At 58.2% G+C, this 56659-nt stretch carries 55 protein-coding genes (1 of these 55 cut by a window edge); 20 read left to right on the top strand and 35 right to left on the bottom strand.

What is annotated here, in order from left to right:
* Positions 1 to 904: the 3' portion of a helix-turn-helix domain-containing protein gene (locus ACEN2J_RS06505; RefSeq protein ID WP_442104257.1), read on the top strand. 410 nt of this gene lie to the left of the window's left edge; 904 of the gene's 1314 nt are visible here — the last part of the coding sequence; its start codon lies beyond the left edge, outside the window; its stop codon occupies positions 902 to 904.
* On the opposite strand, the gene ACEN2J_RS06500 is transcribed toward ACEN2J_RS06505, so the two are convergent.
* The 10 genes from ACEN2J_RS06500 to pdxR all read right to left on the bottom strand — a co-directional run bounded on the left by ACEN2J_RS06500 (position 901) and on the right by pdxR (position 10790).
* Positions 901 to 1278: an aconitase X swivel domain-containing protein gene (locus ACEN2J_RS06500; protein WP_442104256.1), complete on the bottom strand. Its 378-nt coding sequence runs from the start codon at positions 1276 to 1278 to the stop codon at positions 901 to 903. The genes ACEN2J_RS06505 and ACEN2J_RS06500 overlap by 4 nt on opposite strands.
* Positions 1275 to 2531: an aconitase X gene (locus ACEN2J_RS06495; protein ID WP_442104254.1), complete on the bottom strand. Its 1257-nt coding sequence runs from the start codon at positions 2529 to 2531 to the stop codon at positions 1275 to 1277. Before ACEN2J_RS06495 ends, ACEN2J_RS06500 begins: the two co-directional genes overlap by 4 nt.
* Positions 2532 to 2540: 9 nt before the next feature.
* Entirely contained in the window at positions 2541 to 3773 is a 1233-nt protein-coding gene (locus ACEN2J_RS06490; protein WP_442104252.1) for an NAD(P)/FAD-dependent oxidoreductase, read from the bottom strand.
* Complete coding sequence (locus ACEN2J_RS06485; protein ID WP_442104251.1) at positions 3770 to 4693, bottom strand: aminotransferase class IV; 924 nt, start codon at positions 4691 to 4693, stop codon at positions 3770 to 3772. The genes ACEN2J_RS06490 and ACEN2J_RS06485 overlap by 4 nt, the downstream gene beginning before the upstream one ends.
* Positions 4694 to 4718: 25 nt before the next feature.
* Complete coding sequence (locus tag ACEN2J_RS06480; protein ID WP_442104249.1) at positions 4719 to 5504, bottom strand: amino acid ABC transporter ATP-binding protein; 786 nt, start codon at positions 5502 to 5504, stop codon at positions 4719 to 4721.
* 10 nt (positions 5505 to 5514) lie between these two features.
* The gene (locus tag ACEN2J_RS06475) at positions 5515 to 6174 is read right to left on the bottom strand and encodes an amino acid ABC transporter permease (protein WP_442104248.1); all 660 of its coding nucleotides are present in this window, start codon (positions 6172 to 6174) and stop codon (positions 5515 to 5517) included.
* 8 nt (positions 6175 to 6182) lie between these two features.
* The gene (locus ACEN2J_RS06470; protein WP_442104246.1) at positions 6183 to 6863 is read right to left on the bottom strand and encodes an amino acid ABC transporter permease; all 681 of its coding nucleotides are present in this window, start codon (positions 6861 to 6863) and stop codon (positions 6183 to 6185) included.
* A 62-nt stretch (positions 6864 to 6925) separates the two neighbouring features.
* On the bottom strand, positions 6926 to 7759 hold the full coding sequence (locus ACEN2J_RS06465) for a transporter substrate-binding domain-containing protein (RefSeq protein WP_442104245.1): 834 nt from the start codon (positions 7757 to 7759) through the stop codon (positions 6926 to 6928).
* Positions 7760 to 7843: 84 nt separating this feature from the next.
* Positions 7844 to 9178: an aspartate aminotransferase family protein gene (locus ACEN2J_RS06460; protein WP_442104243.1), complete on the bottom strand. Its 1335-nt coding sequence runs from the start codon at positions 9176 to 9178 to the stop codon at positions 7844 to 7846.
* A gap of 118 nt (positions 9179 to 9296) precedes the next feature.
* Positions 9297 to 10790 carry a MocR-like pyridoxine biosynthesis transcription factor PdxR gene (pdxR, locus tag ACEN2J_RS06455; protein ID WP_442104241.1) on the bottom strand — a complete coding sequence of 498 codons (1494 nt, stop codon included), beginning with the start codon at positions 10788 to 10790 and terminating at the stop codon, positions 9297 to 9299.
* 287 nt (positions 10791 to 11077) lie between these two features.
* Here pdxR and ACEN2J_RS06450 point away from each other — a divergent pair, with 287 nt between their 5' ends.
* The 8 genes from ACEN2J_RS06450 to ACEN2J_RS06415 are packed head-to-tail and all read left to right on the top strand — an operon-like array spanning position 11078 to position 19532.
* Positions 11078 to 12094: an ABC transporter substrate-binding protein gene (locus ACEN2J_RS06450; RefSeq protein WP_442104239.1), complete on the top strand. Its 1017-nt coding sequence runs from the start codon at positions 11078 to 11080 to the stop codon at positions 12092 to 12094.
* A gap of 58 nt (positions 12095 to 12152) precedes the next feature.
* Positions 12153 to 12980 (top strand): ABC transporter permease, encoded by an 828-nt coding sequence (locus ACEN2J_RS06445; RefSeq protein ID WP_442104238.1) that lies wholly within the window; start codon positions 12153 to 12155, stop codon positions 12978 to 12980.
* A gap of 4 nt (positions 12981 to 12984) precedes the next feature.
* Positions 12985 to 13773: an ABC transporter permease gene (locus ACEN2J_RS06440; RefSeq protein WP_442104236.1), complete on the top strand. Its 789-nt coding sequence runs from the start codon at positions 12985 to 12987 to the stop codon at positions 13771 to 13773.
* Positions 13770 to 14828 (top strand): ABC transporter ATP-binding protein, encoded by a 1059-nt coding sequence (locus ACEN2J_RS06435; RefSeq protein ID WP_442104234.1) that lies wholly within the window; start codon positions 13770 to 13772, stop codon positions 14826 to 14828. The genes ACEN2J_RS06440 and ACEN2J_RS06435 overlap by 4 nt, the downstream gene beginning before the upstream one ends.
* Positions 14828 to 16135, top strand: a complete 1308-nt coding sequence (locus ACEN2J_RS06430) for an amidohydrolase family protein (protein WP_442104233.1) — start codon at positions 14828 to 14830, stop codon at positions 16133 to 16135. The genes ACEN2J_RS06435 and ACEN2J_RS06430 overlap by 1 nt, the downstream gene beginning before the upstream one ends.
* A gap of 18 nt (positions 16136 to 16153) precedes the next feature.
* Positions 16154 to 17056, top strand: a complete 903-nt coding sequence (locus tag ACEN2J_RS06425; protein WP_442104231.1) for a nucleoside hydrolase — start codon at positions 16154 to 16156, stop codon at positions 17054 to 17056.
* Positions 17053 to 17697 carry a phosphoribosyltransferase gene (locus tag ACEN2J_RS06420; RefSeq protein WP_442104229.1) on the top strand — a complete coding sequence of 215 codons (645 nt, stop codon included), beginning with the start codon at positions 17053 to 17055 and terminating at the stop codon, positions 17695 to 17697. Before ACEN2J_RS06425 ends, ACEN2J_RS06420 begins: the two co-directional genes overlap by 4 nt.
* Positions 17694 to 19532: an adenine deaminase gene (locus tag ACEN2J_RS06415; protein WP_442104228.1), complete on the top strand. Its 1839-nt coding sequence runs from the start codon at positions 17694 to 17696 to the stop codon at positions 19530 to 19532. The genes ACEN2J_RS06420 and ACEN2J_RS06415 overlap by 4 nt, the downstream gene beginning before the upstream one ends.
* Positions 19533 to 19535: 3 nt before the next feature.
* Here the strand turns inward: ACEN2J_RS06415 and ACEN2J_RS06410 are convergent, their stop codons facing one another.
* Entirely contained in the window at positions 19536 to 20828 is a 1293-nt protein-coding gene (locus ACEN2J_RS06410; protein ID WP_442104226.1) for an amidohydrolase, read from the bottom strand.
* A gap of 345 nt (positions 20829 to 21173) precedes the next feature.
* Positions 21174 to 22616 carry an aldehyde dehydrogenase family protein gene (locus tag ACEN2J_RS06405; RefSeq protein WP_442104224.1) on the bottom strand — a complete coding sequence of 481 codons (1443 nt, stop codon included), beginning with the start codon at positions 22614 to 22616 and terminating at the stop codon, positions 21174 to 21176.
* Positions 22617 to 22795: 179 nt separating this feature from the next.
* Between ACEN2J_RS06405 and ACEN2J_RS06400 the strand changes: the two genes are divergently transcribed.
* The gene (locus ACEN2J_RS06400; protein ID WP_442104223.1) at positions 22796 to 23452 is read left to right on the top strand and encodes a peroxiredoxin; all 657 of its coding nucleotides are present in this window, start codon (positions 22796 to 22798) and stop codon (positions 23450 to 23452) included.
* A gap of 53 nt (positions 23453 to 23505) precedes the next feature.
* Here ACEN2J_RS06400 and ACEN2J_RS06395 read toward each other — a convergent pair whose 3' ends face one another.
* The gene (locus ACEN2J_RS06395; RefSeq protein ID WP_442104221.1) at positions 23506 to 24501 is read right to left on the bottom strand and encodes a YHYH protein; all 996 of its coding nucleotides are present in this window, start codon (positions 24499 to 24501) and stop codon (positions 23506 to 23508) included.
* A 250-nt stretch (positions 24502 to 24751) separates the two neighbouring features.
* On the opposite strand from ACEN2J_RS06395, the gene rpsO reads away from it, so the two are divergent.
* Complete coding sequence (gene rpsO, locus ACEN2J_RS06390; protein ID WP_442104220.1) at positions 24752 to 25021, top strand: 30S ribosomal protein S15; 270 nt, start codon at positions 24752 to 24754, stop codon at positions 25019 to 25021.
* Positions 25022 to 25115: 94 nt separating this feature from the next.
* Here rpsO and ACEN2J_RS06385 read toward each other — a convergent pair whose 3' ends face one another.
* Positions 25116 to 25613: a GNAT family N-acetyltransferase gene (locus tag ACEN2J_RS06385; protein WP_442104218.1), complete on the bottom strand. Its 498-nt coding sequence runs from the start codon at positions 25611 to 25613 to the stop codon at positions 25116 to 25118.
* A 256-nt stretch (positions 25614 to 25869) separates the two neighbouring features.
* On the opposite strand from ACEN2J_RS06385, the gene pnp reads away from it, so the two are divergent.
* Together pnp and ACEN2J_RS06375 are read left to right on the top strand one after the other, a co-directional pair.
* Positions 25870 to 28002, top strand: coding sequence for a polyribonucleotide nucleotidyltransferase (gene pnp / locus ACEN2J_RS06380; RefSeq protein ID WP_442104216.1), 2133 nt, complete (start codon positions 25870 to 25872; stop codon positions 28000 to 28002).
* Positions 28003 to 28186: 184 nt separating this feature from the next.
* On the top strand, positions 28187 to 28693 hold the full coding sequence (locus ACEN2J_RS06375; RefSeq protein ID WP_442104214.1) for a DUF1643 domain-containing protein: 507 nt from the start codon (positions 28187 to 28189) through the stop codon (positions 28691 to 28693).
* Between the two features lie 305 nt (positions 28694 to 28998).
* On the opposite strand, the gene ACEN2J_RS06370 is transcribed toward ACEN2J_RS06375, so the two are convergent.
* The 4 genes from ACEN2J_RS06370 to rbfA form a co-directional block, all read right to left on the bottom strand.
* Positions 28999 to 30066, bottom strand: coding sequence for a calcium-binding protein (locus tag ACEN2J_RS06370; protein ID WP_442104212.1), 1068 nt, complete (start codon positions 30064 to 30066; stop codon positions 28999 to 29001).
* A 252-nt stretch (positions 30067 to 30318) separates the two neighbouring features.
* Positions 30319 to 31224, bottom strand: a complete 906-nt coding sequence (truB, locus tag ACEN2J_RS06365) for a tRNA pseudouridine(55) synthase TruB (protein WP_442104211.1) — start codon at positions 31222 to 31224, stop codon at positions 30319 to 30321.
* A 75-nt stretch (positions 31225 to 31299) separates the two neighbouring features.
* Positions 31300 to 32031: a phosphodiester glycosidase family protein gene (locus ACEN2J_RS06360; RefSeq protein ID WP_442104210.1), complete on the bottom strand. Its 732-nt coding sequence runs from the start codon at positions 32029 to 32031 to the stop codon at positions 31300 to 31302.
* Positions 32018 to 32437 (bottom strand): 30S ribosome-binding factor RbfA, encoded by a 420-nt coding sequence (rbfA, locus tag ACEN2J_RS06355; RefSeq protein WP_442104208.1) that lies wholly within the window; start codon positions 32435 to 32437, stop codon positions 32018 to 32020. Before rbfA ends, ACEN2J_RS06360 begins: the two co-directional genes overlap by 14 nt.
* A gap of 232 nt (positions 32438 to 32669) precedes the next feature.
* On the opposite strand from rbfA, the gene dapB reads away from it, so the two are divergent.
* The gene (dapB, locus tag ACEN2J_RS06350) at positions 32670 to 33479 is read left to right on the top strand and encodes a 4-hydroxy-tetrahydrodipicolinate reductase (RefSeq protein WP_442104207.1); all 810 of its coding nucleotides are present in this window, start codon (positions 32670 to 32672) and stop codon (positions 33477 to 33479) included.
* On the opposite strand, the gene ACEN2J_RS06345 is transcribed toward dapB, so the two are convergent.
* Complete coding sequence (locus ACEN2J_RS06345) at positions 33468 to 34487, bottom strand: glycosyltransferase family 2 protein (RefSeq protein WP_442104206.1); 1020 nt, start codon at positions 34485 to 34487, stop codon at positions 33468 to 33470. The genes dapB and ACEN2J_RS06345 overlap by 12 nt on opposite strands.
* 94 nt (positions 34488 to 34581) lie before the next feature.
* Between ACEN2J_RS06345 and ACEN2J_RS06340 the strand changes: the two genes are divergently transcribed.
* From ACEN2J_RS06340 to ACEN2J_RS06325, 4 genes are all read left to right on the top strand, one after another.
* Entirely contained in the window at positions 34582 to 35061 is a 480-nt protein-coding gene (locus tag ACEN2J_RS06340; protein WP_442104205.1) for a VOC family protein, read from the top strand.
* Between the two features lie 165 nt (positions 35062 to 35226).
* The gene (locus ACEN2J_RS06335) at positions 35227 to 38544 is read left to right on the top strand and encodes a transglutaminase family protein (RefSeq protein WP_442104203.1); all 3318 of its coding nucleotides are present in this window, start codon (positions 35227 to 35229) and stop codon (positions 38542 to 38544) included.
* Positions 38545 to 38547: 3 nt separating this feature from the next.
* On the top strand, positions 38548 to 40908 hold the full coding sequence (locus ACEN2J_RS06330; protein ID WP_442104201.1) for a circularly permuted type 2 ATP-grasp protein: 2361 nt from the start codon (positions 38548 to 38550) through the stop codon (positions 40906 to 40908).
* A gap of 3 nt (positions 40909 to 40911) precedes the next feature.
* Entirely contained in the window at positions 40912 to 41787 is an 876-nt protein-coding gene (locus tag ACEN2J_RS06325; RefSeq protein ID WP_442104199.1) for a transglutaminase family protein, read from the top strand.
* Between the two features lie 58 nt (positions 41788 to 41845).
* Here the strand turns inward: ACEN2J_RS06325 and dxs are convergent, their stop codons facing one another.
* The 7 genes from dxs to ACEN2J_RS06290 all read right to left on the bottom strand — a co-directional run bounded on the left by dxs (position 41846) and on the right by ACEN2J_RS06290 (position 47719).
* Positions 41846 to 43759 (bottom strand): 1-deoxy-D-xylulose-5-phosphate synthase, encoded by a 1914-nt coding sequence (gene dxs, locus ACEN2J_RS06320; RefSeq protein WP_442104197.1) that lies wholly within the window; start codon positions 43757 to 43759, stop codon positions 41846 to 41848.
* A gap of 15 nt (positions 43760 to 43774) precedes the next feature.
* On the bottom strand, positions 43775 to 44638 hold the full coding sequence (locus ACEN2J_RS06315; RefSeq protein WP_442104196.1) for a polyprenyl synthetase family protein: 864 nt from the start codon (positions 44636 to 44638) through the stop codon (positions 43775 to 43777).
* Positions 44635 to 44898, bottom strand: a complete 264-nt coding sequence (locus ACEN2J_RS06310; RefSeq protein ID WP_442104194.1) for an exodeoxyribonuclease VII small subunit — start codon at positions 44896 to 44898, stop codon at positions 44635 to 44637. The genes ACEN2J_RS06315 and ACEN2J_RS06310 overlap by 4 nt, the downstream gene beginning before the upstream one ends.
* Positions 44888 to 45820 (bottom strand): histone deacetylase family protein, encoded by a 933-nt coding sequence (locus ACEN2J_RS06305; protein ID WP_442104192.1) that lies wholly within the window; start codon positions 45818 to 45820, stop codon positions 44888 to 44890. Before ACEN2J_RS06305 ends, ACEN2J_RS06310 begins: the two co-directional genes overlap by 11 nt.
* Positions 45821 to 45922: 102 nt before the next feature.
* Positions 45923 to 46417, bottom strand: a complete 495-nt coding sequence (locus tag ACEN2J_RS06300) for a hypothetical protein (protein ID WP_442104191.1) — start codon at positions 46415 to 46417, stop codon at positions 45923 to 45925.
* A gap of 82 nt (positions 46418 to 46499) precedes the next feature.
* On the bottom strand, positions 46500 to 47210 hold the full coding sequence (locus tag ACEN2J_RS06295) for a response regulator (protein WP_442104436.1): 711 nt from the start codon (positions 47208 to 47210) through the stop codon (positions 46500 to 46502).
* On the bottom strand, positions 47210 to 47719 hold the full coding sequence (locus ACEN2J_RS06290; RefSeq protein ID WP_442104434.1) for a MarR family winged helix-turn-helix transcriptional regulator: 510 nt from the start codon (positions 47717 to 47719) through the stop codon (positions 47210 to 47212). The genes ACEN2J_RS06295 and ACEN2J_RS06290 overlap by 1 nt, the downstream gene beginning before the upstream one ends.
* Positions 47720 to 47874: 155 nt before the next feature.
* Here ACEN2J_RS06290 and ACEN2J_RS06285 point away from each other — a divergent pair, with 155 nt between their 5' ends.
* On the top strand, positions 47875 to 48741 hold the full coding sequence (locus ACEN2J_RS06285; protein WP_442104189.1) for a branched-chain amino acid aminotransferase: 867 nt from the start codon (positions 47875 to 47877) through the stop codon (positions 48739 to 48741).
* 43 nt (positions 48742 to 48784) lie between these two features.
* Here the strand turns inward: ACEN2J_RS06285 and ACEN2J_RS06280 are convergent, their stop codons facing one another.
* The 9 genes from ACEN2J_RS06280 to ACEN2J_RS06240 form a co-directional block, all read right to left on the bottom strand.
* Positions 48785 to 48979, bottom strand: coding sequence for a hypothetical protein (locus ACEN2J_RS06280; protein WP_442104187.1), 195 nt, complete (start codon positions 48977 to 48979; stop codon positions 48785 to 48787).
* A gap of 91 nt (positions 48980 to 49070) precedes the next feature.
* Complete coding sequence (gene queG, locus ACEN2J_RS06275; RefSeq protein ID WP_442104186.1) at positions 49071 to 50099, bottom strand: tRNA epoxyqueuosine(34) reductase QueG; 1029 nt, start codon at positions 50097 to 50099, stop codon at positions 49071 to 49073.
* A 9-nt stretch (positions 50100 to 50108) separates the two neighbouring features.
* Positions 50109 to 50573 (bottom strand): PTS sugar transporter subunit IIA, encoded by a 465-nt coding sequence (locus ACEN2J_RS06270; protein ID WP_442104184.1) that lies wholly within the window; start codon positions 50571 to 50573, stop codon positions 50109 to 50111.
* A 30-nt stretch (positions 50574 to 50603) separates the two neighbouring features.
* A complete protein-coding gene (gene hpf / locus ACEN2J_RS06265; protein WP_442104183.1) occupies positions 50604 to 51179 on the bottom strand; it encodes a ribosome hibernation-promoting factor, HPF/YfiA family in 576 nt (191 codons plus the stop codon).
* 274 nt (positions 51180 to 51453) lie between these two features.
* On the bottom strand, positions 51454 to 52206 hold the full coding sequence (gene lptB, locus ACEN2J_RS06260) for an LPS export ABC transporter ATP-binding protein (RefSeq protein ID WP_442104182.1): 753 nt from the start codon (positions 52204 to 52206) through the stop codon (positions 51454 to 51456).
* Positions 52206 to 52706, bottom strand: coding sequence for an LptA/OstA family protein (locus tag ACEN2J_RS06255; protein WP_442104180.1), 501 nt, complete (start codon positions 52704 to 52706; stop codon positions 52206 to 52208). The genes lptB and ACEN2J_RS06255 overlap by 1 nt, the downstream gene beginning before the upstream one ends.
* 18 nt (positions 52707 to 52724) lie before the next feature.
* A complete protein-coding gene (gene lptC, locus ACEN2J_RS06250) occupies positions 52725 to 53333 on the bottom strand; it encodes an LPS export ABC transporter periplasmic protein LptC (RefSeq protein WP_442104179.1) in 609 nt (202 codons plus the stop codon).
* A gap of 101 nt (positions 53334 to 53434) precedes the next feature.
* Positions 53435 to 54049, bottom strand: coding sequence for a ribonuclease D (locus ACEN2J_RS06245; protein ID WP_442104177.1), 615 nt, complete (start codon positions 54047 to 54049; stop codon positions 53435 to 53437).
* A 155-nt stretch (positions 54050 to 54204) separates the two neighbouring features.
* A complete protein-coding gene (locus ACEN2J_RS06240) occupies positions 54205 to 55287 on the bottom strand; it encodes a DUF2793 domain-containing protein (protein WP_442104175.1) in 1083 nt (360 codons plus the stop codon).
* A gap of 575 nt (positions 55288 to 55862) precedes the next feature.
* Here ACEN2J_RS06240 and ACEN2J_RS06235 point away from each other — a divergent pair.
* Positions 55863 to 56351 carry a hypothetical protein gene (locus tag ACEN2J_RS06235; RefSeq protein ID WP_442104173.1) on the top strand — a complete coding sequence of 163 codons (489 nt, stop codon included), beginning with the start codon at positions 55863 to 55865 and terminating at the stop codon, positions 56349 to 56351.
* Positions 56352 to 56659: the final 308 nt, after the last annotated feature.

The raw sequence follows: 56659 nt of genomic DNA, 5'->3' as shown, positions 1-56659 counted from the left end.
GCTGCACGAACTTTTATCAACCGTCACCGCGATAAGGACCAGCGCAAGCATTCTGGAGGATGACCCAAAGCTGGAACCCGCATGGCGCCAGCGCTTTCAACGCAACATCATCGAAGACAGTGCCCGGCTGTCACGCGGTGCGCAAACTTTGGTGGATTATCTGAGCATAAACGCCGGTGCGGCAGCAGGTGCCGCCCTTCCGACCGAAGAGGTCGAGCAGTTTTTGGATGAGCATGCGCATCACTTTCCGACGTTGGAAACCGGCGACATGTCGGCCATCGAGGGGGTTATGGGCACATCTGCGCGGCTAAAATCCCCCGCCGCACGCGCGCTGGTTGCACCCCATCTGGTCACCTATGCTAGGGACGCCGTCAAAATCCCTTTGGCGGCATTGAAGGTGTCTGTGCGGCGCTGCGGCTTGGACCCGATCGCCATTGCGCGTGACTTCGGGGCAGATCTGGCAACCACGCTGCGCCGGATTGCATCTGTGCCAGAGGATATGCTGCCAACCCCTGTCGGGCTGTTTATATCGGATGCTTCGGGCACTTTGATCCTGAAAAAACAGGTCAAAGGCTTTTCCATGCCGCGCCATTCTGGGGCTTGCACGATGTTGCCGCTGTTTCAGGCACCCACCCAGCCACTGCGGCCCATCCGCAGGCTTTTGCGGCAAAGCGGGCGCGAAAGCGGGACAATGCTGACCTATACAATCGCCACCCCAACCGACACGACGGGCCTAGGCGATAACCTGTTGCTGCAGTCGCATATGCTCATCATTCCGCAGGCCTCCTTGGCCGAGGACCACGCGCCAACAGATAAGATCAGCATCGTCGGGCGCACCTGCCGTGTTTGCAATGCTGAAGATTGCCCTGCACGGCGAGAGTCTGCCGAACGGCCACGCAGCTAGACCAAAGACACCTGCGCGCTTTGCGCTATGCCACGCGTGTCAGTGACAAGGATCGGGCAGCAGATGCCATAAAGCTTAATCGCCAGCAGCGCGCCGACAGTTAGAATAGGGTCGGGACGTTCCAGTATAATCGCCCTTGGCGCTGTGCCAAGGCGGATCGCCTCAAGCAAAACCGACGAGGCGGACGAAGACCCCCGCCCGCATGGCATAACCAATATGCGGCCCGCAACATTCTGGCCCAGCGCTGGGTGCGAATGATCAATGACCTGGCCGGTTTCTGCGTCGACCCCACCCCAAAAGCTAAGCGGTTCAGACAGCACAAGTGCGATGCCCTCTGCCGTGCCTTTCACCAGATAATGGCCTGAAATTTTCATGCAGTCCCCCGTGTCACGCGCCCGCACGCGGCCGAGGCGATGCAATCGGCAAGCTCGGCAAAAGCCACGTCTACGCCGATATTGCCGGGGGCATAATGCGCCCATTTGCCGGAGTTAGTCATTACCACGCCATTCATCCGCTGGATAATCGCGGTGATATAGGTGCAGGTATCGACCACGGGAATAAGGCCGAAATCCTCGGTGCCATCCAATGCGCCTTCGGCCTGCAAAATGGCCAGCGTTTCGCGAGCGGTGTTGATGTAGATCGGGATGCCCTTGCGCGGGGTATGGTCGCGCAGCAAGGCCAGCGCCCGCCGCCATTCCGCCAATGAGAAATGCGGCGTGCCAAGACAAACCGCCGTGATCGGCGTGCGCGTGGGTACTGTAGACAGCTGGCCAAGGGCTGCGCGCAGGTCGGCCTCGGTAATCGCTACCCGTTTCAACGGCGGCTGCTCAGCAAAGACGGTGGCCAGATCGGGGGCCTCGGGGGTGATGCCCACTGCGTGAAAAAGCCCCACCGCGCCACTTGAGGCCGCAACCGCCCCCAGCGCCTTTAGCTGGTCTTCGTCACGCGGCGGCGGCAGGCCCTCTATCACAGGCACCAGATCATCGCTGACTTGCCCAAGGATTAACCCGACCGCAACAAACAGATCATCCGTCGGGTCCAAGGGTGCCGCACAACCTTGCAGCTCAAAATGGATTTGCCCGCGCCGGTTTTCATCAAGATGCAAGCCATAGGCCGGCGCGCGCCCCGCAATGGCGCAGCACAGATCAATGAAATCACCATAGCGATTGGTCCGCGCGCCGATCACAGAATTAGCAAACACAATCGCATTGCTTTCGCCCCATGCAATCTGATCGCCGAACTTGGGACGAAACAAGCTTTGATACGGCGCGCAACTAAAGGTGGGCAGGCAGCCCAAATCGACATGCGTGCGCATCAGGCGGGTGGGCGCCGATTGCGCGGCGGGCGGCATCGCCATAATCTCGGGGTGGATCAGGTCCATGCTGCCCACGTTCAGCGTCGTCGGCACCGCAACACGGCCCTGCCCTGCCAGCAACGCATCCACAAAGTCTTGGCTGGATTGCCCGTGGTAGAGGCAACCATCCACATGCGCATTGCTGATCGGGATCAATGATTTTGCACCCACGGCCCCCGCATAGGCGGTCAGCACCTCCATAGCAAAGGCCTGCGCGCCGGTGCCTTCGCCATGCAACAGCGCGGTTTCGTCCGGGGTTAGGGATACAGTCATGCGGGGCCTTTACTGTAGCGCATAGGGTTGCATATCGATGTTTGGGCTGGCCCCCGTGATCAGCTGGGCCAGCAACTGGCCAGTGCGCGGACCACCCGTCAGGCCAACATGCTGATGCCCAAACCCAAGGTACACGCCCGCAACACCCCGAACCGCGCTGATCAACGGCAAAGAGTTTGCCGTAGCAGGCCTGTGCCCCATCCATGTGGTTTCATGCGTCCATGTCAGGCCGGGCAAGGCGCGCAGCACATTGCGGCGCAGCAAATCGAACGGCGCTTTCGATGGCGGATTTTTCAGCCCGCCAAATTCCACAATACCCGCAGCACGCAGACGGCCTTCCATCGGCGTCAGGATGAATTTGTCGCGCGTGATCAAGCACGGCGCGTTGGGCATGATATTTGCCCCCCAGAATTCGATATGATAACCGCGCTCGCTTTCCAGCGGAATGCGCAGGCCCAATTCCCGCGTCAGCAGCGCCGACCACGCGCCTGCGGTAATTGCCACGGCCTCGGCGTGCAACGCTTGGCCCTTAATGGAAACGCCCACAACCCGCGCGCCATCACGGATCAAAGCGTCAACCTCGCCGTTGATCACCGCGCCGCCAGAAGTGCGGAAATGGTCGTTCAATTCTTGGATATAAGCACCGGGGTCGTTGATACGCCCGTGGTTGGGCACCGCCGCCGCAAAGCCCAGATCAGGGGCAAGGCTGGGCTCGCTGTGCTGCAGCTCTATCGCGGTCAACTCGTCCCACGCATAGCCATTGTCACGCCGCAGCCCCCAGCCAAAGGCGTCTTTTTCAAACCCCGCGCGGCCCTGATAGATCACCTTGAAATCGGTGGGGCTTATGCGCTGCGCCGCCACGGTTCCGGCGGCAAGGGTTTGGTGATCTTGCAACGCATTGGCCAGAATGGGCTGTAAGCCCGCCGCCGTAAGTGCAGCATCACGCGCGTTACAATGCGCAAGGTACTGCACCCCAAACGGCAAAAACCGCGGCATGTAAGGCCATTTCAGGAACAAGGGCTGATTGCGGTCCAGCGCCATTCGCGGGGCCTTGCGCCACATGCCGGGCACCGTGACCGGCACGACCGAGGCCGCCGCCAGCACGCCAGCATTGCCATAGCTCGCCCGCCCTTGCGTATCGCCGCGATCAATCAGCGTGACGCGGCGACCCAGCCTTTGCAGCCAGATCGCGGTTGAAATACCAACCATACCGCCGCCAATAACAATGACGCTGGCTGTCACTTGGTCACAGACGACACAAGGTCTTTGTACAGCCCGCGCAACCGCAGCGTCATCGGCCCCATCGTGCCATCGCCAATCGGCCGCCCGTCAATCGAGGCCACTGGCGTTTGCGCGCCAAAGGTGCCCGTAAGGAAAGCCTCGTCGGCGCTATATGCCTCATACAGTGAGAAGTTTTTCTCAAACACAGGGATGCCATTGGCACGGCACAGGTCGATCACCTTTTGCCGCGTTACGCCGTTCATGCAGTAATCACCCGTGCTGGTCCAAACCTGCCCCTTGCGGACGATGAAAAAGTTGCACGCGTTGGTCGTGCTGACAAAGCCATGCGGGTCAAGCATCAGGCCTTCATCCGCACCCGCAGCCTCGGCTTGCAGGCAAGCGATGATGCAATTCAGCTTGGAATGCGAATTGAATTTGGCGTCTTGGCTGTGTGGCAGGCCGCGCACCTGTGGCACAGCGGCAAGGCGGATGCCCTTTTTCTGCACGTCTTGCGATGGCTTGGAATGTTCGATCAGAATAACGACCGTTGGGCCAGAGCGCGACAAGGCAGGGTGCTGAAACGGCTTATACTTTATCCCGCGCGTCACCATCAAACGGCAATGCGCATCGGTGGTCATGCCATTCGCGGCCGCCGTTTCGGCCAGCGCCGCCGCCATTTCCGCGCGCGTCATCCCGATATCCAAAGACACCGCTTTGCAGCTGTCATAAAGCCGGTCCATATGCTCGTCGAAAAACGCCCATGTGCCGTTGTACAGCCGCATGCCTTCCCACATCCCATCGCCCAGCATAAAGCCCGCGTCATAGACCGACACTTTGGCATCATCGCGGTGTACAATCTTGCCGTTCACATAGATTTTGATATCGCGGTTGCGCACGTCATCTTCGGCGTCATGGGTGGTTTTCTTGGTGCCGGTATTCATCTTGATGTCTCTTTCAGTTGGACAGTCAGTCCAGATTGGGTTCGGGCAAACGAAAAGATCCATGCCCGCGCAAAAAGTTCTTGGTGGCTTCTTCTTTGGGGTTGATCAACACCGCCTCTGGATCGCCTTGCTCTAGGATACGACCCTGCGACAGAAACACAACGCGGTCGGCAACGGTATAGGCAAAGCCCAACTCGTGGGTCACGATCAGCATGGTCATGCCTTCATCGGCCAGCGCCTTGATCGTTTCCAACACTTCGCCCACCAACTCGGGGTCTAGCGCCGAGGTCGCCTCATCAAACAGCATAATCTCTGGCTCCATCGCCAAAGCACGGGCGATGGCCACGCGCTGCTGCTGCCCGCCGGAAAGCTGCGAGGGAAAGGCGTCCGATTTCCACCCCAGACCGACCTTATCCAAATATTTCTCGGCACGGCGCGCGCATTCTGCCTTGTCGCATTTCAAAACGGTGCGCGGCCCCTCCATGACGTTTTGCTTAACCGTCATATGCGGAAACAGGTTGAAATGCTGAAACACCATGCCAACCCGTGCCCGCAGCTTGGACAGATCGGCCTCGGCATATTTCATCGCATCCGGCGTACCCGTGCCAACCATTTCGCCTTGCAGGAAAATCTGGCCCGAGCTTGGGGTTTCCATGAAATTCACACAGCGCAGCATTGTCGATTTTCCCGAACCGGACGCCCCCAGAATGGCCACAGTGCTGCCTTTGGTGATGGTCAGGTTGATGTTTTTCAACACCTCCAAATCGCCAAAGGATTTGCACAGGTTTCTGATCTCCAGCACTTCGGTCATTCCGTTTTCCTCAAACATTGATTTTCGTCTCCAAGCGACGCACCAGAATGGCCAGCGGGGCGATCAGGATAAAGTAGATGATGGCGGCGGCCGTATACATTTCAATCGGATTGAACGCGATCGAGGCGATAGATTTCGACTGATGCATCAACTCGCCATAGGCAATAACAGACGCAAGCGAGGTCATTTTAAACAGCTCTACGCCGCGGTTGGTAAAGGCGGGGATCATCCTGCGAATGGCTTGCGGTAAGATCACGCGCCGCATTTGCTCGGAATAGGTCATGCCCAGCGCGCGCCCTGCCTCCCACTGGCCTTTGGCGATAGACTGGATGCCCGCGCGAAAAATCTCGGCCGAAAAGGCGGTTGTATTCAGCACCAGCGCCAAGGTCGCGGCGGTAAACGAGCTGATATCAATCGGCGAAATGATCGGAAAGGCAAAGTAGAACCAAACGATCTGCACCAGCACGGGAGTATTGCGAAACACCTCGACAAAGGCCGTGGCCGGATAGTTCCACAACGGCTTGCTGGAATAGCGCGCGGCGCCGACAAACAGCCCAAAGCTCATCCCCAGCACCAAGCAAAGAACGGCAAGCATCACCGTGTTTTGCACGCCCGCCCATAGCAGCGACCTATATGTCCAAATCGCCGAGAAATCCCATTGATATTGCATGTCTGATATCAGCCTTTTGTAATCTCGCCCGTGCGGGCCAGGTGATGTTCAAGGCGGCGCACGCCCATTGAGCAGATCAGGATCACCACGAAATACATCGCAGCGGCCACGGTCAGCACCTCGATCGTGCGATAGGTTTGTTCGGCAATCGCGTTGGCCTGATACAGCAAATCGGCATAGGAAATCGTGCCAACCAGCGTTGTGGTTTTCATCAACTCAATCGCGCGTTCCAAAAACGCCGGGATCATCCGCTTTACCGCTTGTGGCAGGATGATACGGGCAAGCTGGGCGTTACGGTTCATGCCCAACGCTTTCGAGGCCTCCCACTGGCCCTTATCAATGGACACGATGCCCCCGCGAAACACCTCGGCGAAAAAGGCCGAGGATTGCAGCGAAAAGGTAATAACGCAGGCCTCAAACGGGTCAATCTCGATGCCCAGCAGTAGGGGCAGCGCAAAGAAAAACCAGAAAAGCTGGGCAATCGGCGGGGTCGAGCGCAAAAACTCGATGACGAACGCCACCGGAAACCGCACCGCCCCATTGCCATAAAGCCGCAGCATCGCCAGAAAAAGCCCTAGCGGCACACCAAAAACCAACGCAAGACCGGTCACCTTTAGCGTATTGACCAAGCCCAAAAGCAGCAGATCAAAATCACGAAAGACAGCCGAAAAATCCCAATCATAACCCATCAGCACGCCCTATCCCTAAAATGTGCCGACACGAAAGCACTGGCCCCGTGTCGGCAAGGTTTTTACCAGTCTTCGCGGCGAATGGCCGGAACGGTTTTGGGATCGACGTCAAAGGAGATCAGGAAATCCTCAAACATTTTCTGGGTTTGGCCGGTTTCATAGTAATAGCTGATCGTGGTGTTCACCCAATCACGGAACCGCTTGTCGCTTTCCATACGCACCGCAGCCGAAGATGCGGTTTGGCGGACTGGCTTTGGAATAACAATCTGCCCGCGTCCAACGTTTTTGCGCATGGTGATCAGCGGCGGATGGAACAGACACACTGCATTCACGCGGCCAGATTGGAATGCGGCCAGCGCTGCGGCGTTATCAGGAAAGCTAAGGATTTCGGCGTTCGGCAGGTTTTCGGTGATATAGGCTTCCATCGTCGTCCCTTTGGAAACCGAGATTTTCATGCCTTCTTTGTTCAGATCTTCCCAGTTGGTGATCTGCAAGTCATCATCAGCCAAAACGGCCAGCGCGTAATACAGCAAAGGCTGTGATGGGAAATCAACCGCCAACGCGCGCTCGGGTGTGGCGTCCAGCACAAACTGGATGTCGATTTTATTGGCTTGCAGCGCCGCAATCGCAGTGGCCCAAGTGACCTCGACCGGTTCAAAGGTCACGCCCAGAGTCTTGGCCATTTCTTGGCCGATCTTTGCGCCAACGCCGGTCCATTCCGTACCCAGCGGGTCTTTGTAAAACCATGGCGGCGCTTGGGTGACGCCAACCCGCAGGCTGCCGCGTTCTTTGATCGCATCCCAAGTGGATTGGTCCTGCGCATGTGCGGCAATGCCCGTAAACATCGCCATGATGGCAAATAGCATCGCCATTAGCTTGGATTTCATAAATGTCATTCTGTACCCCTGTTCTTCGTTTCTATTGGATCGTCTTTTGCAAAGATGCCTCGGCTCTTGCGGCCAGTTCACCCTTGGCGACACTCAGGCCACGCGGGCCTGTTGCCTTTCCAAATCCTCAAAGCTTTTTTCCAAAGCCGTCAGGACATGCGGAATATCGTCAATCGACAAACACAGCGGCGGCACCATCCGCAGCACGTTTTTGAACGTGCCGGATTTAGATAGAACCAAGCCATGTTCACGCGTGCGTTCAAACACAAACGCGGTTTCCTCGGGGGCTGGCTCTTTGGTGGTTTGGTTTTTCACCAGCTCAATCGCCTGCATAAACCCAAGGCCGCGCACGTCGCCGATAATCGGAAAGCGGTCTTTCAGCACCAACAGCCCCTGATGCAACCGCGCACCAACGCGCTGCACATTGGCCATCAGATCCTCATCTTTAATCACCTGCAACACGGCCCGCGCCGCAGCACAGGCAACCGGATTGGCACCGTAAGTGTGGAATATGAACTTGCCCGCCATCGCCTCGGCAATCTCGCGCTTGGCCACGACCGCGCCGATAGGGATGCCGTTGCCCATGCCTTTGGCGATAACCATAATATCGGGCACGACATCGTGCTGCTCAAAGCACCACAGGCTTTCGCCGGTTTTGCCAAAACCCGATTGCACCTCATCGATGATGGCCAAGCCGCCAGCGTTGCGCACCCGTTCAAACGCGCCTTTCATATAGCCTTCGGGCATCGGGACAATGCCGCCATAGCCCTGCACGGATTCAATCAGCATCCCTGCCAAATGGCCTGAGGTGGTATAGCTGATCGTGCGGTCCAGATCATCCAAATACGGTTGGGTGCCGGCCCCGAAAATCCCGCGATATTGGTTGGGATCGGCGGCAAAGGTGATGTTGGACAACTGACCAATGTTATGGCGAAAGCCGTGCACACCCGTGACCGCCTGCGCGCCGTAGGTCGCCCCGTGGTACGAGTTGCGCAGTGCCACGATATCTTGGTTGCCCGTATGCGCCCGCGCCATCATGATCGCCAAGTCAATCGCCTCGGCGCCTGAATTGGTGAAATGCACCACCCAGTCATGGCCTTTGGGCATCGTCGCGGCCAGTTCTTCGGCCAGATGAGCAGGGACAGGGTGATAGAACATGGTGGTGCAATGGGTAAGTTGTGCGACCTGAGTCTGCACAGCCGCCACGACTGCCGGATGCGCATGGCCGACGCTGATGCACAGGTTCATGCCCAACAGATCGGTCAGGCGGTTGTCCAACTCATCCCAGACATATTGCCCTTGGCCGCGCTTTAAAATCAACGGCTTGGCATAGGGCACAAAGGCGCGTTGCGAGGCCGCGTAATATGTGTCGCGCCTGGCAACAATTCCTTCGGTCGACCAATCGGTCACAGCTTCGGCAATAGTCAATTGTCAGACCCCTTCGCACTCGGCACAGCGTGCCTGTTCCGTTGCGCCGAGGATGGAAAAACCAATCAGACTTTGTAAGGGACAGTTTTAGTAAAACGAAGGGACAGGCAATGTTTCGTTAAGGGCCCGTCTTCACTATGCCCATAAGCTGGGCGATATGCGCGGCAATGATGCAGACCCCCGGTTCAATCGCCTTTAGCGGTACTGCGGCAAAGCCCAAGCGAAACACATTCCGACCCGCAGCAGGGTTAGCAAAGAAGACCGACCCCTCATCAATCAGCACCCCATCCGCCCGCAACCCCGATGCCAGAACAGCGGTATCCAGCCCCGCAGGCCCGACAATCCAGACTGATGTGCCGCCTTGCGAAACCTGTATCCGCAACCCCGGCAGGTGCAACGCCAAGGCCCGCTGCATTTCTTGCCAACGCGCCTTGTACCGCCGATGCAAGCGTTGCAGATGCGCATCTTGATGCCCAAGCGTTAGAAACAGCGCCATCGTATCTTGCAGCAATGTCGGCGGGTGGCGCAAAATCACGCGGCGCATCGCCTTTGCCTCGCGGATAATATCGGGATGCGCGACCAGATACCCCAGCCGCAAACCGGGGGCGAGCGCCTTGGACAAGCTGCCAATATACACCACCAGCCCCGACTGATCTTGGGCGCGCATCGGTTGGCCACGGGTGCGGACAAAGTTCATCTCGGCCTCGTAATCATCTTCGCAAATAACAAAGCCTTTACGCGCGGCCATATCCAGCAACGCCAAGCGCCGTGCGTCTGACATCGTCACCGTTGTCGGAAACTGGTGGCTGGGCGTGGTGTAAACAAGACTGCACCCGTCTGGTATGTCGCCTACGCGCAAACCGTTATCATCAACCGGCACGGCGACAACCCGCGCCCCCGCCATGGCAAAGGCATTGCGGGCCTCGGGATAACCCGGATCTTCGACAGCCACGGTTTGCCCGCCTTGCCCGAACAACATTGCCATCAGGTAAATCGCATTCTGCGCGCCAGAGGTCACCAGAATTTCATCCGCTTCGGCCTGAAGCCCGCGATATGACAGCAGGCGTTGCTGAATACGGCGCACCAGTTCGGGGCTGTCGGCGCCACCGGAATCCCCACTCCAATCGGCCAGTTTCTTCAGGTTCAAGGTCTGGCGCATGCAATCGCGCCATTGGCGAATCGGGAACAGCTTTGGGTCGATCTGATTGTAAACAAAGGGGAATGGATAACGACCCCAATCAACCGGATGCTGAACCTTGCGGTAATCCGATGCGAATTGGCCACCCAGCCGCAACTTATCGGCCAAGGGAAACGGGCGGCGCAGGCCAGTTTGCGGCGCCCGCCTATCGGCCAAAACCTCGGCCGCCTTTGGATCTACGAAATAGCCGCTGCGGTTTTTGGCAATCACCAAACCGCTGTCGATCATGGTTAAATAGGCCGAGGCGACCGTATTCTTTGACACTGCAAAATGCTGCGCCAAAACGCGGCAGGATGGCAGCGGCGCGTGGCCGTCAATCAGCCCCTGCGCGATCGCGGCACTTAGCACCTCGCAAACCTGATCTTGCAACGTCAGGGCCGACACCGCAGGCAGCCGAAGCGAATTCAGCATCATCTTCGGCCTCCTTTCATAACCCGGCTTTCGGGCAACGTAACGCTGCGCGCCCTTCGCATCCATCCTCTTTTTTGCCCACCATGATCGCGTGGGTTGTAGAGGCGTTGCAAATTTCAGCAGTTACCAAATGCAGGTGCCAATCCGTTTCCCTATGCCAAAGTTAAAACAGCCAACGCCTTGCCAAAGCCAAATGCGCAAGACTAACGTGGGGCCATAACGCGGCGCGCATTGCTGCAATCGCCCCGAAACCTCTGCACGAAACCCCCTGCTGAAAAAAGGACTGCTTCATGAAATCGCTGCTTTCGACGACCGCCGTACTGATCTCTTTGGTCTCAACCGCTGCACAGGCCGAAACATTCACTATTTCATGGTGGGGGTATAATGGCGAAAAACTGCAAGCCAATATCGTTGAACCCTTTCAAAAAATTTGCGGCTGCGAGGTTATTTTTGAAACCGGCAATAACGCTGACCGATTGGGCAAGTTGCAGGCACGTGGCAGCACAGGCGTTGATGTGATCTACCTGTCCGACAGCTTTTCGCAGCTGGGGATCGAGGCAGGGACGTTCCAGAAAATCGACCGCTCTCGCCTGACCAATATCGGCAGCCTGTATGACATGGCCCAAGACCCGCAGGGTGGTTTCGGCCCCGCCTATACCGTTGGCCGCGTTGGTGTTGTGTATGACGCCGCCAAGGTTGCCCCGATCACATCTTGGGGCGATCTGTGGCGCGAAGATCTGGCGAAACAAGTCACCCTGCCCGGCATCACCACCACCGCAGGCCCGATGGTCGTGGTGCAAGCGGGCAAACATGCTGGCGTAGATGCCTACGAAGACGCCGACAAAGCGTTTGAGGCCGTGGCCGCTTTGGCCCCGAATTCGGTGAAAAACTACAACACCGGTTCGGAAATGGTGAACCTGATTTCCACGGGCGAGGCCTCGGTCGCGATCGCGCAGGATTTCTCTTTCACCTCGCTGAAAGCGGCTGTGCCAACGATGGAATGGGCGCAACTTTCAGATGGCGATATTGCAACGGTGAACACGGTCAACATTCCGGTCGGGGCCGAACATGTTGATATGGCCTATAAATTCATCGACTTCATTCTGTCCAAAGAGGTGCAGCAGATCAATGGCGAACAAGGCGTTGATGCGCCGGTGAACACCAGCGTCGATCTGACACCCGAGCAGGCAACAACATGGACGTATGGTGCCGATGCCATCGCCAAGCTGAGCCGGATGGATTACGCCAAAATGAACACGGTCAAGTCGGACTGGATCGACCGTTGGAATGAGCTGTTCGGCGGCTGATCTGACCAAAACCATGGGGGCCGTCACCTGCCCCCATGACACGATTTAAGGAAACTCCGTGACACATCGTTTCTATGCTTGGGCGCTTGCCTTGCCGGCCACCTTGATGGTCTTTTTGTTCCTTGGCCTGCCGGTTCTATCTACACTGGCGCTGACATTTGGTGACCCAAAGGGGCCAGTGGCGGCCTATGCCGCGTTTTTCAATTCTCGTTTTCGGATGACGGTGCTGTGGCGCACGATGGAGGTGGCGTTGATCACCACAATCCTGTCGGTTGGCATTGGCTTTGTCGTGGCGTGGGTTGTTGCGCGCACGCCGTCACGGCTGAAAAGCATTCTAATTATCGCTGCCGTGTTTCCATTGCTGACAGGCGTTGTCGTGCGGTCGTTTGCGTGGCTGGTGATCTTGGGCAAGAACGGCATATTGAACAGCTTTTTGATCTGGGCGGGTGTGATTTCTGAACCGCTTTCGATGCTGTATACCCAAGGTTCGGTGATCGTGGCGATGGTCTATCTCTTCGTGCCGCTGATGATTTTAACGCTGGTCGGCGTGCTTGAGGGCATCCCCCAAGACCTGACCGATGCCGCTGCATCGCTTGGTGCCACGCCTGCCGCCGCGTTTCGGCAAGTGGTGCTGCCAATGGCCGTGCCGGGGCTGATTGTAGGGGCGGTCTTGGTGTTTACGGGGTCTTTTACATCCTATGCCACGCCGCAACTGTTGGGGGGCGAACGCCAGATGATGATGGGCACGTTCCTGTATCAGCGCGCGATGGTGACGTTTGATTGGCTGGGTGCGTCCACCATTGCCGCCGTGATGGTGGTGGTGACGCTGGCAACCGTTTTGGCAATGTCCAAACTCGCACGCCGCCTTAATCCGGTAGCCGGGTAGCATTATGAAACGCAAAACCCACCCCGCCCTGATCGCCTTTACCGTGCTGACGTTTTTATTCTTGCTGGGGCCTCTGATCGTTATCCTTGGTGCGGCCCTGTCTGACACGCCGTTCCTGACCTTTCCGCCCCAAGGGCTGACGCTGTCATGGTTTCAAAATGCGTTTGAGATACAGGCCTTTACCCGCACGATGGGCACGTCTTTTATACTCGCCATTGGCGGCACAGCGCTGTCGATGCTGATCGGGATTCCCGCCGCCTATGCGATGGCGCGCTACCGTGTGGAGTTGCCCGCCTTTCTGGGCAATGTCTTTGTGCTGCCTATTCTGATCCCTGAAATCGTGCTGGGCTTTTCGCTCATGCGCTCACTCGCCACCGGTTGGGGCCTGCCGATCATGGCCGCTTTGCTGATTGGACACGCGCTGCTTGTGCTGCCCTATTGCGTGCGGGTGGTGGGCGCCTCGCTGAACGGGTTCGATTTCTCGATTGAGGAAGCGGCGGTGTCATTGGGCTGCCCGCGATGGAAGGCGTTTCTAATCGTCGTTCTGCCCAACATCCGCGCGGGCATTATCGCCGGGTTTATTCTTGCGTTCATCACCTCGCTGAATGATGTGTCTATCTCAATCTTTCTCACCGGGCCGGGGGTATCGACGCTGCCGATCCAACTTTTGGCCCATATGGAACAGTTTTTCGACCCAACGATTGCTGCCGTGTCCGTCCTGCTTATGGGCGTGACAGTGGCGGTGATGGCTGTGGTTGAAAAAACTCTAGGACTGACGTTTTTAACAAAATGACCCAATCGCTTACGCTTCAAAACATTACGGCGCATTATGGCACGACCAAGGTGCTGGAAAACCTGTCTTTGGATATTGGTGAGGGTGAGCTGGTCTCGCTCCTCGGCTCTTCGGGCTGCGGTAAAACCACGACCTTGCGGCTGGTTGCGGGGTTCTTGGAACCCACCTCGGGGACGATTAAATTGGGCGACCGCGATCTGACCAAACTGCCCGCACATGCCCGCAATATCGGGTTGGTGTTTCAAACCTATGCGCTGTTTCCGCACCTGACTGTGCGCGACAACGTGGGTTTTGGCCTGAAACAGCGCGGCGTCTCGGGCGCTGACCGCGCCCGCCGCGTCAACGCGATGATTGACCGTGTGGGATTGGGCGAGCTGGCAGACCGACACCCTGCCAACCTGTCAGGTGGCCAGCGGCAGCGGGTGGCCCTTGCGCGGGCTTTGGTCATCGACCCGCCGCTGTTGATGTTTGATGAGCCGCTGTCGAACCTTGATGCCAAGCTGCGCGTCGATATGCGCGTCGAAATTCGGCGTTTGCAGCAGGCCAATGGCACCACCGCCCTTTATGTGACGCATGACCAAGAGGAAGCGTTTTCCATTTCTGACCGCGTGGCAATTATGAACGCAGGCCGCATCATGCAGCTTGACCGCCCCGAGGTGCTGTATTCCAAACCCGCAAATGCCTTTGTTGCGAATTTTGTCGGCTTTGAAAACATGATCGAAATGCGTGTGATGGCCGAGGCAGGCGATGCCGTGCGCGCCGAGATTAAAGGCGGCGGCACGATTGATCTGCCGAAAAGCCAGTTCACCGTGCCCGCCAAGGATTTCCTGTTTGCCACCCGCGCCGATGGTTTGCAGGTGGCGGCGGGCGGCCAAGGCATTGCCTGCACGCTGGGTCTGCGTACCTATATTGGCCGCGCCTATCAGTACCATTGCGACACGCCCGCAGGCCAGTTGGTCGCCAATGGCCCGCTGACCCAGCCCTATGCCAGCGGCGATGCGGCTGTGCTGGTGCCGCAACCCGCCGAATGCTGCCTGCTGCCGCGTGAACCATAATGGCAATACTCGCCAATGCCCGCATCCTGACGATGGACCCAACCCTGACCGAGATTGAGCAGGGCTGGGTGCAGGTTGAAGGCGACCGCATCATCGCCCTTGGCGCAGGTGATCCCCCTGCGGGTGATGTGCAGGATATGGGCGGCGACCTGCTGATGCCCGGCATGGTCAACCCGCATTGCCATATGCCGATGACCTTGTTTCGCGGGCTGGGTGAAGATGTAGATGACCGCCTGTTTCGCTATATCCTGCCGCTGGAACGCGCATTGGTAACCGCCGAGGTGGTCGAGGTTGGCGCGCGTTTGGCCGCGCTAGAACTGATCCGTGGCGGTGTGACAACCGTCGCCGATATGTATTATTTTGAGGATCGCATCGGCGCCGTGCTGGATGCATCGGGTCTGCGCGGGGTTGTCGGCCAAACCTTGGCCAATTTCGCCGCCCCCGACCACGCAACGCCGGATGAGGGCTTTGCTCGTCTTGATGCGCTGGCAGACACCTATAAAAACCACCCTCGCATCACCGCCTCGGCGGCACCCCATGCGCCGTATTCCACCGGCTTGCCCACCATGACCCGCGTGGCCGAATGGGCCGCCGCCCATGGCTTGCCCGTGCAAATGCACTTAGCCGAGACCGAACCCGAGCTGAAATGGGCGCAAGACACCCACGGGTGCAGCACCGTTGAAGTTGCCGATCGCGCAGGACTGCTAACATCCGCACTGATAGCTGCCCATATGATGTACCCGACTGAGGCCGATATGGACCTGTTTGCCGCATGCGGGGCGCATGTGGCCTATAACCCGCGCTCCAACGGTAAGGCGGGGCGCGGGATTGCCCCTATCACCGCCCTGCGCGCGCGCGGGGTAAAAGTTGGCATCGCCACCGACGGCCCGATGTCGGGCAACACGCTGGATGTGTTTTCGCAGCTTGCCCCCGCCACGATGTTTCAAAAAATCGCGGGGCGGTCGCGTGGGATGTTGCCCTGCGTGGATGTCATCCGCATGGCAACGATCGAAGGTGCTGCAACATTGGGTCTGGCGGATAAAACCGGCTCGGTTGAGGTTGGTAAACAGGCCGACCTGATCCGCATTTCGCTGGCTGATCCGCGCCTGCACCCGATCTATGACATCTATTCGATGCTGACCTATGCGACCCTGCCCAGCGATGTCCGCGCCACGATGGTTGCCGGTAAGTGGCTGATGCAAGACCGCCATGTAACCACGCTGGACACTGCAAAAGCGCTTGCCGACGCGCTGCAAATCGCCCACCGTTTCAAAGCCAAGATCGTTGAAATCGACCTCCATTCCTGACCAAAAGGCCGCCCCCAAATGACCACACCCGCCCATGTAAACATCGTTATCATTGATACCGACCCCGGCATTGATGACGCCATCGCCATCCTTTATGCCTTGGGCCATGACGGTATCGATGTGGCGGCGATCACCACGGTTGCGGGCAATATCGGCCTGTCGGTCACCACCCGCAATGCAGGCCGCATCTGTGCTTTGGCGGGGGTTGATACGCCGGTTCACGCAGGCGCCGCCGCCCCCTTGGGGCGTGAGGCCCGCCCCGAAACCGGCATTCACGGCAATGACGGCTTGGGCGGGGTCGAGTTTCCCGAACCCACCACAGCCCCGCGCAGCCATGATGCTGTGGGCGCGATACAGGCGATTTTAGAGGCGCACCCGCCGCAGAGCATTGATCTACACTGTCTTGGCCCGCTGACCAATCTTGCACTGCTGCTGCAACGCGCGCCCGCCGCCGCCGCCCGCATCCGCCGTGTGATTGCGATGGGCGGTGCTGTGGATGAACCCGGCAACGTTGGCCCAAAGGCCGAGTTTAACATCGCCCACGACCCCCACGCCGCCGCCATCGTGCTTGCGGCGGGACTTGATTTTACGCTGATCCCGCTGGATGCTACCCGCCAATTGCGCGCCGATGCCGCCTATATCACAGCACTGCACGCCACTGGCCACACCCCAGCGATTGCGGCGGCGGAGCTGATCGAGGCCTATTTCACCGCAACCGATGGCGCCGAAAGCCGCCCGCTGCATGACCCTTGCGTGCCGCTGTTGGCCCAAAACCCACGGCATTTCCGCATCATTGAACGCGGCTTGGCCGTTGATATTGAATCGGGCGCGCTGATCGAAGGCCCGCACCGCATTAAGGTTGCGATGGGGCTAGATGCCCCTGCCCTGCGTGCGGTGTTGTTGCAAGGGCTGGGTACATGACCCTGACGGTTTGGCAGGCTTTGCATGATGATCTGAAACCCGGCGTTCAGCCGGATCAGAAAACCTATGCGGTGCCGTTTCAGGGCCGTACCATCTTGCTGCCCATCCGCACGCTGGCGGATGGGCGCGGCGTGGCCAGCCTGATTTTAAACCAAGCCAGCTTTGCCGTGCTGGACGCGCTTGCCGATGATCTGGCCGCCAAAATCGCGCCCTTCAATCCCGATGTTATCATCGGCGTCCCCACGCTCGGCCTGCCTTTGGCCGAGGCTGTTGCGCGCAGGTTGGGCCATACGCGGATGCTGCCCTTGGGCAATTCGCGCAAGTTTTGGTATGATGACGCTCTGTCAGTCGATATGGCGTCGATCACCTCGCCCGCGTCGGGCAAACGCCTGTACCTTGACCCACGGATGCAGCCCTTGCTGGCGGGGCGCGTGGCAGTGGTGGATGATGTGCTATCCACAGGCACGTCCATTGCGGCGGTGTTAGGGCTGTTGGAGTTGGTGCAAACCACGCCCGTTGTGATAGGCGCAGCGATGCTGCAAGGCACTAGCTGGCAAGCCCGCGTTGGCCCCTGCCCTGTTGAAGGTGGTTTTGCCACGCCAATTCTGCAGAAAACTGCAAACGGCTGGGTTGCACCATGATCACCGCCGAGACTGAAACCGATATTCGGCGCGACCTGATCGACGTTGCCTTGGGCCGCACCCCAGCAGACGTTTTGCTGCGGGTCGGGCGGTTGCTGGATACCAACACTGCGCTGTGGCGCGAGGATGTTGAGATCGCCATCTCCCAAGGGCGCATTGCCTTTGTCGGCCCGCGCGGCAGCTTTGCAGGCACCGCTTTGCGCGTTGAAGACCGCCCCGAATGTGCCGCCGTTCCCGGTTTTGGTGAGGTGCATAAGCATATCGAAAGCAGCCACATCACCCCCGAGTATGAGGCGGCGATGGTTATTCCGCATGGCAATACTTGGACCTGCGAGGCGAGCCATGAGTTCTCAAACGTGGTGCCCGACCACACGCTTGATTTCTGGTTGGCCGCGCGCAAAGCGGGGTCTCCGCTCAAAATCTTTCCCCTGCCCGGCTCGGCTGTGCCGCCCACCGCTTGGGAGCATGGCGCGCATCTGGACGGCGTGGATCAGACCCGTTTCCTGACCGAAAGCCTGATGTGTGCAGGGCTAGATGAGGTGATGGATTGGCCCGCCGTGCGCGACCGCGACAACCCTGCGCATACGCGGCTGTGGTCAATGATTGCAGCTACTTGGAACGCCCGCGCGGTTGTGGAGGGGCACGCCGCAGGCATCCGTGACCTGCCCGGCATCAACGCCTTTGCCGCCTCGGGGATTGCATCCGACCACGAGGCATGGACCGCCGAAGAAGCCTTTGACAAGCTGCAAGCTGGCCTTTTCGTTGAAATCCGCATCCATACCGGCCCCGAAATTATTGCAGGCCTGCTGGAACGCGGGTTAAAGGATTGGTCGCAGGTGGCGCTGGCAACCGATGACCGGCCTGCCTCGGATGTGCTGGCCGATGGAGCCACAGATCGCAACGTGCGCATGGCGATTGATGCAGGGCTTGCGCCCGAAATTGCCATCCAACTGGTCACAATAAACCCCGCGCGGCATATGCGATTGACGCCTTGGGTCGGATCCCTGACACCGGGGCGTTTTGCCGATGTGGTCTTGCTGTCGGATGTCGCAAAACTGACGATTTCCGAGGTTTGGGCTGACGGTCTTTGTGCCAGCCAAGGTGATCGCTACCTGCTGGATATTCCGAAAATAGACTGGCCAAACTGGGCGCGGGAAACGGTGAACATCGGGCGCAGCCTTAGTGCCCAAGATTTTACCATTCCCGCAGAAAATGGCCGCGAAACAATGCAGGCGGCCCTGTTGCGCCCATTCCATTGGACCGATGATTTTATTACCGATGAATTGCCGGTGATTGATGGCGCCGTGCAACGCGACGCCGCCCGCAATATCACCAAATTTGCAATTATCGACCGTTTTAGTGGCACAGGCGCTGTTTCTAAAATGTTTTGGCTGGGCTGTGGCCCGCGCGACCCTGATACCGCGCTGTGTTGCTCTATGGCGCATGATAAACACAATATATGGTGTGTTGGGTCGTCCGATGCGGCAATGGCACTGGCCGTCAACACCTGCGCCGATATGCAAGGCGGCTGGGTTTTGGTGCATCAAGGCAAGGTTACCGCGACCGTATCTTATGAAATCGCAGGCCTGATGACCGCCCGCCCCGCCGAGGCGCTGAATGCCGAGATGCAGGCGCTTTATGCGGCGGGCAAGGCCGTCGATTGGATGTTTGAGCCCAGCTTTCACCCCCGCTGGGCCGCTGGCTTTCCGGAACGGCTGGCCTTTGCCACGCTGACATGCTCGCCTTGGCGCTGGAACCTCGTCGCACCCTCGGCCCACGCGCCGCAGGGGTTGGTGCAGGTGCAAACAGGACAAACCCATCCGGTGGTTTGGTAGGCCCTAGGCCTTGCCCAACACCTGCACAGCAATCGCCTCAAATACCTGCCGCCCTGTGGCCAAAGACGCCTCATCAAAATCAAAGCTTTGTGCGTGGTGCGCGGCGGTTATATCGGACCCGATGATGAAATACGCGCCAATGCCGCCGCGTTGATGCACGCGGGCGATCATTTTTGACGCATCATCACCGCCACCAATCGGCCAGCTTTCCAGCACCTCAAGATCGGGCAGGCTACGGGCTGCGCGGTCAACAATCGCCAAGGCATCGGCGTGGTTCTCATTCCCGTTCAACTGCGCCACAATCTCCATCTGATGCGTCACCCCATGGATTTGCGCCGCCCCAGCGATCACTGCCTCGGCTCGGTCCAACATATAGCGATGCCCATTGGCTGTTTCGGCCCGCACCTCTAACAGCAGCTCACTCTGATCTGCGATAATGTTGAACGTGGTGCCCGCAGTCATTTTGCCCACGTTGACAAAGGTCTCTTCGCCAGCCACGCGCGAAATGGCATGCAGGTTCAGCGCAGCCGCCGCCCCCGCCAGCAGCGCATTGCACCCCAGTTGTGGCGCCATCGCCGCATGAGAGGCCGTGCCGTGAAACCCTACCCGCAGCTTGGTAGAATGCAAAAACCCCGAGGCATTGGCAGCCAGTCGGCCCGACCCCAGAAAGCACCCCAAATGGGCCACGAACAGGAAATCCACGTCATCCAAAACGCCCGCATCAATGATCGGCACTGCCCCGCGCCCACCCTCCTCGGCAGGTTGAAAGATCAGCCGCAGCGTGCCGGACAGCCCCGACAAGTTCGCCAGCGATTGCGCCAAGGTCAGGCCAATGGCCACATGCCCATCATGGCCGCAACCGTGCATCCGCTGCGGGTCTTGTGATGCAAAACCCTCATTGCGGGGCAGATGGTTTTCGGCCTGCGTTTCCTGCAGCGTCAGCGCGTCCATATCAAACCGAAACGCCAAAACCGGCCCCGGCCCAAAGCGTTTTTCGGCCACAACAGCCGTTAACCCGCCTTGCATTTGGTCCATCCAGCGCCCCACGCCGCCATTTCGCCGCGCACCTGCAACTGCGGCCTGCGCGTCATCAGCCAAGGGCGGGTTAACCACGGATGCCGCGCGCATCACCTGCGCCCCAACCCGCACCGCATAACCCAAAGCGTCCAGCGTCTCGGCAATGCGCGACGCCGTGCGATATTCTTGAAAAGCCGTTTCCGGATAACGGTGCAAATCACGCCTGATCTGGATTTCAGGTGTATTGCTACCCAGAAACCCCGCTGAGACATATGCCATACCGGCCCCTTTTCGAATGGATATCGTTTTCAATTGAGCGGCTATGCGAACGCCCCGCCCCCTAACACCCATTCTTGCGCGAAGCGACAGCCGGAACAAGCCGACGCAAAAGAATTGCGAACCTTACCTGCACACAAAGAAAAGAGGGGCACCTCTTGCCTAGTAAAGCCTGTGGCAGGGGGTCAACTTGACACGAATTGGTGTGTTATAAAGGCCAGGCGTCGGGTCGTTGCGTACCGCTGCACAAACCCAAGCCCGACGCATCAGAATAAGACGCGTCAGCGCCACTGAAGGGGGTTCGATGCCCCCCTCAGTGGCTCCTGCCTCAGGCGTTCAAACCCTTAATCAGCTACTGGAATCCCAGCCTGAAATGGCCTTGGCTTCCAAGAACTCTTCCAGCCCCCAATGCCCGCCTTCGCGCGCCCGACCCGAGGCTTTTACCCCGCCAAACGGCGACCCTGCGCCACGCGAAGTGCCATTCATCTCGACCATCCCCGACCGCAGACGGCGGGCCAAGCGGTTGCGACGCGGGCCGTCGCCCGATTGGACATAGTTCGTCAAACCATACGGCGTGTCATTGGCGATCCGCACCGCATCCTCTTCGGTATCAAACGGGATAATTGCCAGCACAGGGCCAAAGATTTCCTCGCGTTCAATCGTCATCCCCGGCACAACATCGGCGAAAACGGTTGGGCGCACATAAAAGCCCTTGTTCATCCCCTCTGGCAGGCCCGGCCCGCCGGCAATCAACCGCGCGCCCTCATCAATACCTTTTTGGATATAACCTTGGATTTGGTCCCACTGGCGGCGGTTCACCACAGGGCCAATATGGCGGCCTGGCTCGGATGCGGGGCCAACCTTGATGTTGCTTGCCACTTCGGCGGCAATCTCGACCGCTTTGTCATAAATGCTGCGTTCGACCAACATCCGGCTGGGCGCATTGCACGACTGGCCCGAGTTGTACATCATTTTTAGCACGCCGCGTTTCACAGCCTTTTCATCGGCATCTGCGAAGATAAGGTTGGCCCCTTTGCCACCCAGTTCCAACGTCACCCGCTTCATCGTTTCCGCCGCCGCGATCGAAATCGCACGGCCAGCACGGGTCGATCCGGTAAAGGAAATCATTTCAATATCGGGGTGCGAAGACAGTTGCGAGCCAACCCCCATACCATCGCCATTAACCAAGTTGAACACACCCGCAGGCACGCCCGCATCATGGCAAAACTCGGCAAACAGCATTGAGGATAAAGGGCTTTCCTCGGACGGTTTCAACACACAGGTACAGCCCGCCAATAGCGCGGGAATAACCTTTAGCGTGACTTGGTTCATCGGCCAATTCCACGGCGTGATTAGGCCAACCACACCAATCGGCTCCATCGCGATCCGGTCATCCGGGGCATGGGGGCCAAGCGGGCGAACCCATTCCATTTCATCAAACGCGGTCAGAAAATTTTCCAGATGCCATGACAGGCACGGCGCTTGATCTTCGCGCGACATATCAATCGGCGCGCCCATCTCAATGCTGATCGCTTGGGCCATTTCCTCGGCCCGCGCCTCATACTGCGCCAAAATGCCAGCAACCGCGGCGCGGCGGGTGGCGGGCGGTGTCACCGACCAGCTTTCAAACGCGGTTTTCGCGGCCGCTACGGCAGCATTGGTGTCGGCCTCGGCCCCCAAGGAAATAACGGCACAGACCTCTTCGTTTGAGGGGTCGATCACATCGCAGTCGCGGGGCGCAGAGGGGGCAACCCACTGGCCGTTGATATAGAATTTGCGTTTATCGAGCATGGTAGCCTCCGAGATTTGCTTTGGCTCAAACTGGCACCGTAACGGACGACCTGCAAGGGCAGTCGCGACGCCTCACAACACAAGACCGTTTCTTTTGGGGCCATACTGTCGCAGGGGGGTGCAAAGATGCGCAAGCTCACATATGTCAAATAAAACACCAACCAAATAGGAGACAGCCGATGTCTGTACGGATTAACGATGTAGCCCCCGATTTTACCGCCGACAGCACCGCAGGCCAGATCAAGTTTCACGACTGGATCGGTGACAGCTATGCAATCATTTTCAGCCATCCGCGCGATTTTACGCCGGTCTGCACGACTGAATTTGGCGCCGTGGCGCAATTGGCACCCGAATTTGCCAAGCGCAAAACCAAGGTGATGGGTGTTTCCGTTGATTCGGTTGAAGAGCATGTGAAGTGGAAAAACGACATCGCCGCCGTTGCCGGTGTGCCTGCCGATTTCCCGATCATCGATGACACCTCGCTGACCGTTTCCAAGGCGTTCGACATGCTGCCCGCCGAATTCTATCTGCCCGATGCAAACCGCACGCCAGCAAACACAGCGACGGTGCGCAGCGTCTATATCATCGGGCCCGATAAAAAAGTGCGTCTGACCATGACCTATCCAATGTCGGTTGGCCGTAACTTTGCCGAAATCTTGCGCGCGCTTGATGCTGTGCAGGCAACCGACGGCGTGCCAATCGCCACCCCCGCCAACTGGATGCCGGGTGAAGACGTGATTGTTGCCATGTCACTGGATGACAAAGCCGCCGAAGCGAAATTTGGCAAGCTGGACATCAAGCTGCCTTACTTGCGCTATGCACGCGCACCAAAGTAAGCGCCGCGTTTCGTAGAAAAAGGCCCCAAGCACGCTTGGGGCCTTTTTTGTGTTCAGGGCCGCTTAGGTGGAACCGACGCATCGCAAACGGCAGTCGGATCATCCGAATGGCAGCCATATTCGGCGCTCAGGCAGCCGAGAATAGCGTTCGATCCAACCTCCCCCGCGTGATAGTGATAGGCCAGACCCTCGCCTTCATGGCCATTGCAACGGTCAAGCCCCTCGGGCGCGGCACCATCGGCCAAAAGGTTGGTCAAAATCGCATACCCATCCATGGCGATACCGATTTGCTGGGGTTGCGCGCCTGCTGGCGTTTCCAAACAATCGGTTACGGCGTGATAGTGATAGCCCTCATGCGGGTTCACATGGCCGCCGCACTTATCAAACGGGGCGATGGTATGCGCGCCAAGAATAGCATCAACCGGCGCAGGCGCATCAAGCCGCACACCATTTGCCGCAATCCCCGACCCCGCCATGCGGTTATCACGGCCAATGATAAGCGGCTGCGGGTCAATCGGAATAACATAGGTTTGGGTCACATCGTCGGCGATGTATTCAGGCAGGCATTGCACGCAGAAGTTGTTGTATTTCGGGTCTACGTCAGGGCGGGCCGCGGCCAAACACGCCTCAAGGCTGTCGGTCACGTTGATCTTGCCGGTTTCGGGGTCAAAAATGCTCCACTCTTTATCTTCATAAAAATCGGCCAGCTTTTCCATGAACGCGCCATCGGCTGCGAAAACCTTACCACCATCCAGCCAGATACCGGCCTTTTCCGCGCCATCGGCGATGTTGGTCGGGCACCACGGGCCGGGGGTATAGCCCGCAGGTTCGGCCTTGACCGTGACCGAAAAGCAGCGGGTTTTGGTGCCGGCTGACAGCGTACAATCAACGATTTTCGGGGGCTCAACCAATTGCGCACCGGCGAAAAATGCAGTGATCTCTTGCAGCTCTTCAGCCTCGGAATGGGCAAAGGCAAGGTTTGGCACAGCAAGCGCTGCCGCCAGCAAAAGCCATTTGGCGGGGTTGGCGGCCGTTTGGGGGTAAGTCATCCGTTTTCCTTCATCACGCGCGTTCAATTTCAAGTGATACGCAGAAAGTTTAACATTCCGTCGATATTATCTGAACATTGGCTCATTCAACAGCGGGCTGGTTTTCGCACCGCTTTTGGGCGGCAACTTGCCGCTTTCCTTTTGCGCAGAATCCCCCTATACGCGCTCGATCCCGACGCTGTTGGGGCATCAAGGGCCTTGCTGGACGACATCCCGGCACGCGCCGTCACATTCAACTATGGAGAACACGATGTCGATTACGCCAGAACTGAAAGCCAAACTGATCAAAGAATATGCTATCAAAGAAGGTGACACAGGTTCGCCCGAAGTACAGGTTGCTATCCTGACCTCGCGCATCGCGACCCTGACCGAGCATTTCAAAGGTCACAAGAAAGACAACCACTCGCGTCGTGGTTTGTTGATGATGGTTGCCCTGCGCCGCAAACTTTTGGATTACACCAAAGGCAAAAGCGAAGAGCGTTACCAGTCGCTGATCACCCGTTTGGGCATCCGCCGCTAGTTTTAGCTGCGTTTAGAATACCGAACGCCCGTAGCGCAAGCTGCGGGCGTTTTGGTTTTTAGGGTAGGGCCACCTTGAGCCCTTAGTACTTGGTCTAATTTCCCCAATCAGGGAAAAGTGCCATGCAGTGTGTGCTATCAAATTGATTGTCTATGAATACGTCATTTTTCAGGGTACCTTCGAGAACGAACCCTAGTTTTCTGTACAAACGAATTGCAGGCTCATTTGAGGCCCGAACGTGTAGCTCGATCCGATGAAATCTGTGTTTTTGTGCATCGGCTATCGTCTCTGATAGCAACTGCTCTCCCAAACCACGTCCGCGAAACTCAGGCAGCAATCCCATGCCTAGAACCCCAATGTGCCGCCTAAGAGGGTCAGAACATGAAAGAATGTCGCACCAACCAACAACTTCGCTATCATGAATGGCAACAAATTGGGATTGGTCATTGTCGATGTTACCTTGAACAAACCGGCGCGTACTATCCAATGGCGGCGCTTTGACTGCTGCAAGATACCTTCTTTCTCTTGCTACAATATCCAAGGCGCTATGAAAGCCATCAACATGTGAAATATGGATTGGTAGAATATTCATTTTTGTGGCCAGCATGGATTGACGTAAATTCGCAACATCCTACCAAAAGCCTGTATTGCTCACAATGGTCACTAAGTCCGCACAGCCGACTTCTACCCCACCCCTTCCCAAACGCCTTATTTTCATGTATGGGCGGCCTATCTGTGACGTGAGGCCTGCCCCCGGCCGCATGCAAAGGATAGGGGGCGGCGGCAATGGGGCCGCTATGTAACGGGGGGCCCGGAACGCCGGGATGCCCCCATATAGGAACCGATGAATGTTTAACGTAACGAAAAAATCGATCGAATGGGGCGGTGAAACGCTTACTCTGGAAACAGGTAAAGTGGCCCGCCAAGCAGACGGTTCGGTTATCGCCACGCTGGGCGAAACCAGCGTCATGGCCAACGTGACCTTTGCCAAAGCGCAAAAGCCGGGCCAAGACTTCTTTCCTCTGACAGTTCACTACCAAGAGCGCTACTACGCTGCTGGTAAAGTTCCGGGTGGCTTTTTCAAGCGCGAAGCGCGGCCTTCGGAAAAAGAAACACTGACATCGCGCCTGATCGACCGTCCGATCCGCCCGCTGTTCGTTGATGGTTTCAAAAACGAAGTTCTGGTGATTTGTACCGTTCTGTCGCATGACCTTGAAAACGAGCCTGACGTGCTGGCGATGATCGCTGCCTCGGCTGCGCTGACAATTTCGGGCGCGCCATTCATGGGCCCAATCGCTGGTGCCCGCGTTGGTTTTGTGAACGGTGAATACGTTCTGAACCCATCTTGCGACGACATGATGGTTCTGCGCAACAACCCCGAGCAGCGGCTCGATCTGGTTGTTGCCGGTACCCGTGACGCCGTGATGATGGTTGAATCCGAAGCTTACGAGCTGTCTGAGGCTGAAATGCTGGGCGCCGTGAAATTCGCGCATGACAGCATTCAGCCAGTGATCGACCTGATCTGTGATTTCGCCGAAGATTGCGCGAAAGAGCCGTTTGCCTTTACCCCCCCTGATTACTCGGCCCTGTATGCCCGTGTAAAAACGGCTGGTGAAACTGACATGCGCGCCGCTTTCGCGATCCGTGACAAGCAAGAGCGCACAACTGCGATCTCGAACGCTGTTGCCGCGATCAAGGGCGCGTTGTCCGAAGAAGATCTGGCCGACGACAACCTTGGTTCGGCGATCAAAAAGCTGGAAGCAGGCGTTCTGCGTGGCGATATCATCGGTGGCGCGCCACGGATTGATGGCCGTGACACAACGACCATCCGCCCGATCGTTTCGGAAACCGGTATTCTGCCACGGACCCACGGGTCTGCGCTGTTCACCCGTGGTGAAACCCAAGGCTTGGTGATCACGACTTTGGGCACAGGCGAGGATGAGCAGTTCATCGACGCGCTGACCGGCACGTCGAAATCGAACTTCTTGCTGCACTATAACTTTCCTCCCTACTCGGTGGGTGAAGTTGGTCGTTTCGGCCCTCCTGGCCGCCGCGAAATTGGCCACGGCAAGCTGGCATGGCGCGCGCTTCAGGCTGTTTTGCCTGCTGCAACCGACTTCCCTTACACCATTCGCGTGGTGTCCGAGATCACTGAATCCAACGGCTCTTCCTCGATGGCGTCGGTTTGCGGTGGCTCTTTGTCGATGATGGATGCAGGCGTTCCGTTGAAAGCACCGGTTGCCGGCGTGGCAATGGGCCTGATCCTGAACGAAGACGGCCAATACGCGATTCTGTCGGACATCTTGGGTGACGAAGACCACCTTGGCGACATGGATTTCAAAGTTGCAGGTACTGAAAACGGTATCACTTCGTTGCAGATGGACATCAAGATCGCAGGCATCACGCCCGCCATCATGGAAAAAGCGCTTGCGCAGGCCAAAGACGGCCGGATGCACATCTTGGGCGAAATGAGCAAAGCGCTGACGTCGGCGCAGGCATTCTCGGCCTATGCACCAAAGATCGAAACCATGACTGTACCAACTGACAAGATCCGTGAAGTGATCGGTTCGGGCGGCAAAGTTATCCGTGAGATCGTTGAAGTGTCGGGCGCCAAGGTTGATATCAACGATGACGGCGTGATCAAAATCGCGTCGAACAACGCTGAAGCCATCAAGAAAGCCTATGACATGATCTGGTCGATCGTAGCCGAGCCAGAAGAAGGCAAGGTTTACACCGGTAAAGTTGTGAAACTGGTCGATTTCGGTGCGTTCGTGAACTTCTTTGGTAAGCGTGACGGCTTGGTCCACGTGTCCCAAATCGCTAACAAGCGTTTGCAGCACCCGAATGAGGCGCTGAAAGAAGGCCAGGAAGTGAAAGTAAAGCTGTTGGGCTTTGACGATCGCGGCAAGGTTCGGTTGGGCATGAAGATGGTTGACCAAGAAACCGGTGCCGAGATCACTGAGGCCCCTGCCGAAGGTTGATCTGACCAGATTGAATAGAAAGGCCCCGGCGGGAACGCCGGGGCCTTTTGCGTATTTAGCGGAATGCCTGCGGCATAAGCCTGATTGGTAAGAAGGGGGCGCTGCCCCAAGGGTTTTTGCGAAACGCAAAAACCCTTTCCCCGGGATATTTTCAAATAGATGATGGGGTGAAAGGAGTTCGGCAATGATTGTGAAGCGATTTACCAAGGGCGATGCGGAGAGTGTGGCCGAATATTCGGACTGTACGCTCTATCGCTATGCTTTGACGCGGGTTTGGGATCCGGCCGGCGAGAAAGTAGCTTTTGTCATGCTGAACCCGTCGACGGCGACAGAGGTGCAGAATGACCCCACGGTAGAGCGCTGTGAGCGGCGCGCACGGGCGTTGGGGTTTGGCGCGTTTCGGGTGGTGAATATCTTTGCGTTTCGCGCGACGGATCCGCGCGTCATGCGGGCGCAGAGCGATCCGGTGGGTATGGAAAATGATACCGCAATTTTGACGGCGGCAGAATGGGCTGACCGGGTGATTTGTGCTTGGGGCAGTCATGGGTCATATCTGGACCGAGGTGTGGCGGTAGAACGTGTCTTGCGCGGCACGGGGCGGCCCTTGTTTCAGCTGGGCTTGACCAAGGCGGGGCAGCCAAAGCACCCTTTGTACATCGGCTATGATCGACGGCCTGAGGTCTGGGAATGAAGGCTTTCGAAGTTTACGCGATGGATGGATGGTTGATTATGGCGAGGTTGCGCTTTCAGTGGAGATTGCAGACGAGGGACATGCGCTGATTTAACTGCATAGGTATACATAAAATGGCACGTTCTAGTGGCACCTTAAACTGGCTAAAGTTTCAAGGCACTAGTCCAAATTGGCGTCGCTAAAGGCAACAACCCTATAGTGCCGAGCACGTCACTTATTCCAAGCGGATGACTGCCGAGGCCTGTGAGAGCAAGCATTCCGTATTGAAAGGCGCACCGCAGCGTTTTTACAGCTTTTCAGGCAGCTTAGAAGCTATTTGACGGCATCAGCGTTAGCGCATCCACCGACAGCCCTGCGCCATTGGCGATGACCGCCAGCGGAATGCCATCCAACAGCACCGTCGCGTCATCCGAGCCTTCCTCGGTGATCAATTCTATATGCGGGTCGGGATGCGCTGCTGCGTCAAAAAGGACAACAATGTCATCTTCGTTCGGGTTGAAATCAGAGATGCGGGCCACATCTCCGTCACCAATCCAGTCGCCTATAACAAAATCATCAGCACCTTCGCCGCCATGCGCAAAGTCACCCGCGCCGATCATCAAGACATCGTCACCGGTGCCGCCATTCAGAAAATCGCTTTGATCTTGGCCGTCAATTCCCCACAGCGTGTCACTGCCTGCGCCACCGTCTAACGTATCCTGACCAGCCCCACCCGACAGCACATCATTGCCATAGCCGCCAGACAGCCAATCTGCGCCTTCGCCACCGTCTAACGTATCATCGCCAGAGCCGCCCAACAGAGTGTCGTCGCCCGCGTCGCCCGTCAGGCGATCATCATCCATATGGCCCGCAAGCAAATCATCGCCTTCGCCGCCATCCATCAGGTCGTCGCCGTCATTGCCCTGCTCAACATCATTGCCCGCACCGCCCAGCAACGTATCCACACCGGCGCCGCCGTCGATATAATCCCCGCCGTCCCCGCCGCTAATCAGGTCATCGCCGTCGCGCCCACCCAATAGATCGACACCATCCCCGCCGTTAATGGTGTCTGCACCGCTGTCTCCGGTCAAAATATCATTGCCGCTTTCGCCCGAAATCAGCAGGTTTTCTGCCGGGGCCGCTGGGGTATAGGTTGAATCGGTATTGGACACATCCAGCGCCTCAACCTCATCTGTCACCTCAAGGACTGCGCTGCTGCTTGCAAAGGCCAGTAAGTCTACGCTTGGTTCGTCCGTGCTTTCCGCGGCATGATCATCCTGTTCGGCTTCAGAGGTATCACCCTCACCAGAATCTGAGTTTGCTTTGGGCGTCATAACGCCGTCAGCCATAAGGCCGGCAAAAAGCGCCCCGAAAACACCTAGTAATCCCAACATGGCGACAGCCCCCGTACGGTTGCCCGACAACGTATAAGATACTATTAACCATGATTTGGTTAAGTAACTGTTACGATTGGGCTTATGCCATAACATGATCGCACAAAATGCGATCCAAATCCAGCAAGCCGGGGCGCAGCACAGCCGCTATTTACAAGCTTGGTTAATATCCACGCGGTGCAGGGTCTGAACGTGGCTTGTCCACCCGCATGGCGGGGTTCGATGCCCCGCCGGGCGGTCCTGCCTGCGGCTTCAGTCGTTGAACACCCGAGAGGGGTGCAACTCGCCCGCCATATACACGCCCACGGCCACTGCACGGCCCATATAACTGGCCCATGCCTCATCGCCATATTCGGCGTTTGAGGCCAAAACCATGCCGGGGTTGCCATGTTTCATCCGCATCGCGCCTTCAGGCGTGGTGGGCAGCTCTGGCAAATCGGCCAGTCCAATTTCCAGCGGCAGCAAAAATTCATCCAGCGCAGCGGTTTTGGCCAGCTCGTCGATCTTTTCCAGCGAAATCCCCTGCGCGGCGTCAAATGGCCCCGACCACGTGCGCCGCAGCCATTGCACATGCCCAAGACATCCCAGCGCTTCGCCCAGATCACGCGCGATAGACCGCACATAACCGCCCTTGCCGCAGACCATCTCCAGCTCAACATGGTCGGCATCGGGGCGTGAAATCATCTCAAGGCTTTCGACCCACAAAGGCCGCGCGGCCAAATCCATCTCGCCGCCACCGCGAGCGATGTCATAGGCGCGCTCGCCCTCCACCTTCACAGCCGAAAACTGTGGCGGCACCTGCATGATATCACCGCGAAACCTGACCAGCCCCGCTGCAATTTCATCGTCTGACGGGCGGAGGTCACGGCTTTCAATCACCGCGCCCTCGGCGTCATCGGTGCGGGTCGACACGCCCAACCGCACCATGAACCGGTAACATTTCAGCGCGTCGGTGATAAAGGGCACGGTTTTCGTAGCCTCGCCCAGCGCAATCGCCAAAACGCCTGTCGCATCGGGGTCTAGCGTGCCGGCATGCCCTGCCTTTTGCGCGTCAAACGCCCATTTCACCTTATTCACCACGGTTGTTGAGGTGATGCCCGCAGGTTTATCCACCACCAACCAGCCCGAAATCGCGCGGCCTTTGCGTTTGCGTGCCATGATGATGCCCCCTTGGGAAAACGATGGATAAAAAACGATTGGCTATCGCGCGCGGGGTGGCGCGTCAAGGTCGGGCTATTGTTCCTCGACCAGCCCCACAATTGGCCCCATCTGAAAGCCAAAATCGTCGCGGCCCAGTTCGGAGGCGTAAAGCCGGCTAATCTTGCCGTCAAAATACAGCGCGTTGGGGGTTTTCAGACCGTCACGAAACAAACGGCCAAATTCGTCAAAACTTACCGCGCGCCCCGAAATCGCCAGATAGGCTGTGTTGCCATCGGCAGAGACGCCCACGCCATTGCGGAAATAGCGGCTGTCACTATCGGGCAAAAAGCGCGGGTGCAGCGCGCCATCAATCACCAGCATCGGCCCTGATTGCGTCGCATAGCGGCAGGCGGGTGGCCGCGCCTTAAATCTGCGCGATTCTACCACGGAAAAGCGCCCCTCATGGATGCAAAACACACCATTCGGCAGCAGGCCAAAATTCCCGGGCCCGGCCGAGGTGACAATGCCGTGTTGCTCATGCCCGTCTATGACCAACAGCCCCACCGGCCCACGGTCGGAATGGTACATCCCCGCATTCATCGCAAATTGCAGCTTTTTGCCCTCGGGCTGCAAAACCCCGTTCACACGGCCAAAACTGCCCAAAACGGCACCCTGGGCGTCGGCCTGAAAGATGCGCAGATCTTGGCCGGCGGTAACTTCGCAGACCGTATAGGGTGTGGCCTCAAATTCCATATCGCGGCACGTTGCGGCAGCGGCAGGCGCTGCCAAAACCATAAAAACAATCAGCGCCTTAAGCGTCATCATCTTCGCGTGGCGGCGCATCGATATCGCGGCGCACCCGTTCATCCTCTAACAAGCGGCGTGTTTCATCGAGCTGGTCAAAGGTAATATCGCGGCGAAAGCGCAGCTCTGGCACATGCTTGATGATCATGCCTTTGCTGACATGGTGACGCAATTCGCCCTGATGACGCGCGAGCAGCGCAATCGCGCCCTCGACATCATTGCCACCCAGCGGCATCACATGCACCGTGGCCACCCGCAAATCGGCTGACATCTGCACCTCACCCACGGTGATATACAGACGGTTCAAATCCGGATCATGCACATCGCCACGCGACAGCACCTCGGATAAAATCCGGCGGATCAATTCACCAACACGAAGTTGGCGCTGCGTTGGCCCCTTGGCCGAGGTAAAGCTTTTGTTTGCCATATGCCCCACATAAGCGCTTATGTGGCGGCCCGCAACGGGGGCTGCACCCAGAATCGCGCGGGTTTATGCTTAAAGCGATGCAGCGCGCGTTATCTCATCCATCGTTAGCCCGTAATGCCCCGCAAACCGCGCCTTCGCCGACACGTGCCGCGCATTATCGGGCGCATCTTGGGGCTTTGCGCATCCACCCGCTTCGCGCTAAACAGGCGCAAAGCATTTAGAGGAATAAATCATGACCGACCTTCCGGGAATCGTTGTTACAGGGGCCTCGGGCCGTATGGGGCAAATGCTGATCCGCACCATCACTGCGTCAGATAAGGCTCGGTTGGTCGGCTGCGTTGAACGCACGGGCCATGCGTGGATTGGGCGTGATGTTGGCGAGGCCATGGGCGGGGCCCCGATCGGTGTCACAGTGACCGATGACCCGCTAGAGGCCTTTGCCGTGGCCCAAGCCGTGATTGACTTTACCGCCCCTGCCGCGACGGTGGACTTTGCCGCCCTAGCCGCGCAGGCGCGTTTGGTCCATGTGATCGGCACCACCGGTATGGAGCCTGCCGATATTGCCAAGCTCGGCCCTGCCGCCCGCCATGCCGTGATTGTGCGGGCGGGGAATATGTCGCTGGGTGTGAACCTGCTGACCCGCCTGACCCAAAAAGTCGCCGCAGCACTGGATGCCGATTGGGATATTGAGATCGTCGAGGCCCATCACCGCATGAAAGTTGATGCCCCCTCTGGCACCGCATTGATGCTGGGTGAGGCTGCGGCCGAGGGGCGCGGCGTGACGCTGGAGGATGTGCGTGACAGTGGCCGTGATGGTATTACCGGCGCGCGCAAACGTGGCGACATCGGCTTTGCGGCCATTCGCGGCGGCGATGTCGTGGGTGAACATGACGTGATTTTTGCCGCCGATGGCGAACGTATCGTGCTGCGCCACCTTGCGACCGACCGCAGCATCTTTGCCCGTGGCGCGCTGCGGGCCGCCCTTTGGGGTATCGGCCAAAAGCCGGGTGAATATGATATGATGGATGTTTTAGGTCTCTGACGCGACAAACCGGCGATAGTCATCAGACGCCTCAAGGAAACCTTGATCCACCAAAGCCGCCGTGCCGCTGTAAACCTGCGGGGCGGCGGGTTGGATTGTAAAGGCATCGCCGCCCTCTGCCGCCGCCAACCGATTGGCATCCTCGGCATGGTCCCATGTTCCCGCCGCAACTGACGCCCTGTCCCGCGCCAAATAATCGCCCGCCAATTTGTAATGCCGCAGCAGGCCGGTCACATCGGCCACTTGCACGCCACTGGCACAATGCGGATGGGTCATCAGCTGCACCCCTGCCACGTTACGCACCAAGGAATGCTTTGACAAAAAGCACGCCTCGCCAAACACCTCGGCCCGCAAGCCACCGATTTTCAGCGCGACATCGCCGCCATTGCCCGCCAAAAACCAGCTAAACCCAATCCGGTCGTGGTCATGGTAGGGCACAGACACAACCTGCCCCAAGCTATAGTGATCGGCCTGCGCAAGCACCTGCGGATAGGTCCACCCCTTGCCCGCGCCATAAGGCAGCGGCGAAAACAGATCAAGCATCTGCGTGACCATCGCAGTAAACCCACGCGCGTTCAGATAGCCGGTCAGCTGCGGCAAAGGCGCCCCCAGCGGCACCTCAAACATCTCATCCGCATCGGCAAACAGCACCCAACCGCCGCGAAACACGCGGGCGGCCTGTGTGCGCAACAACACCTCATAGTGTTTCGCGGGCAAGGTATTGCGGATGATTGTCACATCTTCACAGCCTGCGGCAATCGCCACGGTATCATCACTGGACCCGTTATCAATAATAACAATATGGCGCACGCCAAGTGCGCGGTGATGCGCAATAAATGACCCGACAAAATAGGCAGCATCGCGCATCAAGCACACAACGCCCACCTCATCCACGGCCAGATCAACCTGCGCAGGGCCATGCACAACCAGATTGCCGCGCGCCACGCGCCGCCGCGCAGCAAAGGCCTGCCAACGCCGCCCAATCCCTGCAAAAACACGCGCTATCACTGGCCACTCCTTACTTCCCCACCCCAAGATGCCAGCGCCCCTGCCCCAAAGGCAAGCCCTTGCTTTGGCGCAGACAAACAGGCAACCTCTGGCAATGCCCAACAACTTTAAAAACCAAATCTCCGGCATCTATGAAACCCACCTGACCGTGGCCGACCTGCCGCGCGCAGTCGCGTTTTACCGCGATGTGCTGGGGCTGGAACTGGCGCATCAGGTGCCTACACGCGGCATCTCGTTTTTCTGGGTGGGCGGGCGTGATCAAGGGATGCTCGGCCTGTGGCAAGGCAGCCAAGGGCCGCTGCACATGCTGGGCCATTTTGCGTTTCGGATGTCGCAGGCGGGGGTTTTGGCCGCGCCTGCAAACCTTATTGCGCAGGGCGTGCAGCCGCTTGGCTTTCACGGCGAACCCGTCACCGAACCTGTGGTTTTGGGCTGGATGCCCGCCGTCTCAGTCTATTTCAAAGACCCCGACGGCCACTCAATCGAATTTATCCATGTGCTGGAGGATGCCCCCGATCCCGACTTTGGCATCGGCCCTTGGTCGGCATGGCAGGCCCGCCTATCGGCCTGTTGACCACGCACACCAAATGCGCCAAGTAAATCCCCCCGCAATGCACAAGCTTTAGGCACTTGCCCCACAAACAGGCGCGCAATCCACGCGCGGCGCTGGTTTCGGCCTAATTCCGGTTGCCCCCCTCTGCCCCCACAGCCATAGTCCGAGGCGTAGGAGACCCAAAACATGTCCATTACTGCCAGCATCTACCACCTGACCCATTACAAATATGACCGCCCAGTCACGCTTGGCCCGCAGATTATCCGTCTGCGCCCCGCGCCGCATTCACGCACCCGCGTCATTTCGCACGCGCTACGCGTGTCGCCGGAACCACATTTTGTGAACCATCAACAAGACCCCTATGGCAACTGGCTGGCCCGCTTTGTGTTTCCCGAACCGGTGCGCGAGTTCAAAATTGAGGTTGATCTGGTTGCCGATATGTCGGTCTATAACCCCTTTGATTTCTTTGTCGAGGAAGCCGCGACCAAGTTCCCCTTTACGTACGGCGACGAAATTGCGCCTGATCTAAGCATCTATTTAAAACCCGAACCCGTTGGCCCGCTGCTCGATGCCCTGCTCCGCAGCATTTCGCGCGCCCCAATGGTGACGGTTGATTTCTTGGTGATGCTGAACAGCCGTTTGGCGAATGAAATTAACTATGAAATCCGCATGGAACCCGGCGTGCAAACGTCTGAGGTCACACTGGGCCGCGCCGCTGGGTCTTGCCGCGATACCAGCTGGCTGTTGGTGCAGGTGCTGCGCAACCTCGGCCTTGCCGCACGGTTTGTGTCGGGCTATCTGATCCAGCTGAAACCCGATTTGATTGCCATCGATGGCCCCGCAGGCACCGACCACGACTTTACTGATCTACATGCGTGGGTTGAGGTGTATCTGCCCGGCGCTGGCTGGGTTGGGCTTGACCCAACCTCGGGCCTGCTGGCGGGGGAAAGCCATGTGCCACTGGCCGCCACGCCGCATTACCAGAACGCTGCGCCGATCTCTGGTGTTGCCAGCTTTGCCGAGGTTGAGTTCTCGTTCGACATGCAGGTCAAACGCACCGCCGAACATCCGCGCATTACCAAACCGTTTTCTGATGAGGCATGGACCGCGCTGAACGCCCTTGGCCACAGCATCGACAAACGTCTGACCGCTGGCGATGTGCGCCTGACCATGGGCGGCGAGCCGACCTTTGTGTCGATTGACGATTTTGAGGGCGACGAGTGGAATTCAGCCGCCGTTGGCCCGACCAAACGCAAGCTGGCCGATACGCTAATCCGCAAGCTGCAAGATAAGTTTTCTACCGGCGGCTTGCTGCATTACGGCCAAGGCAAATGGTACCCCGGCGAAACCCTTCCGCGTTGGACCTTCTCGCTGTTCTGGCGCAAGGATGGCAAGCCGATCTGGCGTGATGCCAACCTGTTGGCGCGCGAAGATACCAATGAAAACATTGGCCCCGATGATGCCCAAGCGCTGCTAACGGCCATCGCTCGCAACCTTGAGGTGCCGGTTGAGAACGTGTTGCCCGCGTTCGAGGACCCTGCCGAATGGATCATCAAAGAAGCCAGTCTGCCCGAAAACGTGACGCCTGAAAATTCAAAGCTGAAAGACCCCGAAGAACGCGCCCGCATTGCAAAAGTGTTTGAACGCGGTCTGACCACGGCGGCGGGTTATGTGCTGCCCGTTCAGCGCTGGCAGGCCCGCGCGGCCAAAGGCTGGCTGTCCGAGGTCTGGAATATGCGCCGTGGCAAGGTGTTCCTTGTGCCCGGTGACAGCCCTGTCGGCTATCGCTTGCCGCTGGGCACGCTGCCGCATATCCCTGAATCGGCCTATCCGTTTATCAACCCCCAAGACCCGACGGTTGACCGCGCACCGCTGGCCGACCCTGATGCAGCGCCCGAGGCACGCGAACAAGACATCGCCAGCCGCACCAGTGCCCCTGCGGGCCAAGATGTGGTGGAACAAACGCTCCATTCGCTGGATGGCCGTGTGCGCACAGCCATTTCCGTTGAGCCCCGCGATGGCAAACTCTGTGTGTTTATGCCACCCGTTGAGACGCTAGAGGATTACCTAGAACTGATCGCCGCGACTGAGGCTGCTGCCAAATCCATTGGCTGCAAGGTAATTATCGAAGGCTACAGCCCGCCAAGTGACCCACGGATTGAGGTGATGCGCATCGCCCCCGATCCGGGCGTGATTGAGGTAAACATCCACCCCGCCGCCACTTGGGCCGATTGCGTACGCACCACGGAAACCGTGTATGAAGAGGCCCGTCAATGCCGCCTTGGCACCGATAAATTTATGATCGACGGCCGCCACACTGGCACCGGCGGCGGCAACCATGTGGTTGTTGGCGGGGCAACCGTGCTGGATAGTCCGTTCCTGCGCCGCCCTGATCTGCTGAAAAGCCTGATCCTGTTTTGGCAGCGCCACCCCAGCATGTCCTACCTGTTCGCAGGCACTTTCGTCGGCCCCACCTCGCAGGCGCCGCGGATAGATGAGGCCCGCCACGATGCGCTGTATGAGTTGGAAATCGCGCTTGACCAAATTTGGCCACCCACCGACGGCACCCCGCCGCCGCCATGGCTGACCGACCGTTTGCTGCGCAACAGCCTGATTGACGTTACCGGCAACACCCACCGGACCGAGATTTGCATCGACAAACTCTTTTCGCCCGATGGCCCTACAGGCCGCCTTGGCCTTGTGGAATTTCGCGGGTTTGAGATGCCGCCAAACCCGAGGATGAGCCTTGCGCAGCAAGTTCTGCTGCGCGCCATTATTGCGCGTTGCTGGGAAAACCCGATCAGCGGCAACCTGACGCGTTGGGGCACCACGCTGCATGATCGCTTTATGCTGCCAGCCTTTATTTGGGATGATTTCTTGGATGTTCTGGGCGACCTAAAGGCCCATGACATGAACCTTGACCCCGCATGGTTTGCGGCGCAGGCTGAATTCCGCTTCCCTTTCTGCGGCGAGGTGACCTATGAAGGTGTCACACTGGAACTGCGCCAAGCGTTAGAGCCGTGGCATGTGATGGGCGAAACCGGTGCGATTGGGGGAACTGTGCGCTATACTGACAGCTCGGTCGAACGGCTTCAGGTAAAACTGTCAGGGGCCAACCCCGACCGTTATCGCGTGACGGCAAACCAGCGCATGGTGCCACTGCAAAAAACCGCTAAAACCGGCGAAACCGTGGGGGCTGTGCGCTTTAAAGCGTGGAAACCCGCGATGTCGATGCACCCCGTGCTGGAAGTGGACGCGCCCCTAACCTTTGATATCTATGACACATGGACAGGGCGTTCTTTGGGGGGCTGCCGCTATCACGTTGCCCACCCCGGCGGACGCAGCTTTGATACCTTTCCGGTCAATGGAAATGAGGCAGAGGCCCGCCGTCTGAGCCGGTTTGAACCGATGGGCCACACCACCGGCGCCTATACCCCCGCGCCGGAAACACCGCACCCCGAGTTTCCAATGACGCTCGATCTGCGGCGCAGACCCGGCCTGTAACCCATGCACCCCAACGTCTCGCCCGCCCTTTTGGCCACTTATACCACTGCGTCAAACGGGCGGGATGAGATGTTGGATGCGCAAGGCCGCGTAAAACCGGTTTGGGCCGAATTCACCACGCATATTTGCGGGTTGCAGCACAGTGATTTGGCCAAACGCTTTGCCCGCGGCGACCAATATTTGCGCGATGCAGGCGTGCTGTACCGCCAATATGACGAAGCCGTTTCCACCGAGCGCGAATGGCCCCTGAGCCATATTCCAGTAATACTGGCCGAGGATGAATGGGCAACGATCGCCAAGGGCCTGACCCAACGCGCCGACCTGTTGGAGCTTGTGGTCCGTGACCTTTATGGCGAAAATAAACTGGTCGCAGATGGCGACCTACCCGCAAGCTTGCTGGCCCAAAACCCCGCGTGGCTGCGGCCCTTGGTCGGGGTGAAACCTGCCGCACGGCATTGGCTAAACCTGCTCTCCTTTGAAATCGGGCGCGGACCGGATAACAAATGGTGGGTGATCTCTGATCTGGTTGAGGCCCCAAGCACCGCTGGCTTTGCGCTGGAAAACCGCATGGCGATGACCCGCGCGTTCCCCAACCATTTCGCGGGGGCGAACATTCACCGTTTGGCAGGGTTCTTTCAGGAATTTCAGAAAACCCTGTTTTCAATGCGCGGTAAGACCGATGGCGAAATCGCTATCCTCTCGCCCGGCCAGATGAACCAAAACTATGCCGAACACGCCTATATCGCGCGGTATTTGGGCCTGTTGCTGGTTGAAGGCGAGGATTTAACCGTTCAAAACGGCCGTGCAATGGTGCGCACCGTGGCTGGGCCAAAGCCCGTGACCCTGCTGTGGAACCGCCTGCCCGGCGCGCTGTGTGACCCGCTGGAACTGGACCCCGGATCATTGCTTGGCACGCCGGGACTGCTGGATGCGCTGCGCAGTCAAAGCTTGCGGATGGTCAACATGCTGGGCAGCGGTGTGCTGGAAACCCGCGCGCTCATGGCTTTTTTGCCAAAAATCGCACGCAAATTACTGGGCGAACCGCTGGCCATGCCCAATATCGCGACATGGTGGTGCGGCCAGCAAAGCGCGCGTGACTACGTCCTTGCCAACCGCGACCGCATGATGATCGGCTCGGCCTTTTCCACCATCCCGCTGATGGCTAGCCCCGACAGCACCGCCATCGCCCCGCAACAGGCAGGGCTGCCCGAACTGCTCAACTCCTCGGGCGCGCAACTGGTGGGCCAAGAGGCGGTGACGCTATCCACCACCCCCACCTATGAAAACGGCCAGCTTGTTGCCCGCCCCCTTAGCCTGCGCATTTTCATGGCCCGCACCAGTAATGGCTGGCAGGTAATGCCGGGCGGTTATGCGCGGGTTAGCGCAGGCGATGACGCCAAAGCCTTTGCCATGCAGCAAGGCGGCAAAGTGGCCGATGTTTGGGTGGTCAGCGACCAACCGGTGCACAAGCCCACCCTGCTGCCTGCAACCCAAACGCTGCGCCAAACCGCCAACCGCGCCCTGCCCAGCCGTGCCGCCGACAACCTTTTCTGGCTTGGCCGCTATGTCGAACGGGCCGAACTGAACATGCGCCTGTTCCGCGCCTATTTTGCCCGCATCAACGATGGTGCCACCGATGCCTCTCCGCTTTTGCGATTTTTGCGGGCTGGCCCGATGGACGATGCCACGCCCGCAAAACTCGCCTCCCGCTTTGGGGACCCGCTTACCCACGCGCTACGCGCTGCCGCTAAAATCGGCGACCGTTTTTCGCCCGATGGCATGATGGCCCTGCGCGACCTTGTGGCGGAAAGCGACAGCTTTAACAGCCGCATTACCCCGCCCGATGAACTCCCGCGCGAGATAAGCATCCTTTTGCGTAAAATCGCGGGCTTTGCAGGCCTCGTCCACGAAAACATGTATAATTCGGATGGCTGGCGCTTTCTCAGCCTTGGCATGTCGCTGGAACGGGCCAGCTCTATGGCGAAAACCCTGTCGCATCTTACCGCGCCCGATGCCCCCGAAGGCGCGCTCGACCTCGCACTCGAAATCGGCGACAGCGTCATCACCCACCGCACCCGCTTTTCCATCTTTGCCGATACCGCCTCGGTGCTGGACCTGCTGGCGCTGGATGATCAAAACCCCCGCGCCATCCGCTACCATATCAGCCGCGCGCGCCGCCACATAACCGGCCTACCTGGCCATGCCGAAAGCCACCGCCTTACCCGCGTCGCCAGCCAAGTACTGCTGCTGGAAACGCAACTTGCCACCGCCGACACTAACAGCCTTACCCCTGAAAGCCTGACGCACATGACCTATGATATCTGGGCCTTAGCCGATACGCTAACCGCCACGCATCTGGTATAGACCATGCTTTATGATATCAGCCTGACGCTCACCCACAGCTACGCCCAGCCTGCGGGCAACAGCCGCCACCTGCTGCGGCTCGTGCCGCAATCGGGGCCAACCCAAACCCTGACATCACATCTGATAACGGCTTTGCCGCTGCCCGAAACCCGCCAAGACCGCACCGATTTTTTCGGCACCTCCGTCACCGAGCTTACCCATACCGAGCCGCATCTGGACATGACCATCACCATGACCTGCCGCGTCGAAATGCCCCCCCCATTGCCGTGGAACGACATCTCGCCCAACCTCAGCCGACTACTTGATCAGGTCCGCATGTGCCGCGATCTTTCCGCCACATCGCCCGTGCATTTCCTCGGGTCGTCCTACCGGCTTAGGCCAGACACAGACATCGCCGCCTTTGCCCGTGATGTGACCCGCCCCGATGAAACCGTGGCCCAAACCACCATCCGCCTAGGTCAGGCCCTCCATGCGGCGATGCGCTTTGATTCCGCGGCCACGACGGTTGATACCACCGCGTCGCAGGCCTTTGCCCAACGCAGCGGCGTGTGCCAGGATTTCACACATATCATGATTATCGCTCTGCAATCCTTGGGCATTCCGGCGGGCTATGTCAGCGGCTACCTGCGCACCCTACCGCCACCCGGCAAGCCACGCCTTGTCGGCGTTGACGCTATGCACGCATGGGTAAAGGCATGGTGTGGCACCGGCATGGGCTGGATCGAATACGACCCCACCAACGCCACACTCGCCAGTACCGACCACATCACCGTAGGCTATGGCCGCGATTACGCCGACGTCAGCCCAATCTTGGGCCATCTCCGTTCTTCCGGCGCGCCCAAGGCCAAACAGACGGTCGATGTCGCCCCTGTGGAATAGGGGTGTGGTCGGGGTACACCTCGATTTCACCCCAAACTAACGGTTCAATAATCCGCCTTTACGCCTGTTTTCTTACAACTGAGACGCCCAAAACCTCTAGCACCTTGCCCTCGATCTGCGCGGCGTCCATGCCCGCCACCTCATACATCCGCTCGGGGCTGGCTTGGTCGATAAAGATATCCGGCAGCACCATAGACCGATATTTCAGCCCGCGATCAAACACGCCCTCATCGGCCAAAAGCTGGGCCACATGACTACCAAATCCACCAACAGCGCCTTCCTCAACCGTTATCAAAACCTCATGGTTTGCGGCCAGATCAAGGATCATATCGCGATCCAAAGGCTTGGCAAATCGGGCATCGGCGACCGTGGGCGTGATCCCTTTAAGTGCCAAGCTCTCGGCCGCTTTGCGCACCTCGGCCAGCCGCGTACCGAATGACAAAATCGCGACGCGTGCACCCTTTTGCACGATCCGCCCTTTGCCGATTTCCAGCGGAATGCCGCGTTCCGGCATCTCGACGCCTACGCCCTCACCACGCGGGAACCGGAAGGCAATCGGCCCGTCGTCATGCGCCGCCGCCGTGGCGACCATATGCACCAGTTCGGCCTCATCTGCTGCGGCCATCACGACCATTCCGGGCAGGTTCGCCAGAAACGCCACATCAAACGCGCCGGCATGTGTGGCCCCGTCAGCACCGACAAGGCCGGCCCGATCAATGGCAAACCGCACCGGCAGCCGCTGGATGGCCACGTCATGCACCACTTGGTCATAGCCGCGCTGCAGAAATGTCGAATACAGCGCACAGAACGGCTTTAACCCGGCCGCCGCCATACCAGCCGAAAACGTCACCGCGTGTTGTTCTGCAATCCCTACATCGAAGCAACGCCGCGGAAAGCGTTCGGCAAACAGGTTCAGCCCTGTGCCATCCGGCATAGCCGCCGTAACCGCCACGATTTTATCATCGCGCGCGGCCTCATCCATCAAGGCACGCGCAAAAACCGAGGTATAGCTGGGCGCGTTCGAGGGTGTCTTTTTCTGCTCGCCTGTCAGCACGTCAAACTTGGCCGTGGCATGGCCTTTGTCGCGGGCCTTTTCAGCGGGGGCATAGCCTTTGCCCTTTTTCGTGATCACATGGATCAGCATCGGCCCTTTGGCGCGGTCATGCACGGTGCGCAAAACCGGCAGCAGAATATCCAGATCATGCCCGTCAATCGGGCCGATATAGGAAAAGCCCAATTCCTCAAACAAAGTTCCGCCGACGGTCATGCCTTTCAGCATCTCTTTTGCCCGCCGTGCGCCTTCTTGGAACGGTTCGGGCAAGAAGCTGACAGCCCCCTTGGCGACGGCTTTCAAATCTTGAAACGGCGCGCCAGCATAGAGGCGCGACAGATAGGATGACATTGCCCCCACCGGCGGGGCAATCGACATTTCATTGTCATTCAGCACCACAAACAGCCGTTTTTTCAGGTGGCCCGCGTTGTTCATCGCCTCAAAGGCCATGCCCGCGCTCATCGATCCGTCACCGATCACGGCCACCGCATCCCCCGGATCTCCCCCCAGATCAGCCGCCACAGCAAAGCCGAGTGCTGCCGAGATTGAGGTGGAGCTGTGCGCCGCGCCAAACGGGTCGTAGGGCGACTCCGAGCGTTTGGTAAAGCCCGAAAGCCCACCCTCGGTGCGCAGGGTACGAATACGATCACGCCGCCCCGTCAGAATTTTATGGGGATAGCATTGGTGGCCGACATCCCAGATAATTTTGTCGCGCGGGGTATCAAAAACCGCATGCAGCGCCACGGTCAATTCCACCACACCCAGCCCTGCACCCAAATGCCCACCCGTGACCGACACCGCCGAAATCGTTTCGGCCCGCAGCTCATCGGCCACTTGCCGTAATTCGCGGTCCGACAGGGGTTTCAGGTCGGACGGCAAGGTCACGCGGTCCAGCATCGGGGTTTTGGGTCTGTCGGTCATTCTGCCCCCCTGAGGTCAGCTGTCGCGGGCGATCACGAACCGTGCCGCCGCAGTCAAATTTTCAGCCCGCGCGCCGTAAGGTGCAAGGGCGGTTGTAGCCTCGTCAATCAGGGCAGCGGCACGAGATTTCGCACCCGCCAATCCCAAAAGCGAGACAAAAGTAGCTTTGCCTGCGTCGGCATCTTTGCCCAGCCGTTTGCCTGCTTTGGAGGCATCACCCGTTACATCCAAGATGTCATCGGCAATCTGAAAGGCAAGGCCCATCGCGGCGGCATATCGCCCCAAGGGTCCGGCATCGGCACCCGCCAGCACTGCACCAGCCGTGGCCGACCATTCAAACAAGGCACCGGTTTTCCCCACTTGCAAACGGGTGATTTGCGGCAAGGTCAATGGTACAGCAGCAGTCTCGGCGGCGATATCCAGCGCTTGGCCCAGCACCATGCCACGCGCACCAGCCGCTTTTGCTATACCCGCAATCAGGGGCAAACGGTTGGGGCCAAGCGCCGGATCGGTCAACAACTCGAACGAGAGCGATTGCAGCGCGTCACCGGCCAGAACAGCCACGGCCTCATCCCATTTGCGATGAACAGTGGGCAGACCGCGGCGCAGGTCGTCATCATCCATGCAAGGCAGATCATCATGAATCAGCGAATAGGCATGCATTGCCTCTATCGCCGCCGCAGCGGCCACAGCATTTTCCGGCGCGATACCATGCAAAGCGGCCGATTCCAGCACGAAAAACCCGCGCAACCCTTTGCCGCCTTGTACCGCATAGCGCATGGCGTGAATCACAGGTTCATCATCCAGCCCGTTCAATGCCGCATCCAGCCGCGCCTTTATCAGCCGGCTAGAGGTGGCTAAAAGATCGGGAAACGTCACATCCCCTCCGCCGGGGTGGTGCCGATGGCTTGGCCATCCTTGGCGCGGATCATTTCGACCTTATCCTCGGCCTCTTTCAGTTTGGACGCGCAATGCGCCTTTAAGGCAGCGCCGCGTTCATACAATGCAATCGACGCCTCTAGCGGAACCTCGCCGCGTTCAAGCGATGATACAACTTGCTCAAGCGCACTCATCGCTTCTTCAAAACTCATCTCGGCGACTGGCTTGTCGTTTGCTTTATCGGGTGCTTTATCGGGCATGTCCGCGTTCCTTCAATACTGTCACATGGGCGGCAGTTGCAGCCGCCAGCGCTGGCAGATCATAACCGCCCTCTAAGGCCGACACCACCCGCCCCGCGCAATGACGATCGGCGAGGTCACAAATACGTTCGGTCAGCCAAGTGAAATCGCCCGTAGACCAGTTCAGATTGGCCAAGGGATCATCACGGTGGGCATCAAAACCGGCGGAAACGAGAATCAATTCCGGTGCAAAGGCGTCAATTTGCGGCAAGATATACGCGGCATAGGCGGCGCGCATATCTGCGCCGGTGCTGTTCGGGCGCAGCGGCAGGTTGATGATTTGGCCATATGCGCCGGTTTCATGCGCAGCCCCCGTCCCCGGATACAGCGGCATTTGGTGGGATGAGGCGAACAGCACGCGGGGCTCATCCCACAGCACATCTTGGGTGCCATTGCCGTGATGCACGTCAAAATCGACAATCGCCACGCGGTTTAACCTGTGATGGTCCAACGCATATTTGGCAGCAATGGCGACGGTGCCAAATATGCAAAACCCCATGGCTGTTTCGGTTTCGGCATGATGGCCCGGTGGCCGCGTGGCGACAAAGGCATTGGTGGCCTGACCCGACAAGACGATATCAACAGCGGCACACCCCGCACCCACCCCGCGCAAGGCCGCAGTGTAGGATCCGGGTGCCAGATAGGTATCACCATCTAGCGACGCCCAGCCTTGTGCAGGCACGGCTGCCCGCACCCGATCAATATAGGTTTGCGGGTGACAGCGCAGAACATCGGCAAGACGGCCCAAAGGGGCGTCTAGCCGCAACAGGTCAATCCCAGCCAATCCTTTGGCAACAGCTGCCAAGCGGGCCACCTGCTCTGGGTGGCCCGCTGGCGATACGTGATCGTCACAACTGGAATGGGTAAAATAAGCGGTTACCAAGAGTCGTTACTTTGCATTTACCTATCAATAACCGCCAAGGGTGTTAGCCCTTTGCCGTGTCTAAATTGGGATTAGTACAGTGTTAGAACAATCAGAGTCACGTCAGCCTTGTTCATCCTGACATTCCAGCACGGCATCCAAGCCCGCCATCGTGCCGGTAAGGTCAATCGACAACACTTCCTGACCATCGTGGTACATTGTCATGGTCTGGCGTTGGGCGATTGACATGAAGAAATCAACATTGTCGAATTCAATATCTGCGCCGGGAACGCCGTTCAGATACATACCCTTGGCTTCGCCGCTGTATTGCTCGCCATCAAGTGTGAAGTCGATCGGGTACATGCCCCCGTCCTCAATATCACCCCAAGCCGTGTTAAACACGGTCACATAGCCAAAGCCAGTCGTACGATCCAGGCCGATACGTACCAACGACCCATCGACAAATTCGCCTTGTAGCAAGCAACCGTTGCCCAAACTTGGATCAATCATCACATCAAAAAAGTCAGAAGACCCCCAATGCTCCAACTCTTGCGCTGACGCCATTGTCGCAAATACCGACCCCGCAAAAAGCGCGGCCCCTATTGTTTTTATGATCATCCCTCGTCCCCCTGTGTTCTGGTTAGTCTGTCGATAGCGGGGGTAATGTCAAAGGATTATTTCAGCGCCACCAGATTGATGCCTAATCAGGCGCAAGCATATACCCCGCACCGCGCACGGTTTGCAGGTAACGCGGTTGTTTAGGGTCGTTTTCAATCTTGCGGCGCAGACGGGTTATCTGAACATCAACGGCGCGTTCTTGGCCGGTCTTTTCTTCGGCCGTGCTATCGCGACCCAAATCGCCGGCAAGCGTCTCGCGCGCAATCGGCTGGCCGGGTTGGGCAGCAAAAATGCGCATCAACTGCGCCTCGGTTGCCGTTAGGCGCACGGGGTCACCGCCATGCCACAGCTCTCCACGGTCAATATCATAGCGCACCATGCCAAGGTGCAGCATTTTCGGCCCCACCTCGGATTGCACTTGCGGAACGCGGCGCAGAATGGCGTTGATGCGCAGCAACAGCTCCTTTGGTTCAAACGGTTTGGACAGATAATCATCGGCCCCCGCCTCTAGCCCCTCAATGCGACTGTTGGTTTCGTCACGCGCGGTAAGCAGCATGATCGGCGCAGACAGCTTTTGCCGGAACTCACGCGTCAGTGCGATACCATCAATGCCGGGCATCATCACATCCATGATGATCATATCAAATTCCAACCCGTCCAGCAGCCGCCGCGCTTGCGCACCATCCCGCGCGATTGTCACCAAAAAGCCGTGACGCATCAGGAATTTTTGCAGCAAGCCGCGAATGCGCTCATCATCGTCAACAACCAGCAAATGCGCCTGAGGTTCGGGGATCATAGGGTATTCTCCTTCAGGCTTTGATACTGCCGCCGCGCTTGTTCGTCCATCATCGCCTCTAACACTTGTCGAAATCCTTGTACCGCACCCGGCCCTGCTGCGCGATAGGCCGCACGCATGCGGGCACGCTGGGCATCGGAAAGACCGCGCTCTAACTCGGCGCCTTTTGGGGTAAGGTGCAAATGACGTTCACGTTTATCACTGCGGCCAACCCGACTTTCGACCAAACCATCCTCTATCAACCCGCGCAACACGCGATTCAGGGATTGCTTTGTTACAGCCAAAATAGCCAGCAAATTGTTAACGGTGGTGCCGGGACTGCGGTGAATGAAATGCAGGGCGCGGTGATGGGCGCGGCCGTAATCCATACCTTCCAGAATGCGATCAGGGTCCGAGGTGAAACCGCGATAGGCGAAAAACATCGCCTCAATCCCTTTGCGCAACTGATCATCGGTTAGAAACAGCAAGTTTTCGCTGTGACTTGCACCGCCCTGAGAGTTTTCCATCACTTGCACCACACCTGCCATTTTGCGCGATTTTATGTCAGCCTTGTTGACTTTCCAAGCCCCCGCTGTTAGCGATTTTTCGATTTTGCGTAACTTTATGTCCATTACGGACCTAGTTAGCGCAATATATGGAAAATATTGCAAGGGGTGCCGACATGACTGGCTATGATAATCGCGATGGTAAAATCTGGATGGATGGCGAATTGGTCGATTGGCGCAGCGCCAAGGTCCATATTCTGACGCACGCGATGCACTACGCCTCCTCCGTGTTTGAAGGCGAGCGCTGCTATAATGGCAAGATCTTCAAATCGGTTGAGCATTCCGAGCGTCTGCGCAATTCGGGTGCCCTGCTGGATATGGAACTGCCATGGTCGGTGGCAGAAATTGAGGTTGCCAAAGAGGCAACGCTAAAGGCCAACGGCTTGACCAACGCCTATGTGCGCCCCATCGCGTGGCGTGGCGCTGGCGAAGATATGGGCGTGGCAAGCAAGCGCAACCCGATCCATCTGGCGATTGCGGTGTGGGAATGGGGCAACTATTACGGTGATGCCAAGACGCGCGGCGCCAAGCTGGACATCGCGAAATGGAAGCGCCCCAGCCCCGAAACCATCCCCCATGCGGCCAAAGCGGCGGGGCTCTATATGATCTGCACCATGTCGAAACATGCGGCCGAGGCCAAGGGGTGTTCAGATGCGATGATGTTTGACTATCGCGGCTATGTGGCCGAGGCGACGGGCGCGAACATCTTTTTCGTGAAGGATGGCGTGGTGCATACACCGCTGGCCGATGGCATCTTGAACGGCATCACGCGGCAAACCGTGATCGGGATGCTAAAGGAAAAGGGCGTTGAGGTACAGGAACGCCGGATTGAAGCAAGCGAGCTGGAAGGTATGCAGCAATGCTGGCTGACTGGTACAGCCGCCGAGATTACGCCCGTGGGGCAGATTGGCGACTACAATTTTGAGGTCGGCCAAATGACGCGCGATATTTCATCTGAATATGAGGCGCTGGTACGCCGCTGATACAAAAATGGCCCGGGCTTTGCTGTCCGGGCCTGCCCGATGGCTAGGCGCTAACACCACGGTCAATGCGCAAATACTGTTGAACCCGCGCGCCGTCGTTATGGTCATGTGGCCGTTGGTTCAGGGCACGAATGGTCGGGTGCGGCGTGTCTTTGTCGCCGCGCTGCTCAATAGCCCAGAAATGCTTTTTACGCGCGGTTTCGGGCGCGCTTCGATGATCTGCAAGGTGCTTGGTCATTGGGTCCTCCTACCGGTTTCAATATTTGAACTGTAGCATGGAAAACGCCCCAAGTCGCCTGCAAGTTGCAGGCTAGGCCAAGGGTTGCCGGCTATGACAGGCGGCTTATGGCCCAGGCGGCGGCATCGGCCACTGTGCCGTCTGGGTCGTTCAAGTGGGGCTTGGCAGCGTCAATCAGCGCCGGATCACCCGAATTTCCAATGGCATAGAGCACGTTACGGGTAAACCTGTCGCGGCCTATCCGTTTGACGGGGCTGCCTGAAAACAAGGTGCGAAAGGCGGCATCATCCAAGGCAGCAAGCTCGGCCAAATGTGGCGCACCAACGCGGCGGGCATAGCCGATTTCTGATGCAGCCACCGCAAACTTGTTCCACGGGCAAACCGCAAGGCAATCATCACAGCCATAAATGCGGTTGCCCAGCAAAGGCCGCAAATCGGGGGCAATCGGGCCTTTATGTTCAATCGTCAGATAAGAAATGCAGCGCCGCGCATCCAGCTGATAGGGCGCGGGAAAAGCGTTGGTGGGGCAAATATCAAGGCAAGCGGTGCAATTGCCGCAATGGCTGGTCTCAGGCGCATCTTTGGGCAGGTCTAGCGTGGTAAAAATGGAGCCGAGGAAAAACCAGTTGCCCAGATCACGCGACAACAGGTTCGTGTGCTTGCCCTGCCAGCCCAAGCCCGCCGCCTGTGCCAGCGGCTTTTCCATCACGGGGGCGGTATCAACGAACACCTTAATCTCGGCACCCGTTTGCTCAACCATCCAGCGGCCCAGCCGTTTCAGACGTTTTTTCACCAGATCATGGTAATCGCGCCCCTGGGCATAGACCGACACGGCAGCACGGTCGCGCTGCTCCAACACATCCAACGGGTTATTTTCGGGGGTATACACCTCGGCCAGCATAATAACCGAGCGCGCCTGCGGCCACAGCGCTGCCGCCGAACCCCGCCATGACATCCGTTCTGCCATCCAGCCCATTTGGCCATGACGGCCAAGCTCGACATACTCCGACAGGCGTTGGGCCGTATGGGGTGTGGCATCTGGCGCGCAAATACCCATAGCCGAAAATCCCTCGTCCAACGCGCGGGCCTGAAGTTTTTCGCGAAAGGCTGTGGTATCCACCGGCCTGATCTAGGCCGCTTGGGGCGCGCGGGCTTCGGTTAGAATCGCATAGAGCTTTGCCGGGTCGCTATTGGCGCGCAGCTTGGTCACAACATTCGCATCCCGCATGGTCCGCGACACAAGGGCCAGCGCCTTTAGGTGGTCAACGCCCGAATCTTTGGGCGCGAACAGCGCAAACACCAAATCAACAGGCTGACGATCAACCGAATCGTAATCCAACGGCTTTTCCAGCCGCAAAAACACGCCGATAATCTTTTCCAATTCCTGCAACCGCGCATGCGGCAATGCGATGCCATGGCCCACACCGGTCGGGCCAAGGCTTTCGCGTTCTTGCAAGCCATCAACGGCGATCGAGGCGTTCAGACCATGGACCGAGGAGAAAACCTCACCAATTTCTTGGAAAAGGCGTTTCTTACTGGTCAGGTGGCTAACGATGCGCACGGCACCGGGCGCCAAGAGATTGGTTAGTTCCATGGTCTGCTTTTATCCCACGCCAACGGCGTTTTACTTCGTGTTGCGCGGGTCAATCCAGCCGACGTTACCATCATCACGACGGTAGACGACGTTCACCCCGCCATGTTTCGAGTTGCGAAACACCAGCATCCGCTCGCCCGCCAGTTCCAGCTGCATGACTGCTTCGCCGACAGAGACGGTCGGAACCTTGGTCTCCATCTCGGCGATAATCATGGGCTGAAGTGACTCGGGCTCGTTGTCGCCGTGTTCCTCATTCGCCGCGAGGATATAAGAGGAACCGCCGTCGAATTCAACAGGCGTTACGCGGTCGCGGTGGTGATCACGCAAACGGCGCTTGTAGCGGCGCAGCTGCTTATCCATTTTTTCGCGGCAGGATTCGAAGGCGGCGTAGATGTCGTTGGCATGGCCTTTGGCCTGTGCATTCAGGCCGGTAGACAAATGGATCGTGGATTCACAAACAATCTCATGGCCGCTACGCGAAAAGATGATGACGGCCTCGGTCGGGCGCAGTGCGTACTTCTCAACCGTTTCGCCAAGCTCTGACTTCACATGGGTTTGAAGTGCATCACCGATGTCAATTTGCCGTCCGCTAATCTGATACCGCATAGTTCCTCCTTCGTGGTTCGACAAAGGGCGCCTCGCACCTTGCAAAGTGCCCCGCAGATACAGGTTAGAAATCAAACCAGTACAATAAAGTCCTTTGATCATCGGCGGTTAAACCAATGTCACAGTGAATTCGACTGGTTCGGTTCACACGAGCATCAAGGGTATTTGGCGATACAGAAGGCCGCCTTGTCAATGATTACTTGTCATAATTTTACGCTCTGCCACGCTGTCGTGAAGAAATGTATAATTGGTTAACGGAATGCCGGGAAACGCCCTAGCTGATCCGAAAATTTTGGCCCAGATATACACGACGCACATTTTCATCGCGCACGACCTCATCTGTGGTGCCGCTCATCAGCACTGTGCCGTCATGCAAAATATACGCTCGGTCTACGATTTCCAGCGTTTCGCGGACATTGTGATCGGTGATCAAAACACCAATGCCGCGACGTTTCAAATCGCTAACCAAATGCCGGATTTCGCCCACAGCAATCGGGTCAACGCCGGCAAAGGGTTCATCCAACAGCAAATACTTCGGGTCTGCCGCCAAGCAGCGCGCGATTTCAACTCGCCGCCGTTCGCCCCCCGACAGCGCAAGCGCCGAGGCACGGCGCAGGTGGGTGATGGAAAACTCAGACAGCAGCTCTTCCAGACGCTCGCGCCGTTTGTGGCGGTCATCCAAGGTGATTTCCAGCACGGCAAGTATGTTATCCTCGACCGAAAGCCCGCGAAAAATACTGACCTCTTGCGGCAAATAGCCGATGCCAAGCCGCGCGCGGCGGTACATGGGCAGCGACGTCACGTCATAGCCGTCAATCAAGACCTTGCCGCCCTCGGGGGAAACCAGCCCTGCAATCGCGTAAAAACACGTGGTCTTGCCCGAGCCGTTCGGCCCCAGCAACGCCACCACTTCACCGCGGTTCAAATGCATCGACACATCACGAATGACCGGCCGCTTTTTATAGCTTTTACGCAGGTTTTCGATATGCAGCCCTGCGTCGCCGGACGTCACCTTCAGCTCTGGCATCAGTTCTTCGCTTTCCCCGGCTGAAAGACGGTTTGCACACGACCCTCCATCACGCCCGTTCCGGCCTTTAGGTCAATCACCAGCTTTTGCCCCGACAGCGCACTGCCGCCTTGCGTCAGCAAGACATCGCCCGTCATCACCACGTTGCCGCTGTCAATCGTATAGACAGCCTCACGCGACTCGGCCGCATCGGTTGCGTTGGTCAGGGTGACGCCTTCGCTGGCGAAAAGCTTGGAAATGCCGCTGCCATCGGCCGTATATTCGACCTTGACCCGCCCAGCCGCCAGCCGCATCCCGCCTTGGCCAACCAAAACATTGCCGGAAAATACGGCCGTTCCATCAGCCTGATTAACAGCAAGCTGATCGGCCGACACTTCAACCGGAAGCGAGGTATCTTGCTTTAGCCCGCCAAAGGCTACGCTTGCGCCCTGTGCCAGGCCCAAACCGGGAACAAGGGCAAAAAATGCCAAAACTGCGCTAAGCCGAAATACCTGTAACATGCCCGGTCCTAATTTTTTTTATTGCGCTAAGGGTTGGTATGACAGTTTAACGCCATTTTTCAACAGAAGAACATAGTTATCTGTGCCATCGTTTGCCTGACGAAGTTCCATCGCGCCTGCGGATAGTTTGCCGGCAGGGCCAGTGCCTGCAACAGCCGTATCACTCATCAGCGACGTGCGATCCAACGCGGCGGTCATCGCTTCGGTTTCCAACTCATAACCCGTCGAGGTGGTGATGGTAACGCCCCCCGAAACCGTCAGCGCCTGCAATACGCTATCTATCACGCCATGGGCGGCCACCAGCTTAGAGCTGCCCCCATCCGGCGTCGCCAAGTCAACAACAAGCGCGGAGGCGTTGGCACCCCCGCCGTTTTGTCCGGGACGGGCCTCAGCTGCCGCGATCGTCAGGGCGGCACCGTCATCGGTAACGCCGGCCCAAGCGGGCGCGGTTAGGCGCGGCTCGCGCACGCGGTCGGCGATGTCGACCTCGGCAAAGGGGATGGCGTCTGATGGGTCAATCGTGCGTGAGACCAGAAAAAGCGTCGACAAAATCGCAAGCGCCAGCAGTGGCAGGGCTACCTTTAGCCATGCAACCGCTGTGGAATGGAAATTGTCGTATTTTGTCATCGCGCCCTCTGGCGAGTGGAAGTTACCCTTAACATAGGCATTGCAGGCAAAAGCGCCAAGCCTTGCCAGAAAACACGGCGCCGTTTCGCCGAATGCCCCGCTCAGTGGTGAAAAATATCAAGCGGCTCGTTATAGCCCATCAAATCCAGCTCGGCGCGCGTCGGCAGAAAATGGAACAAACGGTTGGCAAGGTCCATCCGGTCTTCGCGGATCAACCGCGCCTCGAGCGCGGCCTTTAGCCGGTGCAAATACAGCACATCGGATGCCGCATAATCCTTTTGCGCGTCGGTCAGCTTGGCCGCGCCCCAATCCGAGGTTTGCTGCTGTTTCGACACATCAACGCCCACCAACTCGGACAACAAATATTTCAGCCCGTGACGATCGGTAAAGGTGCGCACCAAACGCGATGCGATTTTCGTGCACCAGACAGGCGCCGTCACCACGCCAAACGCGTTCTTCAGGGCCGCAATATCAAACCGGCCAAAGTGGAACAGCTTGGTCACCGCAGGGTCAGTCAGCAAGCGTTCCAAATTCGGGGCCGAGGTTTGCCCTTTGGCAATCTGCACCAGATGCGCATTCCCATCGCCCGAGGAAAGCTGCACCACACACAGCCGGTCGCGGCGCGGATCAAGGCCCATAGTTTCCGTATCAATCGCCACGACAGCGCCAAGGTTCAGCCCATCAGGCAAATCGTTTTGATAAAGATGAATGGTCATTGGGGTTGCTTTCAAGGGGGCAGGTTGCGCCTTTATAGGTTGGGCGGGTGGCAAAAGCCAAGGGCGGGCAAAGATATTACGCCAGCCACAAGGCCCACTTTCCGCGGTCGAGGGCAACCCCAATGCCCTCGACACAATTATCTTGAAATAAAGCGTTAAGCCCAACGGCCAATGGCAACCAACATGCTGCCATAAGCACCCGACGTAGACGCCGTTGCCCATGGCCGCCACGCCACCGAGGTTGTCGTTGGGGCCGCGCGCATCGAAACGCCTGATGCCCCGCTGCTGCGTTGCCCCGCCCCCCAAACCTGCGGTGCTGTGCTAAAGGCCGCTGGAAAGGTCCAGGTTTGGTTCGCGCTGGTGGTAAACATAGCACCATCGGCAGTCGTCAGCCCGCCAACAGACGCCGTAAACCAGCAGATCTGCGTTCCATCGGCAAACCGCGTAAACTCGCCATTTGCAGTACTACCGCGCTGGATCACCGCGCCGGTTGGCACGCCTCCGGTCAACCCGACCGTTCCCAAAAGCGACCCTTTCCCATAGACATAATCCGCCCGCGCAAGGCGCCCAGCGGTGGTATCTTGGGCATTCGCCTGCACCGCTGCACCGCTGACCAACCCGCTTGCCGCATTCACCACAAGCGCCTCAGTCCACGCACTGCCATCGGCGGAAACCTTCACATGAAAGCTGTTGTCTCCGGTCAAGCCCAACTCGGCATGACCCACAAAGCCGGTTTGATACAACAGCGACGCCGTGTCGCCCAAGCCGGATTTGTTCAACTTCAGTTGATGCCCCGCCCCCGCGTTGTTCAGCAAGGTCGCATCAGCCGAAACCGACAGCTTGTTACTGGCATCCGATGTGGTGCCAATGCCCACCCCCGGCAGGTTTTGCAACAAAAGCGCGGGCCTTACCCACTGCCCGCCCTGAAAGACGTAAAGGGCATTCGTCGCACTATCCCACGCCTGCCACCCCTCTGACGGGTCAAAAAACAGCCAAGCTGTCTCGGCCCAATAGGCAAGCTGGTTGGCGTGACCGGCCCAAGCGTTGAGAGGGGCCGCGCCCAATGCATAAACCGCCCCAGTGACGGGCAAAACAGGCGGGACAGTCTCGCCAATACCTTCAACCACCAGCTGGGTTAAAGCATCAAGATATTGCAGCGCCTCATTATGGGTAACGTGCTTTTGGGCCTGCGCCGGCATAAGGTAGGGCAGCCCAAGCCGGGCCGATGTAATAGACATGAAATGCGCCTCACGAGCTGTTATGGATCGGGCCCCAGCTTTGCCGTTCAAGGTTCACAGCCACCTACCTTTGCGGGCGCTGCGTTTACTATTCAAAGGCTGTGCAATTGGTTGCAGTGCCAAACCCACCGGCGCTGCCCGCACGATCGCCCTGTGCAAATCATCTGCCATATTCCAGACACCAAATGCATTCGTACCGCGTTGGGCCAGAAGCATTAAGTGACGCGCGGGCACCCGCTGGAATGCATGGGGCTGTGGCACCTCGCCAACCCAAAATGGCACGTCCTCATCTGTCTGCACCTTTAGGGTTAGCAGAACCAAAGCCCGATTGCAGGCCCCACTGGGCCCCAAGTCACACGCCGTGCGCAACACATATGAAATGGCAAAACCTTAACCATTCGTTAGCGAGGCCCGAGGCAGAACTTTAAAAAAAATTGAGTTAAAATAATGGATTAAGTCAAAATCCAGACGCTAATTGGGCGCAAACAAGACTGGCCGCTGCGGTGAAATAAGCCATTCGCGTCGAGCCTCTCTGATGGCTCGGCTTGGCCTAATCCAACCGGAGCAACCAGATCATGACACTTTTCAATGCGCCCCGCGGCGCACGCAACACCGTGCAACGCGTCTTTCATAAATCCATCCTGCTCGCTGCTTTTGTGTCTGGCATCGCCAGCGCTAATGCGGTTTTGGCTCTTGATATCCGCAACGACATGGGCGGCGTTGTGTCCCAGCGCATGGCCAAAGTTGAACAATTGCGGGCGGCAGGCACACGGGTCAGAATTTTGGGAACCTGCGTTTCGGCATGCACCCTTTACCTTGGATTGCCCAATACATGCGTCTCCCGAACAGCTAAACTCGGCTTTCACGGGCCAAGCACGCGGTTGCAAGGCATCCCCCTTCCCCGGCAAGAATTTGAACGCGTTTCACGCCAAATGGCGGCCTATTACCCTAGCCAAATACGCGGTTGGTTCATGTCCGAGGCCCGCATGCGCACCGGAAGTTATTACACAATCTCTGGCGCTCAGGCGATCGCTATGGGCGCAAGGCCATGTACCGAGGCGTAAGACGATTAAGGCCTGCCGTAGTGACGTGATCCGGCAAGTTCGGACCACGCGCTAAGCAGTATCCAGCGCTGACGACCGGATACCCAAAGCACGAAGTGACGCAGTTTCAGGCAAGTTTTAGGTATAAAAAGGATCAGATGCCTTACGACGCACAGATCGGCGCAATATAGATGATCCAAGCGACACGAAACCCAACACAAGCATCTTAGCTGAGTCGCAAACCTGTCCCGACACGCCCGACATTTCTGCGCAATGCATCCAAATTGACACTGGCGCTTGGCAAAGTGGTAAACTTTCGGCGTTGCGGC

Origin of the sequence: Pseudorhodobacter sp. W20_MBD10_FR17 (genome assembly GCF_052119765.1) — a bacterium.
In the GTDB taxonomy this organism is placed as follows: domain Bacteria; phylum Pseudomonadota; class Alphaproteobacteria; order Rhodobacterales; family Rhodobacteraceae; genus Pseudorhodobacter.
This window is presented reverse-complemented; position numbering and strand designations above follow the sequence as displayed.

Bases quoted from the DNA above. Each gene is read 5' to 3' on its own strand.
- ACEN2J_RS06500 (WP_442104256.1), bottom strand. From the start codon at position 1,278: ATGAAAATTTCAGGCCATTATCTGGTGAAAGGCACGGCAGAGGGCATC.
- ACEN2J_RS06495 (WP_442104254.1), bottom strand. From the start codon at position 2,531: ATGACTGTATCCCTAACCCCGGACGAAACCGCGCTGTTGCATGGCGAA.
- ACEN2J_RS06485 (WP_442104251.1), bottom strand. From the start codon at position 4,693: ATGAATACCGGCACCAAGAAAACCACCCATGACGCCGAAGATGACGTG.
- ACEN2J_RS06480 (WP_442104249.1), bottom strand. From the start codon at position 5,504: ATGACCGAAGTGCTGGAGATCAGAAACCTGTGCAAATCCTTTGGCGAT.
- ACEN2J_RS06475 (WP_442104248.1), bottom strand. From the start codon at position 6,174: ATGCAATATCAATGGGATTTCTCGGCGATTTGGACATATAGGTCGCTG.
- ACEN2J_RS06470 (WP_442104246.1), bottom strand. From the start codon at position 6,863: ATGGGTTATGATTGGGATTTTTCGGCTGTCTTTCGTGATTTTGATCTG.
- ACEN2J_RS06465 (WP_442104245.1), bottom strand. From the start codon at position 7,759: ATGACATTTATGAAATCCAAGCTAATGGCGATGCTATTTGCCATCATG.
- pdxR (WP_442104241.1), bottom strand. From the start codon at position 10,790: ATGATGCTGAATTCGCTTCGGCTGCCTGCGGTGTCGGCCCTGACGTTG.
- ACEN2J_RS06450 (WP_442104239.1), top strand. From the start codon at position 11,078: ATGAAATCGCTGCTTTCGACGACCGCCGTACTGATCTCTTTGGTCTCA.
- ACEN2J_RS06440 (WP_442104236.1), top strand. From the start codon at position 12,985: ATGAAACGCAAAACCCACCCCGCCCTGATCGCCTTTACCGTGCTGACG.
- ACEN2J_RS06435 (WP_442104234.1), top strand. From the start codon at position 13,770: ATGACCCAATCGCTTACGCTTCAAAACATTACGGCGCATTATGGCACG.
- ACEN2J_RS06430 (WP_442104233.1), top strand. From the start codon at position 14,828: ATGGCAATACTCGCCAATGCCCGCATCCTGACGATGGACCCAACCCTG.
- ACEN2J_RS06425 (WP_442104231.1), top strand. From the start codon at position 16,154: ATGACCACACCCGCCCATGTAAACATCGTTATCATTGATACCGACCCC.
- ACEN2J_RS06420 (WP_442104229.1), top strand. From the start codon at position 17,053: ATGACCCTGACGGTTTGGCAGGCTTTGCATGATGATCTGAAACCCGGC.
- ACEN2J_RS06415 (WP_442104228.1), top strand. From the start codon at position 17,694: ATGATCACCGCCGAGACTGAAACCGATATTCGGCGCGACCTGATCGAC.
- ACEN2J_RS06410 (WP_442104226.1), bottom strand. From the start codon at position 20,828: ATGGCATATGTCTCAGCGGGGTTTCTGGGTAGCAATACACCTGAAATC.
- ACEN2J_RS06405 (WP_442104224.1), bottom strand. From the start codon at position 22,616: ATGCTCGATAAACGCAAATTCTATATCAACGGCCAGTGGGTTGCCCCC.
- ACEN2J_RS06400 (WP_442104223.1), top strand. From the start codon at position 22,796: ATGTCTGTACGGATTAACGATGTAGCCCCCGATTTTACCGCCGACAGC.
- ACEN2J_RS06395 (WP_442104221.1), bottom strand. From the start codon at position 24,501: ATGACTTACCCCCAAACGGCCGCCAACCCCGCCAAATGGCTTTTGCTG.
- rpsO (WP_442104220.1), top strand. From the start codon at position 24,752: ATGTCGATTACGCCAGAACTGAAAGCCAAACTGATCAAAGAATATGCT.
- ACEN2J_RS06385 (WP_442104218.1), bottom strand. From the start codon at position 25,613: ATGAATATTCTACCAATCCATATTTCACATGTTGATGGCTTTCATAGC.
- pnp (WP_442104216.1), top strand. From the start codon at position 25,870: ATGTTTAACGTAACGAAAAAATCGATCGAATGGGGCGGTGAAACGCTT.
- ACEN2J_RS06375 (WP_442104214.1), top strand. From the start codon at position 28,187: ATGATTGTGAAGCGATTTACCAAGGGCGATGCGGAGAGTGTGGCCGAA.
- ACEN2J_RS06370 (WP_442104212.1), bottom strand. From the start codon at position 30,066: ATGTTGGGATTACTAGGTGTTTTCGGGGCGCTTTTTGCCGGCCTTATG.
- truB (WP_442104211.1), bottom strand. From the start codon at position 31,224: ATGGCACGCAAACGCAAAGGCCGCGCGATTTCGGGCTGGTTGGTGGTG.
- ACEN2J_RS06360 (WP_442104210.1), bottom strand. From the start codon at position 32,031: ATGATGACGCTTAAGGCGCTGATTGTTTTTATGGTTTTGGCAGCGCCT.
- rbfA (WP_442104208.1), bottom strand. From the start codon at position 32,437: ATGGCAAACAAAAGCTTTACCTCGGCCAAGGGGCCAACGCAGCGCCAA.
- dapB (WP_442104207.1), top strand. From the start codon at position 32,670: ATGACCGACCTTCCGGGAATCGTTGTTACAGGGGCCTCGGGCCGTATG.
- ACEN2J_RS06340 (WP_442104205.1), top strand. From the start codon at position 34,582: ATGCCCAACAACTTTAAAAACCAAATCTCCGGCATCTATGAAACCCAC.
- ACEN2J_RS06335 (WP_442104203.1), top strand. From the start codon at position 35,227: ATGTCCATTACTGCCAGCATCTACCACCTGACCCATTACAAATATGAC.
- ACEN2J_RS06330 (WP_442104201.1), top strand. From the start codon at position 38,548: ATGCACCCCAACGTCTCGCCCGCCCTTTTGGCCACTTATACCACTGCG.
- ACEN2J_RS06325 (WP_442104199.1), top strand. From the start codon at position 40,912: ATGCTTTATGATATCAGCCTGACGCTCACCCACAGCTACGCCCAGCCT.
- dxs (WP_442104197.1), bottom strand. From the start codon at position 43,759: ATGACCGACAGACCCAAAACCCCGATGCTGGACCGCGTGACCTTGCCG.
- ACEN2J_RS06310 (WP_442104194.1), bottom strand. From the start codon at position 44,898: ATGCCCGATAAAGCACCCGATAAAGCAAACGACAAGCCAGTCGCCGAG.
- ACEN2J_RS06300 (WP_442104191.1), bottom strand. From the start codon at position 46,417: ATGATCATAAAAACAATAGGGGCCGCGCTTTTTGCGGGGTCGGTATTT.
- ACEN2J_RS06290 (WP_442104434.1), bottom strand. From the start codon at position 47,719: ATGGAAAACTCTCAGGGCGGTGCAAGTCACAGCGAAAACTTGCTGTTT.
- ACEN2J_RS06285 (WP_442104189.1), top strand. From the start codon at position 47,875: ATGACTGGCTATGATAATCGCGATGGTAAAATCTGGATGGATGGCGAA.
- ACEN2J_RS06280 (WP_442104187.1), bottom strand. From the start codon at position 48,979: ATGACCAAGCACCTTGCAGATCATCGAAGCGCGCCCGAAACCGCGCGT.
- ACEN2J_RS06270 (WP_442104184.1), bottom strand. From the start codon at position 50,573: ATGGAACTAACCAATCTCTTGGCGCCCGGTGCCGTGCGCATCGTTAGC.
- hpf (WP_442104183.1), bottom strand. From the start codon at position 51,179: ATGCGGTATCAGATTAGCGGACGGCAAATTGACATCGGTGATGCACTT.
- lptB (WP_442104182.1), bottom strand. From the start codon at position 52,206: ATGCCAGAGCTGAAGGTGACGTCCGGCGACGCAGGGCTGCATATCGAA.
- ACEN2J_RS06255 (WP_442104180.1), bottom strand. From the start codon at position 52,706: ATGTTACAGGTATTTCGGCTTAGCGCAGTTTTGGCATTTTTTGCCCTT.
- lptC (WP_442104179.1), bottom strand. From the start codon at position 53,333: ATGACAAAATACGACAATTTCCATTCCACAGCGGTTGCATGGCTAAAG.
- ACEN2J_RS06245 (WP_442104177.1), bottom strand. From the start codon at position 54,049: ATGACCATTCATCTTTATCAAAACGATTTGCCTGATGGGCTGAACCTT.
- ACEN2J_RS06240 (WP_442104175.1), bottom strand. From the start codon at position 55,287: ATGTCTATTACATCGGCCCGGCTTGGGCTGCCCTACCTTATGCCGGCG.
- ACEN2J_RS06235 (WP_442104173.1), top strand. From the start codon at position 55,863: ATGACACTTTTCAATGCGCCCCGCGGCGCACGCAACACCGTGCAACGC.